The 57,493-nt window shown below is 60.6% G+C and carries 52 protein-coding genes and 1 tRNA gene (1 of these 53 running past the window's edge); 20 read left to right on the top strand and 33 right to left on the bottom strand.

Translation table 11 applies throughout. The features are described 5' to 3' along the window. Window positions 1-132 precede the first annotated feature (132 nt). A complete protein-coding gene (locus D8M21_RS01935) occupies window positions 133-2,355 on the top strand; it encodes an NADP-dependent isocitrate dehydrogenase (RefSeq protein WP_048682825.1) in 2,223 nt (740 codons plus the stop codon). Window positions 2,356-2,544: 189 nt separating this feature from the next. Here D8M21_RS01935 and D8M21_RS01930 read toward each other — a convergent pair whose 3' ends face one another. From D8M21_RS01930 to D8M21_RS01910, 5 genes are all read right to left on the bottom strand, one after another. Then, window positions 2,545-3,471 carry a PRC and DUF2382 domain-containing protein gene (locus D8M21_RS01930; RefSeq protein WP_048682828.1) on the bottom strand — a complete coding sequence of 309 codons (927 nt, stop codon included), beginning with the start codon at window positions 3,469-3,471 and terminating at the stop codon, window positions 2,545-2,547. A 424-nt stretch (window positions 3,472-3,895) separates the two neighbouring features. Beyond that, window positions 3,896-5,320, bottom strand: coding sequence for an amino acid permease (locus tag D8M21_RS01925; RefSeq protein WP_238650968.1), 1,425 nt, complete (start codon window positions 5,318-5,320; stop codon window positions 3,896-3,898). Window positions 5,321-5,610: 290 nt separating this feature from the next. Continuing rightward, window positions 5,611-6,111: a thiol peroxidase gene (gene tpx, locus D8M21_RS01920; protein ID WP_048682833.1), complete on the bottom strand. Its 501-nt coding sequence runs from the start codon at window positions 6,109-6,111 to the stop codon at window positions 5,611-5,613. 44 nt (window positions 6,112-6,155) lie between these two features. Continuing rightward, window positions 6,156-6,599 (bottom strand): SufE family protein, encoded by a 444-nt coding sequence (locus D8M21_RS01915; protein ID WP_048682836.1) that lies wholly within the window; start codon window positions 6,597-6,599, stop codon window positions 6,156-6,158. After that, on the bottom strand, window positions 6,596-7,501 hold the full coding sequence (locus tag D8M21_RS01910; protein ID WP_048682838.1) for a sulfurtransferase: 906 nt from the start codon (window positions 7,499-7,501) through the stop codon (window positions 6,596-6,598). The genes D8M21_RS01915 and D8M21_RS01910 overlap by 4 nt, the downstream gene beginning before the upstream one ends. Window positions 7,502-7,902: 401 nt before the next feature. Here D8M21_RS01910 and D8M21_RS01905 point away from each other — a divergent pair, with 401 nt between their 5' ends. Next, on the top strand, window positions 7,903-9,915 hold the full coding sequence (locus D8M21_RS01905; protein ID WP_238650920.1) for a potassium transporter Kup: 2,013 nt from the start codon (window positions 7,903-7,905) through the stop codon (window positions 9,913-9,915). A gap of 53 nt (window positions 9,916-9,968) precedes the next feature. Here D8M21_RS01905 and D8M21_RS01900 read toward each other — a convergent pair whose 3' ends face one another. Then, window positions 9,969-11,333 (bottom strand): MFS transporter, encoded by a 1,365-nt coding sequence (locus D8M21_RS01900; RefSeq protein ID WP_048682842.1) that lies wholly within the window; start codon window positions 11,331-11,333, stop codon window positions 9,969-9,971. A gap of 199 nt (window positions 11,334-11,532) precedes the next feature. Between D8M21_RS01900 and D8M21_RS01895 the strand changes: the two genes are divergently transcribed. Then, the gene (locus D8M21_RS01895; RefSeq protein ID WP_048682843.1) at window positions 11,533-12,711 is read left to right on the top strand and encodes a winged helix DNA-binding domain-containing protein; all 1,179 of its coding nucleotides are present in this window, start codon (window positions 11,533-11,535) and stop codon (window positions 12,709-12,711) included. Between the two features lie 7 nt (window positions 12,712-12,718). Here the strand turns inward: D8M21_RS01895 and D8M21_RS01890 are convergent, their stop codons facing one another. Further along, window positions 12,719-13,156 carry a VOC family protein gene (locus tag D8M21_RS01890; protein WP_048682846.1) on the bottom strand — a complete coding sequence of 146 codons (438 nt, stop codon included), beginning with the start codon at window positions 13,154-13,156 and terminating at the stop codon, window positions 12,719-12,721. Window positions 13,157-13,159: 3 nt separating this feature from the next. Continuing rightward, complete coding sequence (locus tag D8M21_RS01885; RefSeq protein WP_048682850.1) at window positions 13,160-13,582, bottom strand: VOC family protein; 423 nt, start codon at window positions 13,580-13,582, stop codon at window positions 13,160-13,162. An 86-nt stretch (window positions 13,583-13,668) separates the two neighbouring features. On the opposite strand from D8M21_RS01885, the gene arfB reads away from it, so the two are divergent. Both arfB and D8M21_RS01875 read left to right on the top strand, forming a co-directional pair. Beyond that, window positions 13,669-14,109, top strand: a complete 441-nt coding sequence (arfB, locus tag D8M21_RS01880; RefSeq protein WP_048682855.1) for an alternative ribosome rescue aminoacyl-tRNA hydrolase ArfB — start codon at window positions 13,669-13,671, stop codon at window positions 14,107-14,109. A 296-nt stretch (window positions 14,110-14,405) separates the two neighbouring features. Next, complete coding sequence (locus tag D8M21_RS01875) at window positions 14,406-14,621, top strand: hypothetical protein (protein WP_126855609.1); 216 nt, start codon at window positions 14,406-14,408, stop codon at window positions 14,619-14,621. Between the two features lie 12 nt (window positions 14,622-14,633). On the opposite strand, the gene D8M21_RS01870 is transcribed toward D8M21_RS01875, so the two are convergent. Further along, entirely contained in the window at window positions 14,634-14,975 is a 342-nt protein-coding gene (locus D8M21_RS01870; protein ID WP_048682861.1) for a hypothetical protein, read from the bottom strand. Between the two features lie 288 nt (window positions 14,976-15,263). Here D8M21_RS01870 and hchA point away from each other — a divergent pair, with 288 nt between their 5' ends. Next, window positions 15,264-16,139: a glyoxalase III HchA gene (gene hchA, locus D8M21_RS01865; RefSeq protein WP_048682864.1), complete on the top strand. Its 876-nt coding sequence runs from the start codon at window positions 15,264-15,266 to the stop codon at window positions 16,137-16,139. Between the two features lie 320 nt (window positions 16,140-16,459). On the opposite strand, the gene D8M21_RS01860 is transcribed toward hchA, so the two are convergent. The 5 genes from D8M21_RS01860 to D8M21_RS01840 form a co-directional block, all read right to left on the bottom strand. Then, the gene (locus D8M21_RS01860; protein WP_082156863.1) at window positions 16,460-16,786 is read right to left on the bottom strand and encodes a PIN domain-containing protein; all 327 of its coding nucleotides are present in this window, start codon (window positions 16,784-16,786) and stop codon (window positions 16,460-16,462) included. Next, a complete protein-coding gene (locus tag D8M21_RS11455; RefSeq protein ID WP_238650919.1) occupies window positions 16,695-17,060 on the bottom strand; it encodes a FitA-like ribbon-helix-helix domain-containing protein in 366 nt (121 codons plus the stop codon). Before D8M21_RS11455 ends, D8M21_RS01860 begins: the two co-directional genes overlap by 92 nt. 201 nt (window positions 17,061-17,261) lie before the next feature. Continuing rightward, window positions 17,262-18,395: a PD-(D/E)XK nuclease family protein gene (locus D8M21_RS01850; RefSeq protein ID WP_161800289.1), complete on the bottom strand. Its 1,134-nt coding sequence runs from the start codon at window positions 18,393-18,395 to the stop codon at window positions 17,262-17,264. A gap of 355 nt (window positions 18,396-18,750) precedes the next feature. Further along, complete coding sequence (gene ychF, locus D8M21_RS01845) at window positions 18,751-19,836, bottom strand: redox-regulated ATPase YchF (protein WP_048682868.1); 1,086 nt, start codon at window positions 19,834-19,836, stop codon at window positions 18,751-18,753. 19 nt (window positions 19,837-19,855) lie between these two features. Next, on the bottom strand, window positions 19,856-20,314 hold the full coding sequence (locus D8M21_RS01840) for an OsmC family protein (protein WP_048682915.1): 459 nt from the start codon (window positions 20,312-20,314) through the stop codon (window positions 19,856-19,858). Window positions 20,315-20,413: 99 nt separating this feature from the next. Between D8M21_RS01840 and D8M21_RS01835 the strand changes: the two genes are divergently transcribed. The 5 genes from D8M21_RS01835 (at window position 20,414) to D8M21_RS01815 (ending at window position 25,192) form a co-directional block, all read left to right on the top strand. Continuing rightward, window positions 20,414-21,328 (top strand): ABC transporter ATP-binding protein, encoded by a 915-nt coding sequence (locus D8M21_RS01835; RefSeq protein ID WP_048682870.1) that lies wholly within the window; start codon window positions 20,414-20,416, stop codon window positions 21,326-21,328. Between the two features lie 27 nt (window positions 21,329-21,355). Next, complete coding sequence (locus tag D8M21_RS01830; RefSeq protein WP_048682872.1) at window positions 21,356-22,120, top strand: ABC transporter permease; 765 nt, start codon at window positions 21,356-21,358, stop codon at window positions 22,118-22,120. Further along, window positions 22,117-23,250 (top strand): sensor histidine kinase, encoded by a 1,134-nt coding sequence (locus D8M21_RS01825; protein ID WP_048682874.1) that lies wholly within the window; start codon window positions 22,117-22,119, stop codon window positions 23,248-23,250. The genes D8M21_RS01830 and D8M21_RS01825 overlap by 4 nt, the downstream gene beginning before the upstream one ends. After that, window positions 23,247-23,858: a response regulator transcription factor gene (locus tag D8M21_RS01820; protein WP_048682877.1), complete on the top strand. Its 612-nt coding sequence runs from the start codon at window positions 23,247-23,249 to the stop codon at window positions 23,856-23,858. The genes D8M21_RS01825 and D8M21_RS01820 overlap by 4 nt, the downstream gene beginning before the upstream one ends. A 68-nt stretch (window positions 23,859-23,926) precedes the next feature. Beyond that, window positions 23,927-25,192 carry a DNA recombination protein RmuC gene (locus D8M21_RS01815; RefSeq protein WP_082156864.1) on the top strand — a complete coding sequence of 422 codons (1,266 nt, stop codon included), beginning with the start codon at window positions 23,927-23,929 and terminating at the stop codon, window positions 25,190-25,192. Here D8M21_RS01815 and D8M21_RS01810 read toward each other — a convergent pair. Beyond that, a complete protein-coding gene (locus tag D8M21_RS01810; RefSeq protein WP_048682880.1) occupies window positions 25,124-26,056 on the bottom strand; it encodes a hypothetical protein in 933 nt (310 codons plus the stop codon). The two genes, D8M21_RS01815 and D8M21_RS01810, sit on opposite strands and share 69 nt — an antisense overlap. Before the next feature lie 257 nt (window positions 26,057-26,313). On the opposite strand from D8M21_RS01810, the gene xseA reads away from it, so the two are divergent. Together xseA and D8M21_RS01800 are read left to right on the top strand one after the other, a co-directional pair. Continuing rightward, window positions 26,314-27,648, top strand: coding sequence for an exodeoxyribonuclease VII large subunit (xseA, locus tag D8M21_RS01805; RefSeq protein WP_053090024.1), 1,335 nt, complete (start codon window positions 26,314-26,316; stop codon window positions 27,646-27,648). 112 nt (window positions 27,649-27,760) lie between these two features. Continuing rightward, window positions 27,761-28,012, top strand: a complete 252-nt coding sequence (locus D8M21_RS01800; RefSeq protein ID WP_048682882.1) for an exodeoxyribonuclease VII small subunit — start codon at window positions 27,761-27,763, stop codon at window positions 28,010-28,012. 44 nt (window positions 28,013-28,056) lie between these two features. On the opposite strand, the gene D8M21_RS01795 is transcribed toward D8M21_RS01800, so the two are convergent. The 3 genes from D8M21_RS01795 to D8M21_RS01785 all read right to left on the bottom strand — a co-directional run bounded on the left by D8M21_RS01795 (window position 28,057) and on the right by D8M21_RS01785 (window position 30,872). After that, complete coding sequence (locus D8M21_RS01795; RefSeq protein WP_048682884.1) at window positions 28,057-29,277, bottom strand: pyridoxal phosphate-dependent aminotransferase; 1,221 nt, start codon at window positions 29,275-29,277, stop codon at window positions 28,057-28,059. Window positions 29,278-29,358: 81 nt separating this feature from the next. Next, window positions 29,359-30,390 carry an ABC transporter substrate-binding protein gene (locus D8M21_RS01790; RefSeq protein ID WP_161970365.1) on the bottom strand — a complete coding sequence of 344 codons (1,032 nt, stop codon included), beginning with the start codon at window positions 30,388-30,390 and terminating at the stop codon, window positions 29,359-29,361. A gap of 50 nt (window positions 30,391-30,440) precedes the next feature. Further along, window positions 30,441-30,872: an NUDIX hydrolase gene (locus D8M21_RS01785; RefSeq protein ID WP_048682890.1), complete on the bottom strand. Its 432-nt coding sequence runs from the start codon at window positions 30,870-30,872 to the stop codon at window positions 30,441-30,443. Between the two features lie 98 nt (window positions 30,873-30,970). Between D8M21_RS01785 and D8M21_RS01780 the strand changes: the two genes are divergently transcribed. Beyond that, complete coding sequence (locus D8M21_RS01780) at window positions 30,971-31,999, top strand: mechanosensitive ion channel family protein (RefSeq protein ID WP_065424318.1); 1,029 nt, start codon at window positions 30,971-30,973, stop codon at window positions 31,997-31,999. On the opposite strand, the gene D8M21_RS01775 is transcribed toward D8M21_RS01780, so the two are convergent. Continuing rightward, window positions 31,941-32,822: a LysR substrate-binding domain-containing protein gene (locus tag D8M21_RS01775; protein ID WP_126855605.1), complete on the bottom strand. Its 882-nt coding sequence runs from the start codon at window positions 32,820-32,822 to the stop codon at window positions 31,941-31,943. The genes D8M21_RS01780 and D8M21_RS01775 overlap by 59 nt on opposite strands. Before the next feature lie 86 nt (window positions 32,823-32,908). On the opposite strand from D8M21_RS01775, the gene D8M21_RS01770 reads away from it, so the two are divergent. After that, a tRNA-Ala gene (locus D8M21_RS01770) sits at window positions 32,909-32,981 on the top strand. 43 nt (window positions 32,982-33,024) lie between these two features. On the opposite strand, the gene D8M21_RS01765 is transcribed toward D8M21_RS01770, so the two are convergent. The 4 genes from D8M21_RS01765 to galU all read right to left on the bottom strand — a co-directional run bounded on the left by D8M21_RS01765 (window position 33,025) and on the right by galU (window position 37,828). Then, a complete protein-coding gene (locus tag D8M21_RS01765) occupies window positions 33,025-33,525 on the bottom strand; it encodes a DedA family protein (protein WP_048682599.1) in 501 nt (166 codons plus the stop codon). Window positions 33,526-33,930: 405 nt separating this feature from the next. Beyond that, window positions 33,931-35,490 (bottom strand): CYTH and CHAD domain-containing protein, encoded by a 1,560-nt coding sequence (locus D8M21_RS01760; RefSeq protein WP_048682602.1) that lies wholly within the window; start codon window positions 35,488-35,490, stop codon window positions 33,931-33,933. A gap of 135 nt (window positions 35,491-35,625) precedes the next feature. Further along, window positions 35,626-36,564, bottom strand: coding sequence for an NfeD family protein (locus tag D8M21_RS01755; RefSeq protein WP_048682605.1), 939 nt, complete (start codon window positions 36,562-36,564; stop codon window positions 35,626-35,628). A gap of 349 nt (window positions 36,565-36,913) precedes the next feature. After that, window positions 36,914-37,828 (bottom strand): UTP--glucose-1-phosphate uridylyltransferase GalU, encoded by a 915-nt coding sequence (gene galU, locus D8M21_RS01750; protein ID WP_048682607.1) that lies wholly within the window; start codon window positions 37,826-37,828, stop codon window positions 36,914-36,916. Window positions 37,829-38,013: 185 nt separating this feature from the next. Between galU and D8M21_RS01745 the strand changes: the two genes are divergently transcribed. From D8M21_RS01745 to D8M21_RS01735, 3 genes are all read left to right on the top strand, one after another. Beyond that, window positions 38,014-38,631 carry a 5-formyltetrahydrofolate cyclo-ligase gene (locus tag D8M21_RS01745; RefSeq protein WP_048682610.1) on the top strand — a complete coding sequence of 206 codons (618 nt, stop codon included), beginning with the start codon at window positions 38,014-38,016 and terminating at the stop codon, window positions 38,629-38,631. A 53-nt stretch (window positions 38,632-38,684) separates the two neighbouring features. Then, window positions 38,685-38,933, top strand: a complete 249-nt coding sequence (locus D8M21_RS01740; protein ID WP_048682613.1) for an FmdB family zinc ribbon protein — start codon at window positions 38,685-38,687, stop codon at window positions 38,931-38,933. Between the two features lie 189 nt (window positions 38,934-39,122). Then, window positions 39,123-39,749, top strand: a complete 627-nt coding sequence (locus tag D8M21_RS01735) for an SAF domain-containing protein (protein ID WP_161970364.1) — start codon at window positions 39,123-39,125, stop codon at window positions 39,747-39,749. A gap of 8 nt (window positions 39,750-39,757) precedes the next feature. Here D8M21_RS01735 and D8M21_RS01730 read toward each other — a convergent pair whose 3' ends face one another. The 10 genes from D8M21_RS01730 to groES all read right to left on the bottom strand — a co-directional run bounded on the left by D8M21_RS01730 (window position 39,758) and on the right by groES (window position 55,324). Next, the gene (locus D8M21_RS01730) at window positions 39,758-40,048 is read right to left on the bottom strand and encodes a hypothetical protein (protein WP_048682616.1); all 291 of its coding nucleotides are present in this window, start codon (window positions 40,046-40,048) and stop codon (window positions 39,758-39,760) included. Beyond that, on the bottom strand, window positions 40,045-44,337 hold the full coding sequence (locus D8M21_RS01725; protein WP_048682618.1) for a hypothetical protein: 4,293 nt from the start codon (window positions 44,335-44,337) through the stop codon (window positions 40,045-40,047). Before D8M21_RS01725 ends, D8M21_RS01730 begins: the two co-directional genes overlap by 4 nt. Before the next feature lie 209 nt (window positions 44,338-44,546). Continuing rightward, the gene (guaA, locus tag D8M21_RS01720; RefSeq protein WP_048682619.1) at window positions 44,547-46,145 is read right to left on the bottom strand and encodes a glutamine-hydrolyzing GMP synthase; all 1,599 of its coding nucleotides are present in this window, start codon (window positions 46,143-46,145) and stop codon (window positions 44,547-44,549) included. A gap of 99 nt (window positions 46,146-46,244) precedes the next feature. Continuing rightward, a complete protein-coding gene (locus D8M21_RS01715) occupies window positions 46,245-46,808 on the bottom strand; it encodes a DUF3817 domain-containing protein (RefSeq protein WP_048682622.1) in 564 nt (187 codons plus the stop codon). After that, on the bottom strand, window positions 46,798-47,808 hold the full coding sequence (locus D8M21_RS01710) for an SURF1 family protein (protein ID WP_126855602.1): 1,011 nt from the start codon (window positions 47,806-47,808) through the stop codon (window positions 46,798-46,800). Before D8M21_RS01710 ends, D8M21_RS01715 begins: the two co-directional genes overlap by 11 nt. A gap of 87 nt (window positions 47,809-47,895) precedes the next feature. Beyond that, on the bottom strand, window positions 47,896-49,029 hold the full coding sequence (locus D8M21_RS01705) for a GuaB3 family IMP dehydrogenase-related protein (RefSeq protein ID WP_048682628.1): 1,134 nt from the start codon (window positions 49,027-49,029) through the stop codon (window positions 47,896-47,898). Window positions 49,030-49,068: 39 nt separating this feature from the next. After that, window positions 49,069-50,613 (bottom strand): IMP dehydrogenase, encoded by a 1,545-nt coding sequence (guaB, locus tag D8M21_RS01700; RefSeq protein WP_126855600.1) that lies wholly within the window; start codon window positions 50,611-50,613, stop codon window positions 49,069-49,071. A 128-nt stretch (window positions 50,614-50,741) separates the two neighbouring features. Then, window positions 50,742-52,862: an acyltransferase family protein gene (locus D8M21_RS01695; RefSeq protein WP_048682634.1), complete on the bottom strand. Its 2,121-nt coding sequence runs from the start codon at window positions 52,860-52,862 to the stop codon at window positions 50,742-50,744. Between the two features lie 527 nt (window positions 52,863-53,389). Next, on the bottom strand, window positions 53,390-54,976 hold the full coding sequence (gene groL / locus D8M21_RS01690) for a chaperonin GroEL (protein WP_048682637.1): 1,587 nt from the start codon (window positions 54,974-54,976) through the stop codon (window positions 53,390-53,392). A 51-nt stretch (window positions 54,977-55,027) separates the two neighbouring features. Further along, entirely contained in the window at window positions 55,028-55,324 is a 297-nt protein-coding gene (gene groES / locus D8M21_RS01685; RefSeq protein ID WP_048682639.1) for a co-chaperone GroES, read from the bottom strand. A 229-nt stretch (window positions 55,325-55,553) separates the two neighbouring features. Between groES and D8M21_RS01680 the strand changes: the two genes are divergently transcribed. Then, on the top strand, window positions 55,554-56,801 hold the full coding sequence (locus D8M21_RS01680) for a class I SAM-dependent methyltransferase (RefSeq protein WP_238650918.1): 1,248 nt from the start codon (window positions 55,554-55,556) through the stop codon (window positions 56,799-56,801). A 122-nt stretch (window positions 56,802-56,923) separates the two neighbouring features. Beyond that, window positions 56,924-57,493 carry the 5' end (the start) of a glutamate--cysteine ligase gene (locus tag D8M21_RS01675; RefSeq protein WP_048682642.1) on the top strand. It continues 579 nt past the right edge of the window, so 570 of the gene's 1,149 nt are visible here — the first part of the coding sequence; its start codon is at window positions 56,924-56,926; its stop codon lies off the right edge, out of view.

The raw sequence follows: 57,493 nt of genomic DNA, 5'->3' as shown, positions 1-57,493 counted from the left end.
TATTCGGTTTCCCGAATGCTCTGCCATCGTGACGCGTAATAGCCGCCCACACCCAGGGATGAGACAGGCTCGTCCGGTATATTGACGAGAGGAAATAACCCTCGAGATGAAGCAGGGAGCACGCCTAAGCGTATGTCCAAGATTATTTACACCCAGACCGACGAAGCACCGTTGCTGGCCACCTATTCGTTCAAGCCCATCGTGGAGGCCTACGCCAAAACGGCCGGCGTCGACGTCGAGACGCGCGATATCTCGTTGGCGGGACGCATCATCTCGCAGTTCAACGATGTACTGCCTGAGGAACAGCGCGTCGCCGATGCGTTGAAGGAACTCGGCGAATTGGCGAAGACTCCCGAGGCCAACATCATCAAATTGCCGAATATCTCGGCCTCGGTGCCGCAGCTCAAGGCCGCCATTAAGGAACTTCAGGCCGCCGGGTACGACCTTCCGGACTACCCCGACGAGGTCAAGAACGACCAGGACGCCGACGTCCGTGAGCGTTACGACCGAGTGAAGGGCTCCGCCGTCAACCCCGTGCTTCGTGAGGGCAATTCGGACCGTCGTGCGCCGCAGTCGGTCAAGAATTACGCCCGGAAGAACCCGCACACCATGGGCGCCTGGTCCTCGGATTCGAAGACCAACGTGGCCACCATGTCGGACCACGACTTCAAGTCCAACGAGCAGTCCGTGATTCTGCCCGCCGACGATTCCTTGACGATCCGCTTCACCGCTGCCGACGGGAGCCAGAAGGTCCTCAAGGACGGCCTCAAGGTTCTCCAGAACGAAATCGTCGACGCGACCGTCATGAGTGCCGCAGCGCTGGACAAGTTCTTGGCGGAACAGGTCGAGCGGGCTCGCAAGGAAGGTGTGCTGTTCTCGGTGCACCTGAAGGCGACCATGATGAAGGTCTCTGACCCGGTGCTGTTCGGCCACGCGGTCAAGGCGTACTTCTCCGACGTCTTCGAAACCTATGGGGACAAGCTGGCTGAGGCTGGTCTTTCCCCCAATAATGGCCTCGCTTCGATCTTGAACGGGTTGGATCTGCTGGACGAGGAAACCGCCAACGGTGTCAAGGAAGGCATCGAGCGCGGTCTCGAAAACGGCCCCTCCCTCGCCATGGTCGACTCCCGCAAGGGCATCACCAATTTGCACGTCCCGTCCGACGTCATCGTGGACGCCTCGATGCCCGCCATGATCCGGACCTCCGGTCACATGTGGGGCTCGGACGACGAAGAACATGACACCCTCGCGGTTCTTCCCGACTCCTCCTATGCCGGGGTCTACCAGACCGTGATCGAGGATTGCCGGGCCCACGGTGCCTTCGATCCGACGACCATGGGTTCGGTTCCGAACGTCGGGCTCATGGCTCAGAAGGCCGAGGAATACGGATCGCACGACAAAACCTTCGAGATCGAGGGCCAAGGCGTCGTCGAGGTTCTGAACTCAGCCGGCGACGTCCTCATGTCCCACGACGTCGAGCAGGGCGATATCTGGCGCGCTTGCCAGACCAAGGATGTCCCGGTTCGCGACTGGGTGAAGTTGGCGGTACGTCGAGCCCGCGAATCCGGCGCTCCGACCGTTTTCTGGTTGGATCCGGAGCGTGCCCACGACACCAACTTGATCGCCAAGGTCGAGGAATACCTGAAGGACGAGGATACCGAGGGGCTTGACCTCCGAATCCTCTCCCCCATTGAGGCCACTCAGTTCTCACTCGATCGGATTCGTCAGGGCCTGGACACCATCTCGGTGACCGGTAACGTGTTGCGCGATTACCTGACCGATCTGTTCCCCATCCTGGAACTGGGCACCTCGGCGAAGATGCTCTCGATCGTTCCGCTCATCAATGGTGGCGGGCTGTTCGAGACCGGTGCCGGCGGTTCGGCGCCGAAGCACGTTCAGCAGCTCGTCGAAGAGAACCACCTGCGGTGGGATTCGCTCGGTGAGTTCCTGGCGCTTTCGGCTTCCTTCGAGCACCTGGCGAACACCACCAAGAATGATCGCGCGCAGATTCTTGCGGATACGCTCGACGCCGCGACGGGCAAGTTCTTGGAAGAGAACAAGTCCCCGTCCCGAAAGGTCGGCGAGATCGACAACCGTGGCAGCCACTTCTACTTGGCTAGCTACTGGGCCGAAGAACTCGCGCATCAGACTCGTGACGAAGAGCTGGCGAAACTCTTCGCCGGAATCGCCGAGGAATTGGCCTCGAACGAGAACACGATCGCCGAAGAGCTTCTGGCGGTCCAGGGATCGTCGGTGGACCTGGGTGGTTACTACCGTCCGCGCGATGAAAAGGCTGAGCCGGTCATGCGGCCGTCGGAAACCTTCAATGGAATCCTGGCGTCGTTGACCCGGTAATTCTTCGCTTCGGCGATTTTTCACAGACAGAGGGCCTCGGATCATTTGATCCGAGGCCCTCTGCTCTGTCCGGAGATGACAACGTTGGGTGTACGTGCCGTGCTGCTCCGATATGCCCATAAAAAAGTGCCCCGGCCGCCGCATTGATGCAGTGGCCGGGGCACGAGGCTTCATCGAGCCATGATCGAGTTAGCGGCGGTTGCCGTTCTCGTCGATCTCGATTTCTTCCTTACGGACCTCGCCGGAAACGCTTTCGGTTTCCTGGCGGGCTTCCTTGTTCAAGGAAACACGCTCGGTGGCGACGGTCTCGGTGGTGACGACGGGACGCTCTTCGTAGGCGGTCACGGTGACGTCTTCGTCCTGGCCGAACTCGACGTTCTGACCGGCCTGGCGGGCCTCGGCGGAATCCGGGTCGATCTTGGTGCGCTCAACCTGAACTTCCTCGTGACGAACCGGAACCTCAACGGTCTCGGTATCCGTGGTCACGTGCTTGCGCAGACGGACCTGGCCGGCCTCGCGGCGCTCGGTCTGTCCGGTCGCGCGCAAGCGCTCTTCGTGAGCGACGACGTCGTTGTCGGCGGCAGCAGCCTGGTCCGCGTTGGTGCGGCCCTGCTGGTCCGCGGTCTCGCCGGGGCTGGCCTGCGTGCCCTGGGCATGACGACCGGTACCGGCCTGCACGTTCTCGTCGCGACGGCCGGCGGTTCCGGCTGCCGTGCCCGCTGCGGCGGTGCCAGCGGCGGTTCCGGCGGCAGCGTTACCGTCGTGACGCTCCTGGCCGGCGTTACCGCCCTGGCCCGATGTCGAACGATCCAACGAGTAGTACTCGTAGATGCGCTGTTCTTCCTCGGGGCTCAACGAACCGTCGTCGTCGATGTTCGGAGCGTCCTTGACGAAGTCCTTGTCGAAGGGAACCGTGATGCCGTCATCGGTGGCCTTGGCCTTGTTGAGCGGAACAAAAGTTTCCTTGGATCCGAACAATCCGGTGTTGACCGTTGCGAAGGTGGGTTCGTTGGTCTGGTCATCGAGGTAGATCTCGCCGACCTTACCGATCTTGTCGCCGTTGTTGCTGAATACGGTGCTGTTACGCAGGGACTCAATGTTCTGGTTATTAGTCATGGTCCTACTTCCTGATTGTCGATCCACATTAGTTCACAATCTAATTTTCGAAACCAATAATTGGATTCGATTTGTTTTTGCAGTCTAACCTTTTCGAGTTCAGAGGGTCAACGGTATACATTTCCCCTCTCGGCGTAATTGAGATCGAGGCAAATTTAGAACAAAGTTGCATACAGTTCATGCGCCTGCAATTGACGGTTCACGTGGCTTGATGCAGGGCCGCACTGCTGCCGCCATCCAGCCTCTCCAAGCGGAACCTCCGAGGAATTTCAGGGATTTATGCCAGGTCACACGGTACGGGGATTGGCGTGGCACCCAACAACGAAAGTGCATTCGCCGAGATTGCAGAAAGGTGAAAATAAAATAAAAATCCCACCTGTCGATGTTTCGACAGGTGGGATGAGCTCGCAATACTGCTCCGGCGTCAGTTCTCTTTCTGCGAGCTCGACGAACCGGCCGGGGCAAGTGACTGAACATCGGCTTCCATGAGCGGTACGCTCTTGGACCGAGTCACGAGCTTGTGTCCGAACCAGATCGCGAGGAATACGGGCAACCCAATGTACGAGGTCAGCACCTCGACCAGTTGTCCCTTAAACACTGCCTCGTAGTTTTGCCCCAAAATCACGATGATGCACAGGACAAACGCGATGATTGGCCCCAAGGGGAACAGCGGTGCCTTATAGGGGAGGTCCTTGAGGTCGTACCCCTGTGCCACGTAGGCACGGCGGAACCTGAAGTGGCATACGGCGATGCCTACCCACACGATGAATCCCGACAAACCGGAAATGTTGACCAACCAGGTGTACCCCGCACCTTGCCCCACAATCGCCGTAATGAACCCGGCGAGGCCGACGCAGGCCGTCGCGATCAAGGCCGGCATGGGGATGCCTCGCTTATTGACTCGCGCGAAGATCTTGGGCGCCTTTCCTTCCAACGCTAGGGACAACAGCATGCGGGTTGACGCGTAGAGGCCTGAATTACCTGCTGAAAGAATCGCCGTCAAAATCACGGCATTCATGAGAGACGCCGCGAAGGCCACGCCGGCCCTCTCAAACACCAAGGTGAAGGGCGAGAAGGCGATATCGGTTTCGCTGTTGCGCAGGAGGTTGGGATCGGTATACGGAACCAAGAAACCGATGACGGTGATGGCGCCGATGTAGAACAACATGATGCGCCAGAACACGGAGCGCAGGGCCTTGGGAACGTCCCGACGCGGATTCTCGGCCTCGCCCGCGGCAACACCGATCATTTCGGTTCCCTGGAAGGAGAACCCAGCGATCATGAACACCGAAATGATCGAGATGAATCCGCCGTTGAAGGGTGCGTCCCCGGTGGTCCAGTTAGATACGCCCGGGGCCTTCCCACCGAAGATCCCCAGAATCATCAAAAGGCCCGCAACCAAGAACAAGACGACGGCGGCGACTTTAATCGCGGCCAGCCAGAACTCGCCTTCACCGTAGGCCCGCGCAGACAACGCGTTGAGGCCCGTCAGGAGAACCAAGAAGACGGCGGCCCATACCCAACCTGGAACGTCCGGCAACCAGAAGGACATGATGAGTCCGGCGGCAACGAGCTCCGCGGCAACCGTGATCGCCCAGTTGAACCAATAATTCCACCCCATGGCAAAGCCAAACGAGGGGCTCACGAATCGCGTGGCGTACGTCTGGAAGGAGCCGGCTAACGGCAGATGCGCGGCCATCTCTCCCAAAGATTGCATGAGCAGAAGGACCATGATGCCGATGACGACGTACGCCGCGAGCGCTCCGCCTGGCCCGGCGTTGGCAATGGTTCCGCCAGATGCAACGAAGAGTCCTGTACCGATGGCGCCGCCGATGGCAATCATCTGCATGTGCCGGTTCCGGAGACCCCGCTTGAGTCCTTCGTCGGTCAGGGCCTGCGGCTTGATTTGTGAAGACACGGTTCTCCCGATGGATTGAGCATCTAAATTCAGTTCAGGCTACCACCGCTACGGCCCTTGTTAACGCGGAATCAAGGGCAGCCAACCGCGCCCCACCACATTGCCGGCCACTGTCCCATCGCGCCGGAAGCCGGGCCGCCGTCATCGGGCACAACAGAAAGAACCCACCGGATCGAGGTCTTCCCTCAACCCGGTGGGTTCCTTAACGAAACGCGAAAAGTTTAAGCCTGGGCCGCAGCGAGCGCGGCGTCGTAGTTGGGCTCCTGGCCGATTTCCGGGACCAGTTCCTGATAAGCCACGTGGCCTTCGGGGCTGATCACGACGACGGAGCGGGCGAGCAAGCCTTCCATGGGACCGTCGGTGATGCGCACCCCGTAGTCGTCGCCGAAGGTCGAACGGAATCCCGAGGCGGTGACGACGTTCTCGATGCCTTCGGCACCGCAGAAGCGTCCCAGGGCAAACGGGAGGTCGTTGGACACGCACACCACAACGGCGTTGTTCAGCGTCGAGGCCTCTTGGTTGAATTTACGCACGCTGGCCGCGCACACACCCGTGTCGACGGACGGGAAAATGTTCAGGACCACGGTCTTGCCGCGGAAATCATTTTCCGTGACCTCGCCAAGGTCGGTTCCGGCCAGAGTGAAGGCCGGCGGGGTGGTTCCCGTCTCGGGGAGGGATCCGGAGGTTTGAGTCGGATTGCCTTGGAAGGTTACTTCAGCCATGGATTTTCTCCTCTGGTCGCGTTGTTCGCTGGTGGGTGGGGATACTACTGGGTTTTTTCGGCGACTTGACGCTGAATGCGCGTCAACATACCGCTCATGCCATTGAGCCTTAGGGGGCTGACCGCTTGAGTCAGGGAAAGCCGGAGGGGAAGGTCTGCGGGAACCGCGGTGACCGTCTCAGCCGATGCACCGTCTAAGCCTTCTTGCAAGATGCCGGCAAACCCTCGCGTGGTCGGCGCCTCTGGTGGCGCTGAGAAGTACAACCGCACGGTGCCGTCTTCTTCGACCTCGGTCACCAGGAAGATCGGCGACTGACATTCGGGCACCGGTTCGAGGAGTTCGGGATGATCCTGGAACCGGGCGGGAAGGTCCGGCAGGCCCTTGCTGAATTCCAAAAGGAGCTGGAGCCTGTCCTGCGGAAGGAGGTCGGCGAAATCATCGACGATCTCCTGCAGGGCCTGCGGCAGGTCCGTGGTGGTTTCGGTCATGATGCTGCGGGAACCTCTCCGGGCTCTTCGCCCTGAACGATCGGCACGCGTACTGCGTTGCCCCACTCGGTCCAGGATCCGTCGTAATTGCGAACGTTGCGGAATCCTAGGAGGTGCTCGAGGACGAACCAGGTGTGACTGGAGCGTTCCCCGATGCGGCAGTACGCGATGATGTCTTGATCCGTGTTCAGCCCCAGCTCGTCTTGGTAGATCGTGCGGAGCTCTTCGGCGGACTTGAAGGTGCCGTCGTCGTTGGCCGCACGGGCCCACGGAACGGAATGCGCCGTGGGGATGTGGCCGCCGCGCAAGGCGCCTTCCTCCGGGTAATTCGGCATGTGAGTGCGCCGACCGGTGTATTCGTCCGCGCTCCGTACGTCGATCAGCGGGATCTCGCCCAAGGATTCGCGGACGTCGGACAGGTAGGCCCTGATGGGAGCGTCATTGCGCTCTACGACGGGGTAATCACCGGCAGCGGGGTTGGGCACCTCGGTGGTCAGCGGGCGATCTTCCTCGATCCACTTGGCGCGGCCACCGTCAAGGAGGCGAACGTCGTCGTGGCCGAACAGTGTGAAGACCCACAGCGCGTATGCGGCCCACCAGTTGGACTTATCCCCGTAGACGACGATCGTGCTGTCGCGGCTGATTCCCTTGCGGGACATCAGGTCGGCGAAGGCTTCTCCGTCGATGTAGTCACGGGTGACACTGTCGTTGAGTTCGGTGTGCCAGTCCACCTTGACGGCCCCGGGGATGTGGCCGGTTTCGTACAGCAGGACATCCTCGTCGCTCTCGACGACCACCACGCCGGGATCTTTGGCGTGCTCAGCCAGCCATTGTGTGCTGACCAATCGCTCCGGATGGGCGTACTGGGCAAACTTGGTGTTGCTTTCGGTTGGTGCTGGCACGTGACCTCCAGAGTCTCGCGGACATGTACTCGAGGGAACTTCTTCAGCCCCTCCGTTATTCCCGAATCTACCCGGTTCGGAGCGCTCGATCGTCCGCCTCCGCGGTGGGCCGAACCTCATGCACGGTCAACGGAACGTGTTGAACGTGGGCCAAAACGGCGATTTTTTGCAAACCGCCCTCCTTGGACGCAGGGGTTTACGCCCACAATGTATGGCAAAAACACCAAGAATGTGCGGTGATTTGGGGATGGCTTGGTTTCATCGGTGAGGCACCATTTCACGTTCGGGAAGGTTGTTTCCGGCATCATTACTGTGGTCCCCAAATAATGGTTGTTGACATCACATCGAATGCCATCTTTTGATGTTGCCGCGCCTCTGACCTGGTGGCACAATCATCGTTCGTGAATAACACCGCTGATTCAGCATCGAATCACATTGAACCCTCCGAGGCCGACGCCGAAGCTTCGGAGGCTAATTCGGAACAAGTTGCCGAGTCTGAAACTATGTCGATCCCCCTCGACGCGCCACGTCCCCGATCCAAGGGGATTCTGGTGATGGTCATCGCCGCCATGGGCGTCGTGTTCGGGGACATCGGAACCAGCCCCCTCTATTCGATGCAAACCGTCTTCAGTATTCACGATCACGCGATCGCACCCTCCGATCAGGATGTCCTCGGCGTGATCTCGATGGTGCTGTGGTGCCTGATCCTCATCGTGACGGTCGCATACATCGGCTTCATCATGAGGGCCCATAACCAGGGCGAAGGCGGAATCCTCTCCCTCGCCTCCTTGATTTGGCATAAGCTCGGCAAACGTTCGAGCCGTGCCGGTGCGGCGATCATTCTGGCCGTCATCGGCGCGTCCCTGTTCTACGGCGACTCGCTGATCACACCCGCGATCTCGGTGATGAGTGCCATCGAAGGTATCGAAGTTGCCGATCCAGGCTTCGGGCAGTACATCGTGCCGGTCTCCGTGGTGATTCTGACGCTCCTCTTTTTCGTCCAGCGGTGGGGCACCGGCTCGATCGGCAAAGCCTTTGGGCCCATCATGGTCGCGTGGTTCGTGGTCTTGATCGTGCTCGGACTCCCGCAGATCGTGCAGAATCCGTCCATTTTCCGCGCATTTTCGCCCACCTATGCATTTGCTTTTGCTCTGGACCGCCCGTTCGTCGCGTTCGTTGCGATGGGCGCCGTCGTTCTCGCAGTGACAGGTGTGGAAGCCCTCTACGCGGATATGGGTCATTTCGGTCGCAAGCCCATCATGCTCGCGTGGTTTTCCTTGGTCCTCCCGGCCCTGGCCATCAATTACCTTGGCCAGGGAGCAATGATTTTGCGCAAGCCTGAAACCATCGACAATCCTTTCTTCCATCTGGCGCCGAGCTGGGCGCAGCTGCCGCTGGTGGCCCTCGCGGCGGCCGCCACCGTGATCGCTTCGCAGGCCGTTATTTCCGGGGCCTTCTCGGTGTCTCGCCAAGCGACGCGACTCTCCCTGCTGCCGCGTCTTCGGGTGATTCAAACCTCTCAGGACCAAGGTGGGCAGATCTACATGCCAACCGTCAATCTGCTGCTCTTCGTGGGTGTCGTCGCACTCGTGATCGTTTTCCAGTCGTCCGGCGGCCTGGCTGCGGCCTACGGGCTCTCGGTGACCGGAACGCTGCTGCTCGAACTGTCACTCTTCCTCCTCCTGGCCCACGCGGTGTGGGGATGGTCGATCCTGCGCGTCGGCCTGTTGGCGTTCTTCGTCGGAGGGCTCGAGCTCGTTCTTTTTGGCGCGAACGTGGTCAAGGTCTTTTCGGGTGGTTGGCTCCCCCTCCTCATCGCGGGAATTTCGATCACGATCATGCTCACGTGGCGTAAGGGCTCACGGATCATGTGGGGACGGCGCGCCGAGATGGAGGGACCCATCGAGGAATTCGTGGAAAGGGTGCGGGAAACAAACGTTCGTCGCGTGCCCGGCGTCGCCGTCTATCCGCACGGCAACCCGCTCACCACTCCCCTCGCATTGCGCAACAATATGGAGTTCAACCACGTTCTCCACGAACACGCCGTCATCATCACGATGAAAAACGTCGGCGTGCCCCACGTGAGGGCCGAGGACCGCATCAGCGTCTCCGACTTGGGAGATCCCGACGACGGCATCGTGCATATTCTCTGCCGCGTCGGTTTCAACGATTCGCAGGACGTACCTCAAGCACTTCGCCTGGCCACGGGACGTTGCGGGGAACTCGATTTCGACCCCGACGAAGCGAACTACATGCTCTCGGTGTTCCGAATCGAGAAGGGCGACGACAAGTGCATGTCGCGCTGGCGCAAGGGGCTCTTCCGGTTCCTCGAGAAATTCGCGGCCAACCGTACGCATGCCTTGCATCTGCCACCCACCGGGACGACGGTCATGGGCGCGCAGGCGGAACTCTAACGGGCTGAACCGCCTCCCCGTGCGAGAAAGGTTTGCCCCCTGGGAGGCGCCGACTACTGACTGGGCCGAGCACGCTCTTTCAGGTACCGACGCGCGTGGGGCACCTCGATCAGGATCATGAGAATTCCAATGATCCACAAGGGGAATTGCACGGCCATGGCGGCCTTGAACCCGCCGAGAGAATAGGTCGATGGGGTTCCGGCTCCCATGAGGTCCAGTACCACTCCGACCATGAGAACCGTGATCAGTGCCGCGGTGAATCCGCCCATATTGGCCAAGCCGGTGGCCACGCCCCGTTGCCGCTTCGGCGCATGCGTACGCACGATGTCGAAAGCGATCATGGACAAAGGGATTCCGGCTCCCATGATGATGCCGACCAGCATGGTGAGCCAGATCGGTGCGGCACCCGGCCACGCGATCACGACAATCCACGACGCGAACATCGTCAGCACTCCCCCAAGCGCCAAGGTCACGCGATGGTCGGAGTATTTCGAGATGATCGGCCCGAAGACCAACGCCCCCACCATCGAAGCAACGATCGCGGCATCGAGCACAAGGTGCGCCTGAGCGTTGGTGTAGCCGAGACCACCAGTAAGGAACGGGGTGCCCCAGAGCAGGAGGAAACTGTCTGGGGCAAACATCGTCGAAAAATGAACCCAAAAGGCAAGTCGGATGCCCGGGCGTTTGATGAGGGACTTGATCGCCGGAAAGACTCCGCTGGAACCGGGACCGACGACGGGCAAGACCTCGGTCAAGATGATGGGGCCGGTATCCGCGAAGACGGGTGCGCTCGTCGTCGGCAATTCTTTCTGCCGACCGGTCAGGCGTTCGGCGAGCGTGCCGGCGCCTGGACCATCACGCATGACCAACGCGACGAGGATCAAGATGACGACACCGATGGCGGCAAGACTCGCAAAACCCGTCATCCACCCGAAGGCTCCAATCACGGCCGCGAGCGGGGCAACGGCCACCAGCTGACCGACCTGCCCTGCCAACCCGGTGATCTGGTTGACCACAGGCGATTGTTTCCGTGTGAACCACTCCGCAGCCAATCGCACGACCGACGTGAAAATGCAGGCATCACCGGCGCCCAATAAGATGCGGGCACCGATCGCCACCGGAATGAGATCCGTACTGGCGAGCGCAAATTGCGCCACGGACATGAGCAGTAGACCGCTCGCGATCACCCAGGACGTCCCAAAACGGTCCAGGCTCACGCCCACTGGAATCTGGCACAGCGCATAGACCACGAGCTGGAGGACGAGGAAGGACGACAAGACCGTCGCCTCCGCACCGAAGTGTTCCTGCGCGGTGGGACCCAGCGCGGAGAACGAGCTGCGGTTGATGAGGGCGAGAAGGTAGGCCGCAATGCCAACGCCCCAAATGAGCCATTTGGCGTGGAATTTCCGGGTGATCATGATCTTGAGGGTATCCCGCCGGAATACCCTCTCGTCCAGCTCAAATACAGACTGTGGATAACATTTCGTCGGCGGATTTTTCGATGGAAAATTTACTCGAGGGTACGCCGAACTCCGGGCAGCTACTTCGCGTATGCGGCCTCTGTCTATGCTGAACTCAGCCGGCGCACGCCGGTGACCGCCAGACCCAGGAGTTTCGATGAGACGGATCGACGACGAAGAACGCCGAGCGAGGCTCGCGCGCCGCCACGGCATCGCGCCGGAGCACCGACATTCCTCGCTGACCGAGGCCGTTCATGGGGTACTTGCACTTCACGCGACAGAGCCGGCGACCCCACACCTGTCCCTTCACGCACGAGTGGATGGCCTGATGAAGCAGGACGTCGAGACGGCCCTGTACAAGGATCGAACTCTGGTACGGCAGCTCGCTATGCGACGGACGCTCTTCGCTTTTCCGCGCGAGTTTGTCCCGGCGGCCCTGGGAGCGCCGTCGGCTCGGGTCGCGACCACGCAATACAAACGGTTGGTCAAGGAAATCGCCGCGACGGGCGCCATCCCCCATCCCGAAGCGTGGCTCGAATCTGCTCGTGAGGCAGTTCTTGCGTTCCTGTCGGGCGGACGCGAGCACCAACAGTCCGAGTTGAGGGCCCTGGTTCCCGAGATCTCGGGGACGATGACTGTCAACGCGGGAACCAAATATGAGGCCGAGAGCCACATTGCACCCCGCCTCGTGACCTGGATGGGGGCCGAGGGCGACATTGTTCGTGCTCACGGAGCGTCCCACTGGCGTGTTAACCGTTTTGGCTGGGCCCGCATGGACGAATGGCTAGGGTCCGTGCCGGAGCGCCCTTCCGAGCGAGATTCGTACAAGCAGTTGGTCGAGGCGTACCTCCGCGGGCATGGTCCTGCCACGGAACGCGACCTCACGTGGTGGTTCGGTTCTACCAAGTCGGCGATGCGTCGGGCGTTGGCCGACGTGGAGGCCGTGGAGGTTCAGCTCGAACGCGGAGCGACCGGTTGGGTGTTGCCCGACGACGTCGAGCCGGTCGATCCCGTCGATCCCTGGGCGGCATTGTTACCAGCGCTCGATCCGGCATCGCTGGGGTGGAAGGACCGGGATTTCTATCTTGACGCGGACTTCGCGGGCTCGGTTTACGACTGGGCTGGTAATCCCGGAACCACGGCGTGGTGGGATGGCCGAATCGTCGGTTCATTTGTTCAAGACGCCGCGGGTTCCGTCGAGCTCATCCTGGGATCAGACCCGGGACAAGTCGCACGTCGCGAGCTGGAAAACCAAGCCCGCCGTCTGGAGGAATGGCTCGACGGAGAACGCGTGACAGCGATCTACAAGGCTCCGATCACGAAGGGGCGCTGGTAGCCTGCGACTACTTTCGGGTGAGGTCCTGCGCCAGCATCACGACGATTCCGCTGGGTCCGCGCAGGTAGGTGAGCTTGTAAACGTCGCGATAATTCGCGACCCCGCGAAGTGGGAAGCACCCGTGACGTGCCGCGATTTTCAGTGATTCGTCGATGTCATCCACAGAAAAGGCGACCCGGTGCATTCCGATGTCGTTGGGCCTAGTCGGCGCGGAGGGATTGGCATCGGGGTGAATGTACTCGAATAATTCGAGTTTTCCCTCTCCGTCTGGCGTCGTCAGCAAGGCAATCTTGGCGTGATTACCGTCCAATCCCACGGCAGTATCCGCCCAATCCCCGCTGATCTCGTCCCTCCCTTCGACGCTCAGGCCGAGGTCGGTAAAGAACGCGATCGTTTGCTCAAGATTTTCGACGGCGATTCCGACATTTTCTAGGCTGATACCCACCTGTTATTTTCCTTCGGAAGAAAAGGACCACATGACGCCGAAACGGTCAAAAACCTGGCCGTACCAGTCTCCCCAGGGCGCCTTACTGAACGGCATATTGACGGTTCCGCCGGCCTCGGCCAATTTATTGAACAGCTCTTTTGATTCTTCAGGAGTATCCGTGGTGTACAGCAGCGAATACGCGGTTCCCTGAATCGGATAGTCGGTGCCGTCATCCATTGAATCCCCCGCCGCGATGGCTCCGTTCGGCAAAATGAGGGTGGAATGTGCGACCGACTGAGGATCAGGGGTGAACGGCATGCCTTCAAGTTTCACGTCGCCGTATCGAAGAATGGTCAATTCTCCGCCAAAGATTTCGTGCCAGAGTGTCATCGCTTCCGCGGTCTGGCCGGGAAGGGAAATATAGGTTGCTAGTGAGGACGTCATGATTGCTCCTTGTCACAGTGATGGTTCTCAGGACCAATATGTCACGGAAACGGGTGATCCAGATAGAGTCCGGGCATACTCGGAGCATGCTTGACCTGCACGTACCTCCCGGCCCTGGGGCTCCCCGAGGGCTGCTCATTCCTTCCAGCGAATTGGTCGAGCAGTTTTCACGTGCCTCCGGCCCGGGCGGGCAAGGAGTCAACACCACTGATTCTCGGGTGCAGCTGAGCCTCGACCTCACCACGACATCGGCACTCAATGATGATCAACGGCGTCGAGCGTTGGAAATCCTTGCACCACGACTGGCCGACGGGGTGCTCACGATCTCCGCGGCTGAGCACCGTTCTCAGCGACGTAATCGGGTGGCCGCCCGCGAAAGACTCTCCTCCGTCCTCCGGGAGGCCATCATGCCGCCGACGCCGCGTCGTCGGACCAAACCCACACGCGGATCGCAACGTCGTCGGCTCCACGGGAAAAAGATCCGGTCGGAAATTAAAAAACAACGTCGGGCGCCTCGGGGCGAGTAATGAGCGTCAGCAGCTGATTCTTTTGGCCTGGGCTGTTGCGCCGGACAGCCTCCACGTTTCTATCAATTCTGCAATTTCATTGACAGCGCCGGCCAGAATTTTAGTATGTGGTGAACAAGGAAATCTAACGAATTGACGCCGTCCGCCAGACTGCAAGCGAACCCCAAAGCCATATCGACGGAGTGATCATGAGCCACCAGGCAAGCCGGATCCAAAGTTCCAAGAATGTGGACTACACGACTCCGATAAGTTTTGCATTATTTCTATTTCTTGCCCTGTCTCCATATGCAACAAGCATGCTCAATTTTTCGGATTACGCAGGCATGGCAATCACGGTCGCCGGTGTGCTGTTGATTGGAGTTCTGGGGAAAGCCCTCGAGATGCGAAGCGCGAGGCTTCACGCGATGGACGACGTCGGCGCTGAAGACTCGGCGCAGTCTCACGAGAGTTCTGAAGTGGATCGACTGCCCCAAAACCCGTCCTCGACAGAGGATTCCATGACCCGTAGCTAGTCGAAGCTTCTGTTAGAAGCCTTTGGTGTATTGCCCGTTCGGGTCGTTTTGAAGCCCGGCACCTTCCAAAATCTTGTCGATATTCTTTCGATGCCGGCCCATGCCCGTCAGCTGAGTCACCATCGTGTTTTCGCTGCGAATGATGAGGTCAGTCGCTTGCTGGCCCGGGAAAACGTTGATGATGATAGTTTCGCCCCACGAAAGTGCACTCGCCCCGGTGTCGTTTTTCAGCGTGTTCGGCCCGTCAAATCTGCTGTTCCGCCCACCTAAAGCGTCCAGCGCAGGCCCCACCCGGTTCCAGACTTCTTGGGGATGCATGGGCAATGTCGTTTTGTATTGAAGGTGGCGTGCCATGGTGATTCTGGTGGGCCCTTCCTGAGCAGATTGGGTCAAATGTGGGGTTGCTAGCCAGAGATATTTCCACCGTACTCGTGGGCACGCCCCACGGACCGCATTAATGCCCGTTGCTATTTAGACCCACGTTCTCATGAACTGAAATTTCGTGGCCGTTCGCGCTTAGGGCAACAGGACGCGTTGAGAGCGTAAGGCCCTGACTCTCGGACCAGCCGAAGCCTATTCTGACGGCAGGACCATTCATGAGTTAGTAATTCCTCATGTACCACCACAACAGTTAGGAATCCCATGACCGAGTCGACTCAGACGTCAGATGCTCAAGATCGTCAGCCCACTGCGGATCCCGCCGAGGATAACGCCTTCTTTCCGTCGCCCTACTCTTTGAGCCAGTACACAGCTCCCGTAACGGACTTCGACGGACTTTCGACGGATGCCACCTATGCAGGAAACCGTTGGAAAGTTTTGGTCATTGCCACCGAGGAACGGTATATGCCGATGCAAAACGGCACGTTCTTCTCGACCGGAAATCACCCGGTTGAAACGCTCCTCCCCCTTCACCACATCGCGAAAGCCGGCTATGAGATTGACGTGGCCACGCTAGGCGGCGGCGTCGGAAAGTTCGAGTGGTGGGCATACCCGGGTGATGACCAGGCCATTCGCGAGACTTGGGAAGGCACCCGCGAGAAGTTCAAGAGCCCGCGCAAGCTCGCCGACGTCGTCGCCGACGGCCTGGACGACTACGCCGCCATCTTCATTCCAGGTGGTCACGGTGCCATGAACGGCATCCCGGAAAGCCGGGACCTGCGTGACGCTTTGGACTTCTTCATAAACGAGGATCGGCTCATCATCACCCTGTGCCATGGTCCGGCAGCCCTTCTGGCCGCCGGAATCGACCGGGAGGCCAATCCCCTTGCTGGCCGGCAGATCGTGGCGTTCCCCGATGCCCTCGACGCCGGAGCGAACATTGAGATTGGCTATCTCCCCGGCGCGATGCCTTGGGCGCTCGGCGAAGCCCTCACGAAGGACGGCTTCACGATCACCAATTCCGAAATGAGCGGCGCAACCGCTCGGGACGGGAATCTGCTGACGGGCGATAGCCCCTTGGCGGCGAATCAGCTGGGCAAGGACTCGGTGAAGGCGCTACTGGAAGCCTTTGGCGAGTAGAACGAGTGTCTTGAGGGGTGGCCTGCTTCGATGGGCCGCCCCTCATCGCCTAACCAAGGTAAAAAGTTTCATTCCTTAAGCCTTATGCCACTTTGAGTGGAGTGAACGTCGCAATCTGCGCACTCTCGTTATTCTCTACGCAATCAAGTTCGTAACGACTTTGGAGATCGATCCAGAACTCCGCCTACGTGCCGAAGTATTGTGCGGATCCCCCACCCTCCGAACTCCTTGAGATACTCGCTGTCGAGGAGAGGTCGAAGCTCACCCAGATCGACTTCATTGAGTTTCTTGTTGGAGGTAGATCTCGCCCGAATGATGCTTCACGCGTCGACCTCCCACGGGTTTAGATGTTCCACGCCCGCGCTCTGTCGAGCCACGAGCACGTCGGCGTAGCGGTCGGCTGCTAAGTCATCGAAAGGGAGCACGGCGCGGCCGCCCCGGTACGGTGCGAGCGCCGCGTTGATGCGCCTGGCCAACTCATCTCTACGCCGACCATCTGGCAGCCGCCGCACACCTGCCAACAGTTCCGCGAGCGTGACGGACGTTATCGCGACGTCACCTTCCAAGTACGCGAGCCAGTCCACCACACGTGGCTCTGGAAACTGCCGAAAGATCTCCGTGATGACGTTCGTGTCGAGAATGATCACTAGAAGTCCACCGCCCGCGCGACGTCATCGCGTACAGGGATCGGCGGCTCTTCGACGTACCGACATCCTGCGCGGCAGCCAGCAGAGCCATTCCAATGTGCGCTCTGCATGCAGCCTTGGTCAGAATGGCGCGAACCTCAGCTTCCATGGACCGTCCGTGCTCCCTCGCCTGCGCGGCGAGTTGCTGTTTCACGGCGTCATCGAGACCGCGAACGATGACGGATGATATCGGCAAAGCACCTCCTCTGATATCAATATCGATATCAACGTGCATGGCAATCTTGCCAGGGGCGAGGAGGCGCAACACGAGCCTGCAGCGTGCGCTCTATCGGGAAACGACCGGGGCCACTCGCGGGGGCCGAGGCTCAATCGTCGAATCTAAACTCAGCTTGGTTCCATCACGAAGTAATTTCATGCGTGCAACGCGGTTTGCGTAGGGGGTGCATCGAAATGCGCCGGATACTCACCAACAGGTTCAGGCCTTTGAGTTCATCTCCAGGAGTCTGATGATCTCGTCGTGAAGTCTGCAGTCGTCGGGATCGAGACCATCGAGCACTTCCTCCAGAGTCACTGTCGTCTGGCGGATCATCAAGACATCAACGAGGGTGACGAAGACATACGAGTAGTTCACTATCTCTAAATCGACAGTGCTCTTCCAGCATGGATCCCTTTCGTTGGCATACCAAGCCGTGGGCCCAAACTTGAGTTGCACATGAGACCCGCCAGACCCGGCCACGCCTTCCGAAACATCGACTGTGATCGTCCACTGGTAGATGCCCTGCAGATTCGCACCTACTTTGCATGTGGGTGCACCGCCAAGAGTCTCGCGGACCTGACGTTTTAGGGGGCCCTCGGCGAAGGCTCGAAGACGGTTCTTGACCCCCTGGAGCACTTCACGTCCCTCGACGAACTGTTCTCTCGCCTGCACGGCCAAGTCACTCGCGAACTCCTCCGCCGCTTCGTCCTGCCTCCGTGTCTGATACCGCTTGGCTTCGCCTGTGTCGCACATGGCTGTTATGAATCGGAGCACATCTCGTTTTTCCATAAGGCCTCCTGACCTCACAAATTTTCGATGCATCTGCTGGATGAAGGAGTACGAGTCCGAATTCTCCTGCTGGTAATTCGGATCGTCACGAACCGCATCGTACAACCTGTCGATCAGCCTGCTATACGTCAGGACCAGCGCCTTATCCCAACCACTGGTTTGCCGGGATCGGTCTTCATCACGACACAGCAGGACCACCGCCCCCTGTCTCCCCTCACGACGACTGAAGTCCAGGTAACGCTCATACGCGTGACCATGCCCATCCGAGATGAAGTAGTTCTCCACAACGAGCGAGGCGTCCTGGTTCTCGAGCACCAGATCCGCGATGTCGGCCGGGTCCCCTACCGATCCAGTGTTCACCTCCTGTCGCACTCGGTAGCTCCCATAGTCGAATGGGGAAGGACCCGTGCAGGCGGCGTTCACTTCATCGATGAAGATCCGGATGAACCGGTCGTGCAGATCATGAGATCCGCCGCTATCGAGCAACCATCCGAATACATTGGAGATCTGCCGCTCATGGGTTCCGTGGTGCATGACATCAAAAACGTTGAACTTCTGGTCCAACGACTTTCCAAGAATCGGCAAAAGCTTGGGGACCAACTCACCCGTCATTTTCCGCTTTCTCGTTTCTCTGTGAGGTAGGAACTCGTCATTCCATCATGCACGAATCGTTATCCTCATCGAAGCATCATTGCCCTTGGCCTAAGTCGGCCACCGCTCGACGTTCAGCTCCAACAGCTGCTTCTTCTGGGTGACTGTCTCACTCCTTCGTCCGAATGCTGCCCAAGACGTTCGCTACAACTGCACGCTACTGTGAGTATTGAGCATCGGAACACCCATACGCGGTGCTACAAAAGTGCTACCAGACAGCGTGTCGCTACGTCCGTTTGAAGCACGGATAAGCCTACCGACCTTGGGCTTAGACATTAAAGCGGAACTCCACCACGTCCCCATCCTTCATCACATAATCCTTCCCTTCCATCCGCACCTTGCCCGCGGCCTTGGCGTCAGCCATCGAGCCACATGCATCGAGGTCCTCGAAGGAAACGATTTCGGCCTTGATGAAGCCGCGTTCGAAATCCGTATGAATGACGCCGGCGGCCTGAGGCGCCGTGTCACCCTTGCTGATGGTCCACGCGCGGGATTCCTTAGGGCCCGCCGTCAAGTAAGTCTGCAACCCAAGGGTTTGAAAACCGGTGCGAGCCAGCTTGTCCAGGCCGGATTCTTCCTGGCCTGACATTTCCAGCATCTCGCGTGCCTCATCCTCGTCGAGCTCCACCATGTCGGCCTCGAGCTTGGCATCCAGGAATACTGCTTCCGCCGGTGCCACCAGGTCGCGGAGTTCCTGCTGGCGTTCCTCCGACTGGAGGACGCCGTCGTCGCAGTTGAAAACGTAGATGAAGGGTTTGGCGGTCAGCAGGTTCAGTTCGCGGAGCAGATCCGTGTCCAGCTTGGCAGCCGCGGCTCCACGGAAGATGGTCTCCCCCTCTTCCAAAACTTTCTGCGCTTCTTGATAGGCCGCGAGCTGAGCGGGGTCACCCTTCTTGATCTTGACCTGCTTTTCCAGCTTCGGAATGGCGTTTTCCAGCGTTTGGAGGTCGGCCAGGATCAATTCAGTATTGATGGTCTCCATATCGGAGGCCGGGTCAATCTTGCCGTCCACGTGGACGACGTCGGGGTCGTCAAAGGCGCGGACCACCTGGGCGATCGCGTGCGCCTCGCGAATGTTGGCCAGGAACTGGTTGCCCAATCCTTCGCCTTCGGAGGCACCCTTGACGATCCCGGCGATGTCCACGAAGGAAACAGTCGCGGGCAGGATCCTCTCCGACCCGAACAGCTCCGCCAAGCGGTTCAGCCGCGGGTCCGGCAGGTTCACCACGCCAACGTTCGGCTCGATCGTCGCGAATGGATAGTTCGCCGCGAGAACGGTGTTACGGGTCAGTGCATTGAAGAGGGTCGACTTGCCCACGTTGGGCAGCCCCACGATTCCGATAGTTAAAGCCACGTTGACTAACCTTACCGGCCTAGTCCTCGACCCGCATGCTGACCTGAGTTTCGTGTTCCACCGTCCGGGAAACCGTGCAGTCCTTCGTCCGCGACAGCTCCACGAGTCGAGGCACCATCGAAGCCGCCTTGTCCCCTGCTTCGCCTTCGGGGAATTTCACGCGGAAGGAAAGCTCGACGTCGCCCAGCCGACTCCCGCCCTCTTCGTCCGTGTATTTCAGGCCGCTGGAGGTCACGCGGAATTCTTCCGGCTCCACGCGGCGTGAGGTCACGACGTCGACGTCCACCGACGAGCACCCGGCAATCGCTGCAAGCAAGAGCTCGACCGGCGTCATTAAGCCTTCGCCCTGACCAAATTCGACCGAAACCCCCTCGGCGTTGGTCGCCTGATACCGCTTCGACCCAAGCCGCGTTAATTCCACCGCGCGGTATCCGGGATCGTTCTGCCGTTCCTCTGATGCATTCACGTTCTCGCTCATGACTTCATCCTGCCGCATCACCGACCCCTGACAAACGTCATGGCCAATTCGTGACATTCGGTATGAGAACTCGACAGGAAATCCCAGGAAACTCGACATATGAACGAGCCAGTCATCGAGGCCCATGGCCTCACAAAAACCTTCACCTCCGGTTCCGGGGCGAGTTTCAACGCGGTGGACGGAATCGACCTGACCATCGGTCGCGGCGAAATCATCGGATTGCTTGGCCCCAATGGTGCCGGCAAATCCACCCTGATCGACATGGTCTTGGGCCTCACAAAGCCTGATCAGGGAACCATCACCGTCCTCGGTGGTGCACCCCGATCTGCCATCGCTCGTGGCGACGTCGGCGCGGTCCTCCAAACCGGAGGCCTGCTTCCGCAGCTTTCGGTGAGAGACACCCTCAGGATGATCGCCGCGACCCATCATCACGAGATTTCGGTGGACGACATTCTGGCCCAAGTTGACCTGACGGAATTGGCCGATCGCAAGGTCGTCAAATGCTCCGGCGGTGAACAGCAGCGCATTCGGTTTGCCCTGGCCATCATGCCCTCACCGGAGCTACTGATCCTCGATGAGCCCACCTCGGGCATGGACGCCAACGCCCGCCACAAATTCTGGGAGTCGATGCGCCAGCAGGCCCACCACGGACGAACCATCGTCTTCGCGACCCACTACATCGAAGAAGCCCAGAATTTCGCCGAACGGATCGTCATGGTCGGCAAGGGACGCATCGTCGCCGACGGTCCCACCGATGATGTCCGCTCCCGCGTGTCCTCGCAGACCGTGAGCGCGATTCTTCCCGAAGGTCTCAACGCTCATTCATTGCCTGGTGTCCTTTCGGCCACCGTCAACGGCAATCGCACCTTCATGAGCACTGCCAACGCGGACGCTCTGGCACGCCATCTCCTGACTCACACCCCAGCCGAGAATCTACTGATCGCCAACGCATCGCTGGAAGACGCCTTCATCACCCTGACCTCCGAGAACGAGGCGGCTTCCCCGGCCACCTAACCGTTCTCCCCTACCCAAGGACTCCTCATGAACTTCGCGCTCTATACCGCCATCGATCTGCGTCGAATACTCGCCGACCGCTCGGGACTCTTTTTCTCGATCGTCCTACCGGTCCTGTTTTATCTCCTTTTCGGCGCCATGCAGAATTACTCCGATATGCCCTTGAATGACGGCAATGTGGGCGCCTACGTGATGATCGGGATGGCGACCTACGGTGGTGTCATTGCCGCGTGTGCCACGGTGGGCAACGTCGTCGTCGAACAAACCACTGGCTGGGGCCGTCAGATTGCGCTGACGCCGCTGTCTACGGGGTCCATGCTGATGTCGAAAGCCATCATCATCCTGGTGCGCGCCGCCATGCCGGTGGCCGCAGTGAATATCGCTGGCATTTTCACGGTGGCCGATATGCCCCTGGGCGAATGGATTTCCGCCGCCCTCATCTCCGTTGTGGTCTCATTACCATTCGGCTTTTACGGCATGATTTTCGGATTACTTTTCCGCTCAGACTCAGCGGTGTCGATTTCCAGTACCGGGCTCGTCATTCTGGCCTTTCTCGGCAATGCCTTCTCTCCGCTACCGGAGTTTCTCCTAGGATTTGCTCGCTTTACGCCGATGTACGGCCCTTCGACGCTGGCGCGCTATCCTCTGAGTGAAGGCATCCAGTCCATTAGCGACGGAAGCGGAATGGTGACCGATCCTCTCTGGTACTCGATTGCCAATGTCCTCGCGTGGACCCTGATCTTCGCAGGGCTCTGCGCCCTACTAGGCCAGCGCCAGAAGGGACGCCCTTGAGCCGACTGCCCCACTTCAGCATCAGCCACGCGATCCAGGCCGGCGTCTGGCTCATCTTCCTCGCGTTCCCCATCGGGTCACTCCTCACCCGAGGCAACTCCACCGGATGGGTGATCAGCGGACTATTGGTCATCGCGCTCTTCGCCGTCGTTTACGTTGTAGGTTTCGGATACGCCAGGATGTTTCCCACAAGACGCCAATATCCGTGGCTCATTCTCTGGTACACCATGATGGCCCTCATCGCCTTATGGATCGCGACATTTGTGGGCCATTGGGTCTTCAACCTGACTCCGTATTTTGTGGCTGCCTGCATGTTTACACTCCCTCCGGCTGTCGGGATTTCCGCGTCTGCGGTCATCATGTGCGCATCCACCTTGGGACTGGTTCGGTGGGCGGAAAATGGAATCTCGTTGCTCTACTCGGCTGCCGGCACCATGATCGGTTCGATCATCATCATGATCATCGCGACGGTCGCTCGACGCGAAGAAACGAGCCGAGAACTCAGAAGTCGCCTAGCCGTCTCCGGGGAACGCGAAAAAGTGGCCCGAGACGTTCACGACCTTTTGGGCCATTCACTGACGGTCATCAATCTCAAGGCTGAGGTCGCCGCAAAGCTCTTGGAGACCGACCCTGACGGTTCACGCGACGAAATTCTGGAGATCTCTCGCCTCTCCCGTGTGGCGCTATCCGACGTTCGATCGACCGTGACTCGATTGCGACGACCCGATTTTGGCGGCGAAGTGGAGGCGGCCCGTCGCGCCTTGGAAACCACGGGAATCACTGCGGATCTCCCCGATGCCCAGGCAGCCCTCCAACTACCCGGCGTCAACGCCTCCTTATTTTCCTGGGCACTCCGGGAGGCGGTGACCAACGTGGTGCGACATTCTGGTGCCTCGCATTGTCGCGTGATCGTGACGCCGGAGAAACTTCAGGTCGAGGACGACGGCGTCGGCATCCGAAGCGACGAAGGCAACGGACTCGCCGGCTTGCGTGCGAGGGTCGAAGAATCGGGCGGCACGCTTCTCATTGGCCCGCTTGATCCACAACGTCACTCGTCCTCCGAACGGGACCCAGGAACCCGGCTCTTGGTCACCATGACCGGAGACCACAAACCTTTGGAAGCAACATGAACACCATTCGAGTCTTAATAGCCGACGATCAGCACCTGATTCGCGGCGCCCTCAGCGCTTTGCTCAGTGCAGAATCGGACATCGACGTCGTGGCTGAGGTCGGCAGAGGGGACGACGTTCTCGCCGCAGTCCGGGAGCACGCCGTCGACGTGGCTCTGTTAGACATCGAGATGCCCGGCATGACGGGGCTCGAAGCAGCCGAAGCACTCAAAGAGGCCGGATCTCCGTGCTCCGTCATCATCGTGACGACCTTCGGACGCCCCGGTTACCTCAAACGCGCGCTGACCGCAGGGGTCCAAGGGTTCGTCGTGAAAGATACTCCTCCGGGGCAGCTAGCCGAAGCTGTTCGCCGGGTGCATTCCGGTCTCAAGGTCATCGACCCATCGCTGGCGGAAGAATCCCTCTTCAGCCAAGACAACCCCCTCACGGAACGGGAGGTCGATGTGTGCCGCGCCGCGTTGACGGCATCGGACGTCAAGTCCATTGCCGCCGCCGTTCATCTATCCACCGGGACCGTGCGCAATCATCTCTCCTCGGTGATTCGCAAAACGAACGCCAATAATCGACACGAAGCGGCCCGGACGGCCCAAGACAACGGGTGGCTCTGAGCCACTACTCTCTGCGGTCGAGGACGCTCGTTCTTAACTTGTCAGTCCCTGCTGGCACAGTAGATGCCATGAATACTCTTCCCCTTGTGTTGATCGCCCTCCTTGCCCTAGTGGTGGGCGGAGTCGTCGGCTTCGTGCTTGGTCGACGCCGCCCGCAATATGGGCCTGACCTCGAACAGGAGAATGCGCGCCTGTCCTCGGAGCTCGCCGCCGCCCTCGAGGGAAAGCGCCTGCTGTCAGAACGTGTGGAGGCCCTGGAAGAACGAGCCCGAACTGATCAGGATGTTCTGCGAGCGCTGGCGCCCGTCAAGACTCAGCTCGCCACCGTGGAGCAACACGTTAGGCTCATGGAACGCGAGCGAGCGGACCAGTTTGGCTCGGTACGCGAGGCGTTAGAGGTTACCCGACGCGGTCAGGATGACCTCCGAGAATCCACCCACCATCTCTCGAGTGCATTGCGTTCAACCTCGGCGCGAGGTTCGTGGGGCGAAACCCAGCTTCGACGCGTCGTCGAGGCCGCGGGCATGGCACCGCACGTTTCCTATTCAGAACAGGTCAGCTCCGAGGCGCCGGATTCGTCCGGCACGGTTCGTCGCGTCCGCCCGGATATGGTCGTTTCCTTGCCCCAAGGAAAAGAAATCGTCCTGGATTCGAAGGCTCCACTGAACGCGTACCTGGAGTCGCAAGAGGCCGATGACGAATCGGAAAAAGCCGCGTGGGAGGCCAAACATGCGAAGGCGGTCCGTTCGCATGTGGATGCCCTCGCGTCTAAGAGGTACTGGGATTCGCGGGAAACGTCACCAGAGATGGTGCTCTGCTTTCTACCGATGGAGTCCGCCCTCTCCGCCGCATTGCGCTCTGATGCGACCCTTCTGGACTACGCCTCGGGGAAAGGCGTTGCCCTCGTTTCTCCAGTCTCATTGCTCGCATCGCTCAAAGCCGTTGCGCTGTCGTGGCGGCAAGAGGCCATTTCCCAGAACGCGCGCGACCTGCTTCAGCTCTCGCGGCAACTCTACGAACGGCTCGCGACCGTCGGTGGTCACCTCGGGACTATGGGGCGGTCTCTGACCAAAAGCGTTGAAGCCTACAACTCCATGCTCGGCTCGTTGGAGTCACGCGTGCTGGTGACGGCCCGACGCATCAATGATTTAGACGCAACGCGTCCGGATGACGACCGACTGACCGTCCGTCCGGTTGAATCAAGCCCCAAACCGCTTGCTGCCCCCGAATTTTACGGAGAAGGCCCCACGTCCGGAACCGAATCCTCAGAAGACGTGTTTGGTGTCTCCCCGCGGGCCCGTCAAAACCTGGAGGATCACCAGGATGACGGCTAAGCCCAATCCGATGCCAAGCGTCGTCAAGGTCCACGGCTGAATATTCTCCGTCAGGGCGCGACCCAGGTGCTGCGAGATGAGCCCGCCCGTTCCGGCCACATCAGCCAACGAATCGTTGAATCTATTACCGAGGAGCGACATGGAAGCCCACGTGAGTAGGGCAGCGCCGGCTGATGCCATCGCCACCATGAGGAGCTTGCCCCTCGGCGCGATGACCCCCGCCGCGAGGGCCAACAAGCCTGCCAGCGTTCCCAACACCGGCGCCGCCGACGTCATGTGCTGTGCCTTGTGCAGACGGCTCGCGGTTTCCCCCTCCCCTTGGTCATTCGTCTTTTGTTCTAAGGCGACGCGATGGTCCCCTTGGTTTAGACCCAAATCCACATGGAGCACGTCGTGAACCCGGTTGTTGATTTCGTCGTAAAACGGACTCGCATCCAAAACCAAAGTCGACGACGGAGAGGACCCAAAATTTGCGTCATGGGTCGCATCTGCCGTGTCCGCCCACACCGACCGGAATTCATCCGAGTTGACGGTGTTCGACACGGCCGAATGCACCACGCCCTGGGCCGTGGCACGCAGCGCATTCTTGGGCCCAGACAACAACCCAGAGGCCGAACCGTCACCCAGGAAACCCTTCACGGTATCGGAGGCCATGACGTCGTCCGTGACATGGTTCGACAACTCGTCCCGGAAATTTTGGTCGGTCACGACGTCGGCGGCTGCGTCACCAAAATGGCCCTTGTCGACGATGGTCGAGCTAAACCAAGACAGAGCGACGGTTGCCGTCGCGAGAACGATGGCCGCGAGCGTGCACAGAACCGAGAGCGTCCAGCGAACAGGGTGAGATCCAGCGGTAGTGGGCATACAGCAACCATAATTGCTCCGCACCCCACCGCCCACTTGCTCGGCCTTTCTGCACAGCTGACATGCCCAACGCCACGCTTCCACGCAAGGCACCCGGATACGATGAAATGGTTGCACACCACAGCATTCGAACGTATCTTCGAGTGTGTTGTGGGTAAGTACGTATTTTGGCCCTTGGAGGCTGAGGAATGCACAACGGCGCGGCAATGTTCCGCCGCGCGGCACCGACCTTCAGGTGGAGACGATAGGTATGAACCATGAGTAACCCCAAAACTTCGGGACCCTCGGAGTCCTCCTTCCCGCCCGTTCCAGAGGGTTCTGGCCATCATGAACCCTCCGGCGGGCGTGAGCTGGCCGCCCTGGCCAGAGAGACCACACCTGAGAACCCTTGGCCCCTCCACATGCTCTCCCAAAAGATGCACCAATACATCGCTCGGTGCGACGCGATGTGGGTCGAAGGGCAGATCATCGAGCTGAAGAAGCGCGCCCGCGTCACGTACCTCACGCTCCGGGACCTCGAAGAAGAAATCTCGGTGCCGGTGAGCCTTTTCCCCCGGGAGACGGCCATGGTGGATGGGGAGCTCGCACACGGCATGCGTGTGGTCGTGCGACTGAAGCCCGATTTCTGGACCAAGACCGGTCGGTTATCGATGCTCGGGAGCGGAATTCGCCAGGTCGGTCTCGGAGACATGCTGGAACGCATCGAAAGGCTCCGTCGAAGCCTACAAGCGGAAGGCCTTTTCGACCCTGCCCATAAAAAGCCGCTACCGGTGCTCCCCCAGCGCATCGGGCTCATTACCGGTCGCGATTCCGATGCCGAGAAAGACGTCATTCGCAATGCGCGGCTCCGATGGCCGGGTGCTCACTTTGAAGTGCGTGAAGTTGCCGTGCAGGGCGTTCATGCACTCTCGCAGGTCACAGGCGCCCTTCGAGAACTGGACGCGGACGAGGCCGTGGACGTCATCGTCATTGCCCGCGGCGGCGGCGCCCTCGAGGACCTGTTGCCCTTCAGCGAAGAAGGCATGATCCGAGCCGTGTACCAGGCCAACACCCCGGTCATCTCGGCCATTGGGCACGAAGCCGACCAACCCTTGCTGGACTATGTCGCGGACTGGCGGGCTTCCACCCCCACGGACGCCGGGAAAACGGTCGTGCCCGACGTCGAAGAGGAACGGCTTCGTATCGCTCAGGCCCGAGCCGCGACCGAGCGGACCCTCCGAACGTACCTAGACCGTGAAGCCCAAGCACTCGCCCAGTTTCGATCGCGGCCGGTGCTCGCTCATCCAGAAACCATGCTCATGGCGCGGGAGGAAGAGACCGACGCTGCACGTCAGAGGGCTTTCCGGGCCGTCACGGTTTCCTTGGAACGGCATCGGGAATCCGTGGCTCACCTGCGCTCTCGGGTACGTTCGCTGTCCCCGCAAAAAACATTGGACCGCGGATACGCCGTGGTCCAGGATGCCGCTACCGGCGACGTCGTCCGGGAAGCTTCCGCGCTGGGCTCAGGTTCTTCGGTCCGGGTCAGAGTCGCGTCGGGTGGATTCGACGCCACCGTCGAGGACCTACACACCGATGACCCTCGAGACCAGTAACCACCTCAAGCACCGCCAGCACAAACACCGACATCGTCCGCTCCACCCGTCTGGCTGCCTGTAACGAACAGACCAACCAACCACCATTCACCCTGACGAAAGGCCTCCAGCCATGAACGACCAGGAAAAATCCACTCCATCCGTCGACGAGCTCAGCTACGAACAGGCTCGCGAAGAACTCATGAGCATCGTCTCGCGCCTAGAATCCGGCACTTCGAGCCTGGAAGATTCACTCGCTCTGTGGGAGCGCGGCGAGGCCCTGGCTCAGCGCTGCGAAGAATGGTTAGACGGCGCAAAAAACCGCCTGGACGCGGCGAAAGAACGTCGCGCCCAGGCGGATTCCGGTGAGGGGTCGGCATCGTAGCTCCCGCGGTTTAGCAGGGCACGAAGGGCCGACCCCCGGTTGCATCAGCTCTGGTGATAGCCGCTGAGGAATTCCCCAATGCGGTCGATGGCCGTATCGAGGGTTTGCACATCCGGCAAAGTCACCAAGCGGAAGTGGTCCGGGGCCTCCCAGTTGAAGGCCGTGCCGTGACTGACGAGGATCTTCTGTTCCTTGAGCAAGTCCAAGGCGAATCTCTCGTCGTCGTGAATCCCGAACTTTTCCACGTCGAGTTTCGGGAAGAGATAAAGAGCTCCCTGGGCCTGCTGGCAGGTGACCCCGTCAATCTCGTTGAGCTTTCGATACGCGATGTCGCGCTGTTCCTTGAGACGGCCACCCGGCAAGATCAAATCATTGATGGACTGGTAACCGCCCAAAGCCGTCTGAATCGCGTGCTGCGCCGGAACATTGGCGCACATGCGCATATTCGCCAAGAGTTTGATGCCCTCTACGTAGTCGCTGGCCTTCCACATGGGACCGGTGATGGCCAGCCATCCCGCGCGGTACCCCGCCACACGATAAGCCTTGGACAGGCCCGAATAGGTCAGGCAGAGGACGTCTTCCCCGGCGAGCGACGCGGTATTGATCATCGAAGCGTCGTCGTACGTGATTTTCTCGTAGATCTCGTCCGAGAAGAGGATTAGCTCGTGTTTCCGGGCGACCTCCACGATGCGCTGCAGAGTCTCCCGGGAGTACACCGCGCCCGTCGGATTGTTCGGGTTGATCACCACAATGCCCTTGGTCTGAGGCGTGATCTTGGATTCGAGGTCTTCGACGTCCGGATCCCACCCGTTCTCTTCATCGCACCGGTAGTGCACGGGCGTACCACCGGACAGCGCGACCGAGGCCGTCCACAGCGGGTAGTCCGGCGACGGAACCAAAATCTCGTCCCCGGGGTTGCACAACGCCTGCAAAGACAGCGTGATCATTTCAGAGACGCCGTTGCCGATGTATACGTCGTTCGTTTCCAGATTCCGGATTCCACGCGTCTGGTAGTACTGCACCACGGCCGTTCGCGCCGAATAGATTCCCCGCGAATCCGAATACCCCTGGGCTTCCGGCAGATGACGGATCATGTCCATCATGACGGCGTCGGGCGCCTCGAAACCGAAAGGTGCCGGGTTACCGATGTTGAGGCGGAGGATGCGATGCCCCTGCGCCTCCATTTTCTCGGCCTCTTCGAGTACCGGTCCTCGGATGTCGTAGAGGACGTTGTTCAGCTTTTGCGACTGCCGGAATTGTGCCATGTCGGACAGATTACCCCTCGTCGCCGTGTATGAGGTGGTGTGTCATCCGTCTCGCGTCTAGATGACGCCTTCGTGAACCCCTCAGCCCTTGTTTTCTCGAAGCCAGAACGACGCAGCGTCCTCGGAAGAAATCGGCTGGTCACCGGAGGTCAGTTGGTCCAAGAAAACCAGATCAGAGGTGCCGATCTTGCCCGACAGCGAATTGATGGCGTCCTTGGCCGAATCGGGAACGTCGCTCTCCCGAATAATGGGGGTCACCTGTTGCGCCACAAAATTGGCTTTGGGGTCCTCCAAAATGAGGTAGTTATTTTCTGGGATGGAACCCGATGCCGTGAAAATATCGGCCACGTCCACTTCGCCGGCGGCAAGCTTATGGGACAGGTCCTCTTGGCTGTCGACCTCCACGAATTTCTTGGGAGTGCACCCGTACAAGTCCTTGAGGCCCTGCGCCCCGTACGTTTTCGCGGGGAACCCGGTCGGAACACCAAAGGTCAGGTTTTTGCACTGACCCGTCAAGTCGGCGATGGTGGAAAGCTTGTACTTGGCGGCCGTAATCCTATTGACCACCAAGGCATCCTTATTCTCGGCCGACGAGGCATTGAGCGTGGTTACCCCTTTCGGCAACACTTTGGGCAAAGTCGCCGAAATATCGCTGCTAGACATCCCGTGAATGTTGAATGCGGCCGTGGGTGTGGGCGTTGGTGTCGCCGATGCACTCGCCCGCGGATTAGTGCCGTCGCTCTCGCTGGGAGTCGGTGTGGCCGTGGCCTGCGGATTGTCTTTGCCACCGTGGGTCAGATCGAGCAGCAGGTTTCCGGAATAGTCCGGCACGATATCTGGCGAGGAATCCCCGCCGTCGTTCAAGGTCCGGACGTATTCCTCCCGATTTTTCGGGGTATCGATGACTTCGGTTTTATATCCCGCGTCCCGGAGAATTCCGGCGTACAAATACGCGATCGTCTCGGTCTCTTGTGAGACCCCTTTACCGATTCGGATAGTTCGATATTCCGACGCCGAGGGGTCGGAGGTGACGCCGTTGCCTCCGGAACAACCAGTCAGCACGACCGCAAGGCTCGCCACCAGGGCGAGAATCGAAACTGACCAACGCTTCACCACGTCACTCCTCTAGTTCACACGGATAGTTAGGGGCCGATGCCGGGACCCTAATAGGCCAATCCATAATATTTCGCGGCGACCTCCACGAGGGAGACCTTACGAATCTTCGGCAAGTCGTCCAGCGGGATCCAGGCGACGTCGTCCGTGGAACCGCCGATATCGGTCACTCCCGCGCGACCACCCGTGATGAAAGCCCGATAGAGAATCCTCAGGCTGTGAAAAGGCTTGTCGCGGCCGTCGTCGTAGTACTTGCTGTCCACCCCGAGTATGCCGTCGAGGCGCACGCGATATCCGCTTTCCTCATAGGCTTCACGAATGACGGCCTCTTCCGCCGACTCACCGACTTCCAAACCGCCACCCGGCAACGTCCATCCCGCGCGTTCCGGATGCCGCTCTCCGGTCCAGTGGGTCAACAGAATTTTGCCTTGTTCGATGATCACCGCGTAAGCGGCGGGTCGTGTGTCCATCTGCAGAGCCATGGAGACAATCCTAGTGGGGCCCGCGTGAGCTTCCGTCCTCAGCAGACGATCAGCCCGCTATTAGTCACGGCTCAAGGCTTACGATTACGGTGGATTCCATGAATATCACCGCCGAGAATCCGCAGAATCTCTTGACGGACCTTTCTAGTTTGGAATTTTGGCTCGGCCACCCGCTGCGCATCGTGCTGATCTTCGTCATCGCGATCGCCCTGAACATGGTGGCGAGGTCCGTGATCCGAAAGGTCACCGAGGGCATCGCCCGTGGCACCCGGGTCCGGGTCGTGAGCAAGAAAAGCGCCGACGTCGCCCAGCCCAACACCACCCAGAATGAGTGGATTGAAGACGCCGTCACGGCCCGTAAGCGCCAATCACAGCGCGCCCAAACTGTGGGTTCTGTGCTCCGCTCCGTCGTGACGATCGTCATCTGGACCATTGCCGTCCTCATGATCATCTCCGAATTGGGCTTCAACATCGCTCCGGTGATCGCCAGTGCTGGTATTGCCGGTGTCGCTTTGTCCTTCGGCGCACAGTCGCTCGTCAAGGACTATCTGGCGGGAGTCTCCATCGTGGCCGAGGACCAGCTCGGCATTGGCGACGTCGTCGACCTGGGCGAAGCCAGTGGCACGGTCGAGTCGGTGGGTCTGCGCGTGACGCAGGTGCGTGACGTCGAAGGCACCCTCTGGCACGTCCGCAATGGGGAAATTCTGCGTGTGGGCAATAAATCGCAGGGCTGGGCGCGCACCATCGTGGATGTGCCCGTCCCCTACAACACCAATATCGAAGAGGTCACGGAGCTGCTCCTACATGCCGCACGTCAGGTCAAAAAGGAAACCGACATCGGCAAGTCCATTCGCGGCAAACCCGAGGTGTGGGGCATCGAGGAAATGACCGGCGAATACCTCACGTTGCGCATTGCGATTCGGACTGCCCCGCTACAACAGTGGGACGTCGCTCGAGTTCTCCGCATCTATGTCAAGAAGGCACTGGATCAGGATGGACTGCGCATACCTCTGATGAACCAATCCGTGATTCATGGAACGCAGAGCAACCCCATTGTGTCCGCGAACACTAACGCCTCGAGCCCCGAGTCGAGCCACGGCGACTCTTCGCAGGGCGGTTCGGCTTAGGCTTCGTTCGATTCGATGACGCCCGGCCCGGTTTTCCAGTAACCGCGGCCGGGCGTTGTGCATTCGCCCCGGCGTCTTTTCTCGACCGGCCGGTCGATCCGCCGCGCGAACTCGCCGACGTCCGCCCCCTCACGACGCCCACGAATTCTTGAAGAATGGCCTCATCGGGCTCCGGCCGTTCCAGGTCGCGCGGCCAAGCCAGTACGACGGGCCGTTCCCGCATACCGTCGACGGGGCGAAATGTAACGTCCTTTCGATGGTGATGCCGCGCTAAGGACATGGGCACGATGAGCAGGCCAATTCCCGCGGCCACCAGCTCGACGGCGTCGGCCGTGTCTCGCATCGAAGGCAACTTGCGCGGTTCAGCGTCATCCGCAGTAGCCCTGATGCTCGCCCACTCGGGAATGGACTCCGGCCGTTGCAGCATGAATTCCTCGGACAGCTCCTCGAGTGGAACCGTATCGAGCAAGGTCAGCACGTGATCGATGGGAAGGACGACGACCATCGTCTCCTCGTACAGCTTGACCGTGTGGAAACGGTCGCGATCGTTGAGCTTGGGCTCGTCGTCGGGTCGGGCTAGCACCATGTGAGCACGCTCTTGCTCCAAGGTTTCGACGCCACGGGCCGCACCTACCGGCAAGCGAGTCAGAGGGGTGGAACGAGAGAAACGGTCATCCCAGCGATCAAACCATTTGCCTGGCATGACGCCCGGAACGAACCCCACCGTAATACCCGCGGAGAGCGGACCGAGAAGTTCCGGAGCGGAAGGGGCATGGGCCTCGTCCGCAGCGTTCGGCGCGCTCGGCTCTGGTACTTGAGTCATGCAGTCAATGTATCAGCGTGGGAGCTTGGCCAGGACCGTCCGATTTGTCGAAAAAATCCCTCGGGAGTACTCTGGAGGGGTTGTACGGGGCTATAGCTCAGTTGGTAGAGCGTTTCGTTCGCAATGAAAAGGTCAGGGGTTCGATTCCCCTTAGCTCCACAAATGTAGGGACGCGGTCAGTGAACCGCGTCCCTTTTTTGGATCAGTGAGGATCCCGCGGGAGCTCGGACGATGCCTCGTCCCCCACGACGCGTGATCGGCGCCTCCAGTACCGCACCGCCACCACGGCCACGATCACCACACCCATTGCCAAGACGGCGAACCAGGGCCGTTGCAACCAAGCCCACACCACGGCCATACCAATGGTTCCGTAGATGACTCCCCATATGAGGGTTCCCACCAACATGGCCGGAATCCATCGGGGCAAAGGCATGCGAGTTAGCCCCGTCACCGCGAGGACAGCGGTCTGGAAGCCCACGGTCAGGTAACAGGCCGGGACCGCCAGTACGCCCCAGCGATGAACCACGGCCTCGGCTCGACGATAAATAGCGGAATCAAAGGCCAGGTTGATGGTGGAGGCACGGCGTCCACCGGCAGAAGCGGCCCGTGCCAGGCCATAGATCGCGGAAGACCTCATGATCCCGCCGGACCAAAAGAAGAGGATCGCTATCCACAGATCCAGGCCCTCGATCCACTCGCGCATACCTTGACCTTACCGAATCACTCCGTGGAACCCGCATTCGCCCCTTTTGTGTGAGTGATATCCAACACAACTTGTGACCATCGGAGCCACGGAAGGCCCCATACTCCCCCGCTATTCCGCCAAATGAAGAACTTAACGACGCCTTGTCATCAAGAAACCCAAGGTAACCCTAACTTGGGGCTAGCGGCCCACATCTCTATTAGGTAATGTTTTCATTACCAAATAGCCGGGAGGCAAACCTGGGACGGTCCGGAACATTGGACTTAGCGCGGTTGGTGCCTCCGAATTGAGTGAAGACCTTCTTCCTGTGTGTGATGCAAAGGATGGCCCCGGGTACTCCCCGGGGCCATCCGCTTTAACCCAGCAAACGAATCGGGAGGTGGGCATTACCCCTCCCCATTCGCGTCAGTCGAGCTCGTTCACCAAATCGAGTCCGTGATCCAGGGATTTCTCCAAGTGAACCGCCGTCGCACCGGCAAGCACTCCCAGCGCGTACCGATCCTGTTTCCGACGCTGGAAGACTCGCGCGGCGTGATCCAGCCAGTCCACCGCCGCCTTCAGATCCATGGTGCGGCCCAATTGCGACTGCAACTTCTTGGCATCGTGGCGTTCCGAACTGACCTCGTCGCGCTTCTTCTTAGGCACGGCCGACTCCGCCGACAAGGTATCGATGACGTAACGCAGCGATTTCGCGGCTTTCCGCACGTCGTGCAGGCCCTCAAGCGCCTCTTCCATGACCGGGTCCCCCTGGTCGCCAACTTTCCCTCCGCGACGGACCAAGCGCTCATTGAGCGCCGAAAGCATCGCCTTGGCGACCTTCTTTCCCGACCAGTCCGCGGCATGGGCCTCCAGAACCGGCTGGGCCGCGACGGCACGCAATTCCGTGAGCACCGCGAGATGCTCCTCAGAGCGCAATCGTGTGGTCGCAGAGCGCAAGGCCGCCGCCTCCTCCTCGACCAGCACCTCCGAGATCTCATCTCGGGCGACCTGGGTGAGTCGCTCCCATTGATCGCTCTCGCTGAGGACCTCGCGCACTACCTCGAGGTCGCGATACGGGCTCAAACTGCCACCGCTCGCCTTGAGGCCTTCTGAAAGCCTCTTCTCGGTATCTGCATCGATGATCCCTCGTAGACCCCGCAGGATGCTCCGGAGGCCGCGCAAACGAATACGGAGCTGATGCACCGAATCCTCGACGCCCGCGTGCACACCGAGGTCCAATGCGGGTACGTCGTCGAGGTATTCGTGCAACGCTGCCGAAATGAGCTTCTGAGCTCCGGTCAACGCAGGCGTGGACTGAGCAGGCTGAGGCGACTCCTGGATCTCGATCTGAGCCGACTCGTCGAAGGCTGGGTCTTGGCCCAGCGCGCGGGCGATCTTGGCGGTCGCGGTGGACGACGTGGCGCCCGCACGCTTGAGAACCTTTTCGACCTTCTTAAAGACCTTGTTCTGGGCCTTCTCACCGAGGGTTTCATCCAACAGCTCAACTTCCCATTCCCGCCACTGACGCTCCGTGCCGGTCGAGAAATCCGTCGAATGAACGGTGTCGTCACACACCTCTGCGACCTCGCGGCCCTCGTCATCGCGAAGAACCGTCCGACGCCGCTGCGTGGTCAATTCAGCAATGGGCGCCAGTTCCTCACCCAGGGTGATCCCGCCCAGCAGGGAGGAGACGGCGGCCGGCATAGCGGACGACGTCTTCAGAAGGTCGTAGTGGACTTCGTGGCGCGTATCCCCGAGGGCAAATTTCACGTGCCAGCCTTCGTCATGCCCGCCACGACGACGCCGCACCACGACCCGGTTGGCGCCCAAGGCCCGCCCCGGGGTATCGAAGTAGGTTGCTTCCAGATGCTGGTCCTCGGGGTGTTCGTCCGGCGTGAGGTGGTTCAGTTCGCTCAGGTCGGGGTGCACGTCCGCGTCGGCGGGTGCCTCGTACTTACGTTCAATTTCTTCGTGAGAGCTACTCATCGGCTGTCTTCTCTTTCTGCCGCGCTGCATCATTGCGGCCGTGGTTCGGTCCCTGCAATAACCCTATCGACAAAGCAACCCGCCGGTAGAGCCGGCGGGTTGCTTTCCATCACTTTTCGTTGAGCTGGGCGCGGATCATGCCCTGCGGCGAGAGAGAACGTCGTCGAGATTGAGCTGCGACCGACTGCTGTTGCCCTTTGAGGCAGCTTCCGTGACCGTCGTCGAGGTGGATTGAGGAGTTTCGGGAGCCACCGCCGGAGTAGGAGCCGGACGCCGCGCTTCGGGGGCGTCGATGTACATCGGCTTGGGCAATTCCACGGGCGACCATTCGCTCGTCGCCGGGGTGAACGCGATCGGCTTTCCCGCAGCGACTCGACGGGCCTGCTCCCGAAGAGTCTCGATATCCAGCCCAGGCTCTTCGACGAAGGGGACATTCTCAGAATGGTCGCACTTGGTCTGCGCAGGCGCTTCCTGGACAGAGGGCAGGCTCGCCGCAATTGTCTCGGAGTCGCGCGCCACATCACGATCCGAGGGGGCACCTTCGGTACGGGCCGAACTGGTGCCTTCAGCGTTGAAGAAACTCTCCCGGTCCTTGACCACTAGGCCCTGCGTAGATTCCGGGGTCGACGCAAGCTGTTCAGCTTCAATATCTTCGGCCCACTCTGCAGAACGATCATCTGCGGGGACAGTTGCCGGACGAGCGACCGCCTGGCGGTCGGCCAAGGCAAGGTAGCGCAAGCTCACGAACGCCCCGAGACCCAGGATGAAAGCGAATACCGGCAAGGTCCAGGAAACTGCGGTGAGAGGCGCGAGAATTGCGGTCACAACGCCGGTGAGCAGCGCCGCCAGGCCGAAGAGGGCAACTCCGGTACGACCCCAGCGAATGTGAGGTGTGGCGTTCTGGGCATGATCTGCCGTGCCGCTAGTCGTCTTTCGCGACGGACGCGGAACACGAACACCTTCCTGTCGAGGATTCTCGGCCGGGTGTACGGATTCTTCTTCCGTGATGCCACGCCGGGCCTCGACGTCGTCTGAGCTCACGTTTGGTGTGCTCGGGGACTGGTTACTGTACATGTCATTCCTTTGACGCAGTAGCACGTGGTCCCGGGGGAAGGCGGGTTCTGTGTCCTCCATAATATCGCTCGCGCTGACTTGCGCGACGACTGTTGGACGGCGACGTCGATCGATGACACGCACCGACCAAAAAACGACGACGAAAGCAACCACCAACAACAGGCTGGAAGCTGAAACCCATGAAAAAGACACGCTTGTAGTTTAGCCCGGAAATCACGCCCCCAGGGATTTCCAACAGGGTGTGTCACGCCCCTCATCCATGAATTTTTCGAGTGCCCAATTCATGAAAAACGAGGCGGGGCAACCCACCAGGGTGCCCCGCCTCGCGCGGTTCGCTGTGAGTTCAGACCTAGCTTTCGGGAAGGGTCTCCACGAACTCCTTAAGCCAGCTCCGCAGGCCAGGGCCCAGATCGTCACGTTCTGCCGCGAGGATCACGTTGGCCTTGAGGTAGGACAGCTTGTCACCGGTGTCGAATCGACGTCCCTTGAAGATGACGCCGTAAACGCCATCGCCTTCGCCGGTGCCCTGCCCCATGGTTTCCAAGGCATCCGTCAGCTGAATTTCGTTACCGCGTCCGGGAGGAGTGTTCTCGAGAACATCGAAGACGTGCGGATGCAGGACGTACCGTCCGATGATGGCCAAGTTCGAAGGAGCTTCCTCCGGCTTAGGCTTCTCCACCATGCCAGTAACCTTGACGTACTCTTCACCCTCCACGGCTTCCACCGCGGCGCAGCCGTAAGCGCTGATCTGGTCCTGAGGAACTTCCATGAGGGCGACGACGCTGCCACCCGTGGACTGCTGAGCAGTAATCATGCGCTCCAGCAGATCTTCTTTTTCATCGATGAGATCATCGCCCAGAAGCACCGCGAAGGGGTTATCCCCCACGTGGGTTTTGGCACGCAACACCGCGTGGCCCAGTCCCTTGGGGTCACCTTGGCGCAGGTAGTGCAGTTCGCCCAACGCCGTGGCCTGCTCCACCGATGCGAGAAGGGCATCCTTTCCCTGTTCCTTGAGGGAAGCCTCAAGATCGGGAATCCGGTCAAAATGATCCTCGAGGGCCCGTTTGGAACGCCCCGTAATCATGAGGATGTCTTCGAGACCTGCGGAAACAGCTTCCTGCACGACGTACTGAATAGCCGGCCGGTCCACCACCGGCAACATTTCCTTGGGGCTCGCCTTGGTGGCAGGTAAGAACCGTGTACCCAACCCTGCGGCCGGAATGACGGCTTTGGTGACGGGTTTTTGTGAATCATTTGCGGACATACAATTCAGAATAGCTGAGAGCCCTCGAAAATTCGGGAGTTTTGCCACCTTTCCGAGGCAATCCACCGGCCAAACATAGCCGTGACATGGTCACCGGAAGGTATTTCCCACCGGTCCAACAATCTTCCGGGTTACCACCTCGGTTGACGAGGGCTACATCGATTCGTCCGGAAAGGTCCCTCCAGATGCCCAATCCAGGCTCCGACAAGGCGCAATTGAGGCGCGACGTCCTTGAGTTGAGGGCGGAGCGCGTGAGATCGGACTCCACGGGAACAGTCCGACGTCGCCTCGCGGCTCAATGGCGGGATACCTTGCTCGACCTGGTGATGGGCCAGGTCTCGCGCGGAGAAACGGTTGCCGCCTTCCTACCGACGCCGTCGGAGCCTCCGCTTCACGAGGCCTTGACAGAGATTCACGCCGCTGGGAGGAACGTGATCGTGCCGATCACCTTGCCCCACCGCGTCATGCACTGGGTCGCGTGGAGCCCCCAGGTCGAGACGATCCGTAGCCCGTTCGGGATCGAGGAGCCCATCGGCCCCCGGCAAACCACCGAAGCGTTCGTCGGCTGCGCGCTCCGACTGGTCCCAGCGCTGGCATTCGACACCAACGGTGTTCGCTTAGGCTACGGCGGCGGGTATTACGACGCCGCACTTGCCGAAGCCGCCGCGGGACCGAACCCCGGTGCAGACGTAGGCATATGTTTCGCGGAGGAGATTTTTCCGAGCGGTACCGTGCCGGCAGAGGCTCATGACGCGCGCGTTGGACAGATCTGCACCGAACGCGGGTTAACGAGCCTCTCATGATGAGCCGTAGGATAAAGGGCTGTACACCCCCTGGATTCCCGAGGAGCCCCTTCATGCCCGTCTACGCGTACGTCTGTAAGAACTGTCAGCACGCGTTCGATATCCGTCAGGCCTTCACGGACGACGCGCTCACCGAATGCCCGGAATGTGGCCAGAAGAGCCTTCGCAAAAAGTTCAACACCGTGGGTGTGAGCTTCAAGGGAAGCGGCTTCTACAGCACCGATTCAAAGTCGAGCGATTCCAACGTTTCGGGTTCGTCGTCGAGCTCGGGTTCGAGTTCTACGGCGTCCTCCGGGGAATAACTGGTCCGTCCACAGAATCATTCTCCCGTCGCAGGTTGACGAGTTATTCACCGTGGGACGGCGTTTGCCACCGCATCGCGGGCGGCTAATCACCGAGCATGCGATTCTCGGGTCATGTGGACCAAGATATTCCCTCCCTCGCAGCGGCCTCGAAGGACTATCCCTCTGCGTGTCAGGATCCGAAGCCGTTTGAGTCGCCGCTCGCGCACCCTCGGAATTCTCCTCATCGTCGGGTCATCGCTCGTCGGAATGTTCGGGCCCAGTCGGGATGCCACAGAAAGGTCCCACATCGTCGTGGCCGCCAAGGATCTCCCCATAGGGCACCGCATCGAGTCATCGGACCTCAAAACCGTGGAGGTCATGGGAGCTTTATCGGAGAATCTCCCGCGCGATCCACCAAATCCCGAGTCGGTGGAACAGCGCACGCTGGCCGTACCGGTCATGCGAGATCAACCTGTGTTTTCGTCCATGCTGGTCTCCCCGGAACTCACGGAACACCTAGCGGAGGGGCTAGTGGCCGTGGCGGTGCGCGTCAGGGATCCCGAGGCAGTCTCCTTATTGGGCCCGGGAGCCTCCGTCCGAGTGTTGAGTCATGACGATCACGGACCAGTACGGACCACCGACGCGATTCTCATTTGGTCCTCCAGGAGTGAAGACACGCCATCGACGTGGGCCTCTGGAGACCCCGGCAAGAACGTCGTCTTTCTGGGAGCCGACTCGGAATCTGCGGCCCTCCTGGGTTCGACGCCCGACGAAGTACTGATCGTGGCCCGTCCCCAGGCCGTCAGCGGATCTGAGCCAGGAAAGCAACACTGATGACCAGATCAGCCCCAGTGCGGGGGTCGTTGCTCCAGGATCCACCGGCCACGATCATCCAGCTGGTCTCGCGAAGCACCGTCCCTTGTCGGGAGGGAAGCCGACAATCCACCGGAGGACGCCATCCCGAATCCGGCCAGGCGTTCGGGTTCGCCCTGGCTGATGTCCGTTCCGCCGGTCGCGCGCCGGGGTCCCTTGTGACGGTAGCGATGGCGAGCTTGATCTCGTCCGTTGCCACCGTCACCGGATCCCGACGAATCGGCAGAACGCTTGGAGGAGTCAGCGTCCCCGGAGGTCACGAGTCCTTCTCCGCGGCAGGAGCCTCGAGCCCGAGATATCCCAGAATGCGGTTGGCCACGAATTGAGGATCGGTAAAAACATCTACCGTCCAGAGTGATGCGTGGTTCCAGCCAGTCCGTTCCAGCCGCTCGGGCCGCAGTCGGGAACGTTCCCGGACCGACGACGCGGCGTAACGAGGTGTGCCATCGGTCGAAATACCCACGGGAAGACGCAAGCCATGCGAGCTATGTCCGTCCCGGTCCCCTCCCGTCCGAGCGCGAGGACTAGGCACGGCCCCCGCTGACAGCGACTCGGTGGAGGCTGTGGCGATGCCGTCGACTTCCTGTCCCGGCGTCAGTGCCACTTCCGCGCCGGCACGACGCAAACGGTGTGCCAGGTCCGCGAGGAGCCAATCGGATTTGTACTCTTCTTCCTGAACATCGTGCACGGAGAGGAAGTCACTTCCGGCATGTTCCGTCGTCAGGATGGAGGAGACGGCCTCCTCACCATCCGAGCCCTCGTGCGCCTTGTCGTACTCGTCCAAGAACGCGACAAGGTCTTTCATGCCTCCCGTGAGTTCGGCTTCCTGGAGACTCTCGAGATCCAAGGAGCTGACCACTCGGGTCTGGAAGCGTCCCGTCGTCATCGCCTTAACGAACCGCTGGCGACCGCGTTCCTCGGCCAACTGGCCGAAGTGCGAGGCACGGGAGCCGGCCGCCGGAGCGACGCCCAGGGAGAAAATCACGCAATCGCGAGTCACACCCTGCGCGCGGGCAAGGTCCAAGATCCGGAACGGTTCCAATCCGGGCTCGAAGAACTCCCGAAGTTCTGGGTGGCTCTCCAGACCCAACCGGACACCTTCGGCAATGCGGGCCGCGTGTCGGGTGCTCACCGTAAGGACCGCCAGCGACTGTCGAGGATTGCGAGCCGCATGGTCAAAGACCATCTCCACGACGGCCCTGACTTCAGCCTTGGGAGACTCAATGATCGGAGCGCCCACGTGGTCGTCTGGCTGAGGATCCCGAAGATAGTCCACGACGATGGACCGCTGCGGCGAAACCGCTTCTTCGCCGTATGGCATGGTCTCCAGCTCGCCGGCGTAGAAGGCCCGATTCAGATAGGAAACCAGGGTTTGGTCGCGTGCCTCGTGGATTCGACGAAGAGAGGTTCCCGGGACCACCTGAGATAAGACGTCCAGGACAGACTCGACGGAATCGGTGGAGGCGTGTTGGTCCCCGCCCGTCGTCGGCGAAACGATGAAGGGCTGCGGGTAACCAGCGTGCTCGTCACCAAAGGCGACGACCTGGTCAGTGCGGGCCAACGCGGCGAGGCAAGTCCCGAAAGGAGTGGACTCCGCATCCAGGACGACGACCGCGTCGGCCCGGGCAGAAGACGGCAGAGCCCTTCCGACACCGAAGGGACTCGAAAGCCACAGCGGACGCAGGCCAACGACGACGTCTGGGGCACGGTCGAAGTATCCCGCCAACCCGATGGGGGCCCCCTTGAGAATCTGACGGAGTTCACGCGCCTGGACCGGCTTCAGCTGGACCCGGCGATTCCACCCGCGAGCAGCGCTGTAGCGCACCCGGGACGGGCCGGAAGCAATGTGAGCGGCGTCGGAACGCCGGAACGTGGACTCCCACTGGGCCAGCGACTTCCCGCTGACGAGGTTGACCTCGGGACGGTCCAACATGATTTCAAAGGCCGATTGCCACCAGGCAAGATCCAATTCGGCTCCCACCTGGGGGCCTGGAACATGACGCTCCTCGAGATCTGCCAGCAGCTCTTCGAGGCCCTTGCCCCGAAGAATGTGCATCAAGCGATCGCGCTCGGGCAAGGTATCCAGCACAAAGCGATCATTGGCCATCGCCTCGAAGGTCTCCAAGAGTTCCGAGATGGAGAGGGCGAAGTAGTCCTTGCGGGACGGGCTTTCTTCCATCACGATCGCCAGGTCACTGATGTCGTCAGACAACCGACCATAGGCAGTGAGCATCTCTTCCAGCTGCCCCGGCAACTGGACGGTTCGTCCTTCGAGAGCCCACTCCTGCCACTGCTCCCGCTGCTCCTGAACGGTGATGAGGGCCTGGTGCAGATCGTCGATGTGAACTTGAGGAACGATGTATTCCTTGGCCGCCCGGCGCAATCGCGAGCGCTGGAGCGCCGACATCTCGATGCCGCGCTCACGACGCCACGTCGCCGAGGCGGTTGCGGCGATCAAGTCGGTGACGGGGCGCAGGAAGATATCCCGACTAAACCTCTTCAACGAGCCTCGGATTCCATCAAGCAGGTTCAGCTGCCTCTTCCACCCGGCCAACGTATTCTCCGGGGAAAGACCGATCGACTCGAAGCTGGTGCCGATCTCGGAACGCAAGGACCTGGTCTGCTCGAGGATCTCCCGCACGAGGGCACGCGCCTGCTTGGTTTCCTCCGTGTTGACGAGCCGCGCTCCGTACCATGGTGCGGTTCGTGTTGTGGGGTTGAAGGCTCGCAGTTCGGCTGCTCGTTCCAGCTGTGCCACGGTCTCTTCGCGGTCCACTGTGGCGTCCATGACGGCGCGCTTGAATCGGACCCGGGTGGACGGCGCATTTTCACGCGAGGTGAGTTCCGCGAGGGTCTGCATCGCCTGCAAAGGCGAAACGCCCCAGCGCTCGTCGCGCCACCGTAGCGACTCGACGTGCTGGACGAGCTTGCGGCGGCTCTCTACGAGGTCTTCGTGCAGTCCCGAGAGCCTCGGCTCCACGGCCTTTTCATAACGAACAATCGATTCGATGAAGTCCCTGGTGAGGCCCTCCGGCGAATGCTCTTCACCGATCTCCAAAGTGAGATCGTCGAGGCCGAGCTCGGCAAGACGACGGCGAACGTTCGCCAAGGTCTCCCGGCGTTCCGCCAAAACCATGACGGATTTGCCTTCGGCCAAGAGCCCGGCCACCACGTTCAAGGCCGCACGAAGGTGTTGCGTGCCCGCGGGAGCCGTCACGGTCATCGACTCCCCCGCCCGGGCCCGCTGAACAATCTCGGACACGCGCTCGTCGGCGTCGTAAACCAGGACCTCGTTGGCGGGGTTAACCTCATCGGGCGGCACCGGCGTCGTCGCGAATTCTCTCCGAGTGCGCGGTTTGTTGATCTGAGCGCGATTCAGGTTGGAAACGTCCCTCAGGAGTCCGGATTCCGCGCTAGTCGGCAATGACCCGACCGTGTCGGACAGATCCGCGAACGTGGAAATCACGGTTCGCGCCTCAATGTGCATCCCGGGCACGTCCATGCAGACAGCCCGCAAGGCTTCGAGGACCGCGTCGGGCGTGAGGCGTGATCCCGACGTCGCTTTACGATGCACTCCCTCGACATAAAGGTCGATTCCGAAATCACGGCGCAACTGGCGGACCATTGCCGGATTGAGCCTCGCGGGCCCATTGATCCTCAGCTCGAAGTCGTCGCCGTCCGGGTGGGGGTTGATGACAATCGGCGCGAGGAGAACCGGAGCAATATGGCGGCGTTCACCCCGGGCGCCATCGGGAGTCCCCGAGGGGTTGCGTGAAGCAAACCACGACGCCGTGCCCGCCGCGAGGTAACCGGCGTCGAGACCGTGATCCGCGTCCAATTCAAAGATCTTGGCTCGGATGGCCCGCGCGGCGCGGACCCCGTTGGTGAAGGTCGCACGATCGCGAAGGATCGTGGAAAGACGAGTCTTGCGACCAGCCAGCAACTGCGCATAGCCGGACGGGTTGGAATCCGTCAGGTCAATGTGAACGTTGTCGACCAGGTTGAAGTCCAGCAATGCGTCCGGCCCGGTGTACACGTCCACCTGGTGTAGCCACCGTTCCAGCAAGAGTTCATGCTCGGCGTTGGATTCCACCGTCGTTGGGTTCTCCGTGGCGGGTTGAGGGTCGGAGTCCTCCCCCTCTGTGACCGACGGTTGTGACCCTGCGGGAGATTCCTCGGGGCGCACGCGGGATTCCGCAATGGGTCGTTCGTCTGCCCTCGAGGCCGCTTCATGGTCCGACTGCGGCGAGTCGGCGGTCGGGGCATCATCGCCCGGCGTCGTGGCCCACGTCGTCATCGAATCGAGAGATCCCGGATCCGCGGCTTCCGCACCGGCGGTTCCGACCCGGGCGATGTGCACGTTGCGCTCGGCCGCCGGGGCCGCGTCGTCGCTGGCCCCGCTCTGCGAGGCGTCACGGTTGAGGGTCTCGTCCGACGTCGTCTCAACGCGCTGTGGGGTAGCCCAGGGAACCGACGTTCGCGAGGAATTCGACGCCGAGTCCTTCGACGGGTCATTCTCGTGCTGCTCGGCGGGATCTGGCTTCGTCACGTTGCCTCTGCTTCCGTGTGGTCGGACGGTGTTCGCACATCGATGGGCGGCCGAAACCGGCGCACCACATCTATAGTATGAGGTCCGCTCCTCCGATGTCGCACTCGAAGAGAATTCCATCCCCTTTAAAGCACCACGGCCCGCCGCGCACGGGGCGAAGCGGGCCGTGGAAGACCGTGGGATTCAGCCGGCGGGCATGGCCCAGACTGTTACTCCCACTCGATGGTTCCCGGAGGCTTAGAGGTCACGTCAAGCACCACGCGATTAACCTCTTCCACCTCGTTGGTAATGCGATTCGAGATCCGAGCCAGCAGGTCGTACGGGAGGCGAGACCAGTCGGCGGTCATGGCATCTTCCGAAGACACCGGGCGCAACACGATCGGGTGACCATAGGTACGACCATCGCCCTGAACACCGACGGAACGAACTTGCGACAACAGGACAACGGGCATCTGCCAGACTTCTTCATCCAGTCCCGCCCGGGTCAGCTCGGCCCGTGCGATGGCGTCGGCCGCACGCAAGACCGTGAGGTTCTCTCGCGTCACTTCGCCGATGACACGAATCCCCAGGCCGGGCCCGGGGAAAGGCTGCCGGGCCACGATCTTTTCGGGAACGCCCAATTCCCGACCAATCGCGCGAACTTCGTCCTTAAACAGCGTGCGCAATGGTTCGACGAGATCGAAAGCGAGGTCATCGGGTAGGCCGCCCACGTTGTGGTGCGACTTGATGTTGGCCGCGCCCTCGCCACCGCCGGACTCCACGACGTCGGGATAGAGGGTCCCCTGGACCAAGAACTTAATGTCTTCGCCCGAGCCGCCGGCCTCAGCCACGAGCTTCCGCTGCGCCGCCTCGAAGGACCGAATAAACTCGCGGCCGATCGCCTTGCGCTTCGTCTCGGGATCGCTCACACCGGCTAAGGCGTTCAAGAAGCGGTCGGACTCGTCGATCGTGACGACTTTGATGCCCATCGTCTCGGCGTAGTCCTGCTCCACCTGTTCGCGTTCTCCTTCTCGAAGGAGCCCGTGATCGATGAAAAAGCATGTCAGTTGGTCGCCGACGGCTCGATGTACGAGTGCCGCGGCCACCGAGCTATCGACGCCGCCGGACAGGGCACAGATCACTTTGGCGTCCCCCACCTGGTGGCGAATCTTCTCGACCTGCTCGTCGATGACGTTGCCCGTCGTCCACGTGGGCTTCAACCCCGCCACGTTGAAGAGGAAATTTTCGAGAATCTGCTGCCCGAAGTCCGAGTGCTTGACCTCGGGGTGCCACTGCACGCCGCCAAGCTTCCGAGCCTCGTTGACGAACGCCGCGACAGGGGCACCTTCCGTGCTGGCCAGCACCTCAAAACCGTTGGGAGCCTCGGTGACCGAGTCGCCGTGACTCATCCACACGTTCTGAGTCACCGGTGTGCCGCCAAGGAACGAAACTCCCCCACCCGTCAAGGTGGCATCGGTGGCGCCGTACTCCCGCAGCCCTGTCTTGGCCACGGTTCCGCCGAGCGTCTGAGCCATGACCTGGAACCCGTAGCAGATGCCGAATACCGGCACGCCAGAGTTGTACAGATCGGGATGTCCGGCCGGGGCGCCGTCGGCGTAGACGCTCGAAGGACCGCCGGAAAGGACGATCGCCGCTGGGTTCTTGGCGAGCATGTCCTCTGCGGACATCGTGTGCGGAACGATTTCCGAATAGACGTTCGCGTCACGGACGCGCCGCGCAATCAACTGCGCGTATTGGGCGCCGTAGTCAACGACCAGGACGGGGCGCTCTTCCAGCTCCGTTGGTGCCGAGGTTTCGGATAGGGTCACTGCCTTACCTTCGTGGTTGGAATGGATGCGTGCACGTAGCTCCGGGTTCGCCGAGCTCCACGACCTTCAGTCTAGGACACCCCGACTCACCTCACACGGCTAGTACCGCTTGGTGGACTTGGGATTCGCGGCCACCTGGGCCACGGTTTCGCGGTGAATCTTTCGTTCAACGATGAAAGACAAGAACGGCACGACGCCGCCCAAAGCCATCACGATCAGCTGAGCCAACGGCCACCGCATCAAAAGCCACAGCCGGAAGCACGCGAGCAGGTAGATCACGTAGAACCAGCCGTGGACAATCAGTACGCCGGTAGAAATGTTGAGTCCGCCCGTGAGGTTCCCGGTATTCCGGTTGAGCCAGCCTAAGGCGACGTTCTCGCCGGTCGCTGCGTTGGTGGCGCCAGCCATCAGGTCGTAGCCGAACACGTAACGAGTAATCATCTCGACGACGAGCAAGAGCAAGAACGTGCCAGAAATCCAGGCGCAGTACTTATAAATCGACAGGGCACCCCGGATTTGAGCCTGTGTACCGCCGAATTTGCGTCGCGTGACTCGGACCGGTCCGGCTTTGCCAGGCGTAGCTTCCTCGGGTAGCGGCACTCGCTTACCGTCGGTACGTTCTACGGGCCTCGGTCGATTCTCAGGTGTGGGGTTATCGGTCACCGTGATTACCTCGTTGCTGGTTGTGAGCCGTATTCATCTGGGAATGACCAGATGCGGCCGTGGTGGAAGAATCCGTGGCGTCCGGTTCGTCGTAGTAGTAATACCGGTCGTGCTCGGAATCGTAATAGTAGTGACGCCCCGTCTCCTCTTCGAAAAAGAGATTCTCGTGGTGGGAGGGAGCGAACTCGTAGTACTTCTCTGGATGCGTCCGACGTTCGTGGTCGTCGGAGAGCAGCCGCCACCAGAGGAAGATCGCGAATACTGCGAAGACGACCCACTCGATGGCGTAGAAAATATTCAGCCAGTTCACCGAATGGTCCACGACTTGCTCAGTGTGGATCTTCTCGAGGCCGTCATGTGGAGAAGCCAGCGTAGCGTCGTTGCGCACTTTTCCGTCGTCGGTCAGGGGAACCGATTCGTCTCCGGTGGTCTCCGACGTCGCGGTGACGGTTCCGGCATACAACGGGGTATTCCACACGTTGGTGAGTTGCGCCGTGGCGGCGGAGCCCAAGACCTCGGTGGATCCTGCTTTCTTGCTCGTCACGGGGCCTTCGTTCGCCACCAGGCGGCCGGTCACCGTTACCGGCCCTTTGGGCTCCTGAGTGATGGCGTGGGGATCGGGGTTCGTGGTAAATCCTCGTGCCACGGCGACGGAGTACTTTTCGCGTCCTTGGGTCGCGGTATCGTCCGTCTGAAGCTGGCTGACGACCCAGTACCCCTTGGTCCCATCATTGACACGGTTTTCGACGAGCCGACTCGATTTCTCGACATAGTGCCCCTTCACGATGACCATCGAGTCCGCTTGGCTGGCCAACACGGGCGTCAAAGGCTTGGCAACCTCGTCGAGCGGGCGCGCGGTCTCTTTGGCCGGGTTGGCATCGATCTGGTGCGAATCGGCCGATCCGAGTTGCCACTGGCTCAGGAGCATGAATCCTGTGGCCAAGGCGAGGGCCAACACCAGCGCCCCTAACCATCGAGGCGTGAAGGCTAATTTGAGCACGTCGTCCAGTCTATCGGTTGAGCTTGAGGCGTCCCCAAGTCGGGAAAGTGCGGCGATCTTGCACGGACAGATCGCCGCACGGGGCTATCAGTATTGGGGCCGGCCCGTCAGGAGAACTTCGGAACGTTGGAATTCCTTGAGGTTCGAATATCCCGTCGTGGCCATGGCGCGCCGCAACGCACCCATGAGGTTGGAGGTGCCATCCACGTGATGCGACGGACCGTACATGACTTCCTCGAGGGAGCCCACCTGGCTCATCGGGGTCCGAGTCCCCCGCGGGAATTCATGGTGGTGTGCCTCCGGGCCCCAGTGGTAGCCGCGCCCGGGAGCTTCGGTGGCCCGGGCCAATGGAGCGCCCACCATCACGGCGTCTGCACCCATGGCCATCGCCTTGACCATATCGCCGGAGACGCCAAGGCCGCCGTCGGCGATCACATGAACATAGCGTCCGCCGGACTCATCCAGATAGTCGCCGCGTGCCGCAGCCACATCTGAAATTGCCGAAGCCATGGCCGCGTGAATGCCCAGGGCACGCCGGGTCGTGGTGGTAGCGCCGCCACCGAACCCGACGAGCACGCCCGCCGCGCCCGTACGCATCAAGTGCAAGGCTGGGGTGTATCCGGCGGCGCCACCGACGATCACCGGGACATCGAGTTCGTAAATGAACTTCTTGAGGTCCAGAGGTTCCTGGTTCTGAGAAACGTGCTCGGCGGAAACGGTCGACCCACGAATGACGAACACGTCAGTGCCCGCGTTCACCACCGTTTTGTAGAACTCCTGCGTTCGTTGCGGGGTCAACGCCCCAGCCACGACGACGCCCGCTTCACGGATCTGGGCGAGCCTCTCGGTGATCAGCTCCGCCTTGATTGGCTCAGCGTAAATCTCCTGCATTCGCCGCGTCACGTACGACATGTCATCGCGCGGCAAGAGAGAAATTTCTTCGAAGTAGGGTTCCGGATCCTCATACCGCGTCCATAGGCCTTCGAGATTCAGCACGCCAAGACCGCCGAGCTTGCCGATCGCAATGGCCGTCTCAGGCGACATCACGGAATCCATGGGGGCGGCAAGAATCGGGGTATCGAAGGTGAACGCGTCGATTTGCCATTGGGTGGATACGTCCCGTGGATCCCGCGTTCTGCGCGCAGGGACCAGGGCGATATCGTCCAGTGAATAGGACCGGCGGGCGCTTTTCGAGCGTCCGATTTGAATGTCGTAGGACACGGTTTTCCTTCTGCGCGTCATGGGCCCGACGCGACGGGTCTATCGACGGTAGTTGGGCGCCTCAACGGTCATCATGATGTCGTGAGGATGCGACTCTTTGAGGCCAGCCGGGGTGATACGCACGAACTTACCCTTGTGCTTGAGCTCATCAATGGTCATGGCACCAGCGTAGAACATGGTTTGGCGGAGGCCACCCTCGAGCTGATGCCAGACCGCCGAGAGAGGCCCACGGTACGCGACCTGGCCTTCGATGCCCTCAGGGATCAGCTTATCTTCGCCTTTGACGTCGGCTTGGAAATAACGGTCTTTCGAGAACGACGCCTTCTTACCGCGGGTCTGCATGGCGCCCAATGAACCCATGCCACGGTAGGCCTTGAACTGCTTGCCGTCGACGAAAATCAAGTCGCCCGGCGACTCGTCGCAACCGGCCAGCATGGATCCCAGCATCACGGAGTCGGCGCCGGCCACCATGGCCTTGCCGATCTCACCCGAGTGCTGCAAACCGCCGTCGGCAATCAGCGGGACGCCGGCCGGAATCGTCGCTTTGGCAGACTCGTTGATCGCGGTGATCTGAGGAACTCCCACACCGGCGATGATGCGCGTCGTGCAGATCGACCCGGGTCCCACGCCGACCTTCACGGCGTCGGCTCCGGCATCGACGATCGCCTGAGCCCCTTCACGTGTTGCGGCCTGTCCCCCGATGATGTCCACGTGATCGGCCGCCGAGTCTTTCTTCAAGCGAGCGATCATATCCAGCACGCCTTGGGAATGTCCGTTAGCGGTGTCGATGAACAGCGCGTCCACGCCGGCCTCGATGAGGGCCATGGCGCGTTCGTACCCGTCACCAAAGAAACCGACGGCCGCGCCGACGCGTAGGCGGTCTTCCTCGTCCTTCGTGGCATCCGGATACTGCTCGGTCTTTGTGAAGTCCTTGACCGTAATCAGGCCGGTCAGCAAGCCGTCGTCGTCGACCAGCGGAAGTTTTTCGATCTTGTTGGCGGCGAGCAGACCAAAGGCTTCATCTTTGGTCATTCCCTCGTGCCCGGTGACCAACGGCATCTTGGTCATGACGTCGCGGACCAAGCGCTCGTCAAATTCTTGCTCGGGAAGGTAGCGGGTGTCGCGGTTGGTGATGATGCCCAGGAGCTTGCCCTTTTCATCCACCACCGGCAGACCCGACACCTTGTACCGACCGCAGAGATCGTCCAGTTCGCGAAGCGTGGCCTCGGGCGAAATGGTGACCGGGTTGGTGATCATGCCCGATTCGCTCCGCTTGACGCGATCCACGTGCTCGGCCTGATCCTGAATCGACAGATTGCGATGGATGACGCCCAAGCCACCCAGTCGTGCCATCGCGATGGCCATCCGAGAATCCGTCACGGTATCCATGGCTGCCGAGACGATGGGCGTCCTGAGGTTGATGCGCTTAGAAAGACGCGTGGTGGTATCCGCTTCGGAGGGATTGACGTTCGTATTTCCCGGAAGGAGGAGAACGTCGTCGTACGTCAGGCCCGTCAGGCCGAAGGGATCATCGGAAAGGGCGGTGGGCTGATTCAAGGGTGGTGAACCTTTCGCGTCTCGCATCTCGGCATCGGCACCGAAGGATTGTCTCGAGCTTTGCCCTCCATCATAGGACGAATGGCAACTCGGTAAATGACACATCCCGCGGTCGGTGAGAGACCTCTCACTGACCGCGGGATGTTAATCGACGGCTACTTATTTTTGGCTAGGCCATCGTCGGAGATCTTCACCGCGTCGTCGAGCCGTTGGTCCATGAATTTTTTCATCGACCGGATGTACGTGGCGGTGAGGTGGCCGCTGTCGATATAGGTGTATATATTCCCAATCGCCGGCGGACACATTCCGTTCGGGCAGATGAGGTCGTCCATGTCGATCGCGCCGTAACCGGGGATTTGATCTTCCCAGGCGCGCGTCGGGTCGGGGGTATTTCCGGTGACATGCGGGAATGTGCATTCGTCGAAACTCTTCTCGCGTTCACAGTCCGCTTGCGACTCCGCGAATCGTGCGTTGTCCCGGATGCCGATGACGCCAATGCCTTGACCCGTCCACTTGCGGATTTGGTCCTCGGTACCGGCGCGAATCGATTCGCCAGAGCCGTCGTAGGCCGTGAACGTGGACTGCATGATCAGGCTGTCCGGATGCCAATCCTCGATCGCCGACTCGGCCTTGGGAATCCAGGTCTGGCAATAGGGCACGTCCCGGTTGTCTTCGACCGAGCTGAAGAAGCACCCTGGTTCGCGGAGGAACACCAAATCCCAGTTGCGTTCCTCAGCTTGGGTCTCCATCGCCGTCATCCACTGTTCGGTATGGCTATTTCCGACGGCGACCACGCGCTTAGAAGGATGGTCGTTCTTCACCACGTGGTAACAGGCGTCTCCGTCCATACCGTGAAGATCTCTGTCGAAGTCGTCCTCTTCGGAGCATTCCTCACCCATTCCATTGGACTGGGCCCAGTCTTCACTGCGCTTAATGGCGGTGGGGAGAAGACCGGGGTCTTTGTCGCCCTTGTAGGTGTACTCCGGATCGAGGATTTCGGCGCCCGGGTTGTTCTTATCCGCGTTAGCTTCAATCTTCTGAGTCACGTAGGCGATGCGACCCTGCCACGCGATCACCGTTCCCGCGCCCAACATGACGCAGGCAGCGACGACGACCAAAGCCCGCCACCTCTTGGCTTCGGCCCACTTCCACTTTCGGACCGGAGTATCCACGAAGCGGGTCAAGAGGAACGCGAGAAGAATCGACACGGCCAAAATCGCGAAACCAGAGAACAAACCAGCCTTGTCCTGATCGGTCTCAGACAGGAAGAAGACGAGGAGCGGCCAGTGCACCAGGTAGAGACCATAGGAATTCGACCCCAACCACACGAGGGGCTTCCACTTAAGGATGCGATCGGCACCCCAGCGAGTGGTCGATTCACCGCAGATGATGATGAACGCCGCAGCGAGGGTGGGCCACAAGGCAATGTACCCGGGGAACTGCCCCTGAACGTCCAGAAGGGCTCCACACAGCAAGATCGCGAGAAGTCCGATCCAAGTGAGGATGGCGCCAACGACCTTCGGAACCTTGATCCAGGGCAGAACAATGGCGATCAAAGAACCCAACGCAAATTCCCAGAGCCGGCCAAAGGTATTGAAGTACGCGGCGGTCTGGTTGGTCTCGGTGTAGTAGACCGAGAAGGCGAAGGAGCCCAGGAACACCAGCCCGAAGATCACGGCCAACGTCACTCGGGCTTTGGAGCGGAACTTGACGACTAGGAAACTCCCCAGCGCGAAGAGCAGCGGCCACATGAGGAAGATCTGGCCTTGAATAGACAGCGACCAGAAGTGGCGGAAAGGAGAGGCCGCCCCGGAGTCGGCGGCGTAGTAGTCCACCGCGTTGAAAATCGAGAACCAGTTCTCGTAGTAGAAGATGACCGAGAACGCCTCGTGCATGATCGACGACCACTGCCCTGGCGACAGCAGGAATCTCGTGGCCACGAGGCAGGCCGCAACGATGATGGCCACCAAAGGCATGATGCGCTTAAAGACGTGCACCCAGTACGTGCTCAACTGTTTCCAGTTGATGCTGATTCCCCGCTCGATCTTGCCCGTGAAGGACAGCGTCATGAGGAACGCGGAAATCATCAGAAAGACGTCCACACCGCCGGATACCCGGCCGAACCAGATGTGGTAGATCGCCACCAGGAGGACTGCGAAGGCACGCAACCCCTGAATTTCTGGGCGGAATGCTCGTTTGCGCCGAGGCTGAACCTCGGGCGGCGCGGAGTCTTTCGACGAACCTACTGGCGCCCCATCACCTTGAGATAGTGTCATGCAACTTCCTGTTTGTTCCCCGGGCAATACGCCTCGAGGAGCTTGCAACGTTGGTAAGGTCAACGCACCGACCTCACGGATGAGTTGATGCGTCACCTTCGGTGAAACGGCCGTAGGCATTCCGCCCGGGCCAAGAACTCCGCTATATGTTATTCGCCTTGCGGTGAATTTCTGAACTTTTGGGCGAGCCCAACGTGCGGATCGCCTACTCCCTAACCACCCCACGATTCATCGCGGACACCAGTCAAACCGTCCCATAACGGTGCCATGTCGGGCCACGCCGGTCGATAGGGCGCACGTTTCACACGACCAGGAGGTGACCATAATAACTTTCATAAGCAATATATTTTGGGATTGCCGAACCCGTCGGACGTGTCCCCGTCACCTAGTCCTGGTCGTTCCTCCAGAGTAATCGATACAACCGCTCAACTGAGGACCCACAGCCCCCGCACGACTCGTTGCATCGCAAGAAAACGTCCCCGCCACCTCGCGGTGACGGGGACGTTCCGATGCCGAAAAGTCGACGGTTACTCGTCGTCCTCTGCGGGCTTGTCGACCACGAGGGTCTCCGTGGTCAGCACCATGGCGGCGATGGAGGCCGCGTTTTCAAGGGCCGAACGGGTGACCTTGACGGGATCAATGACGCCGGCCTTGATCAGGTTCTCGTATTCACCGGTGACGGCGTTAAAGCCATGACCCGGTTCGAGATCCTGTACGCGGGAGGCGACGACGTAGCCGTCCTGCCCTGCGTTCTCGGCGATCCAACGCAACGGCTGAACCAGAGAGCGGCGCACGATGTCGACGGCGGTGCGGGCGTCCTCGGTTTTGAGGCCAAGATCGCCTTCCAGCGCCTTGCCTGCATGGACGAGTGCCGACCCACCACCGGAGACGATGCCCTCTTCCAGCGCGGCGCGCGTGGAGGAGACGGCGTCTTCGATGCGGTGCTTGCGCTCCTTGGCTTCGACCTCGGTGGCCGCGCCAACCTTGATCACCGACACACCGCCGGCCAGCTTGGCCAAACGTTCCTTGAGCTTTTCGCGGTCCCATTCGGAATCCACACGCTCAATCTCGGAACGGAGCTGAGCAACACGGTCGGCAACGGCCTCGGAGGAACCTGCACCGTCGACGACGGTGGTGTTGTCCTTGGTCACCGTGACCCGACGCGCCGAGCCCAGCTGCTCCAGGGTCACCGAATCGAGCGAAATACCAAGCTCGCTGGTGATGACCTCACCGCCAGTCAGGATCGCCAGGTCCTGCATGATCGCCTTGCGACGATCACCGAAACCGGGAGCCTTGAGAGCCACGACGTTGAGATTGCCGCGCAACTTGTTGACGACGAGGGTGGACAGGGCCTCACCCTCAACATCCTCGGCGATGATCGTGAGCGGCTTTTTGGCCTGTACGACCTTCTCCAACAGCGGCATGAGGTCGGCGATGGCCGAAATCTTGCCCTGGTAGAGCAAGATCGCGGAGTCCTCGAGGACCGCTTCCTGACGCTCGGCATCGGTCACGAAGGACGGGGACAAGTACCCCTTGTCGAATTGCATACCTTCGGTGACGGACAGCTCAATTTCGGTCGAGGAACCGTCCTCGATCGTGATCACGCCGTCCTTGCCAACCTTCTCAAAGGCCTGAGCCAGAAGCTCGCCGATCTGCGGGGACTGAGCGGAGATCGCCGCAACGTGCGCGACCTCTGCGCCCTCAACCTCGCGTGCATTCTCACGCAGGCGTTCCGAAACCGCCTTGACGGCAGCCTCGATGCCCACGCGGATTTCGCTCGGTGCGGCACCGGCAGCCACGTTACGCAGACCTTCGTTGACGAAAGCCTGAGCCAAAACCGTGGCCGTCGTCGTACCGTCGCCGGCGACATCGTTGGTCTTGGTGGCGACTTCCTTGGCCAACTGCGCGCCGAGGTTCTCGTACGGATCGTCGAGCTCAACTTCGCGAGCGATGGTCACGCCGTCGTTGGTGATAGTGGGAGCGCCCCACTGCTTGTCGAGGACCACGTTGCGACCGCGCGGGCCCAACGTGACCTTGACCGTGTTGGCGAGCTTGTCCACGCCGGCCATGAGGGCCTTGCGGGCAGCATCGTTAAATTCCAACTGCTTTGCCATGAATTACATGACTCCTTACGGATCTACTGGACGATGCGAACGCGTCGAAATTTACTTCTCGACAATGGCCAGCACGTCGCGCGCGGACAGCACGAGGAATTCCTGACCCGAGTACTTAACCTCGGTTCCGCCGTACTTCGAGTAGATGACGACGTCGCCTTCCTGGACGTCGACGGGAACGCGGTTGCCCTTGTCGTCAACGCGGCCGGGGCCCACGGCCACGACCTTGCCCTCCTGGGGCTTTTCCTTGGCGGTATCCGGAATCACGAGGCCGGATGCGGTGGTCTGCTCTGCCTCGACGGGCTGAACGACAATGCGGTCTTCGAGGGGCTTGATGGAGACGGACATAGTGACCTTCTTCCTTGGATGGATCAATACAATGGCGTGAGCCGTGTGGGGCGTGCCAACCGTCGTCGCGGTGCCGATTGAGCGCCAGGCCCAGTTAGCACCCTAAGTCCCAGAGTGCTAGACACGACTCTATTCCCGGCCTTAGCACAGGGTCAAGGCGAGTGCTAAGTTTCGCGGATAGCGTGGTGGTAACCCGTTTGATCCCGCCTCGTCTGGTTACAGTGGGCGCGTGCCCGAACTCTTCTCCTCCGCCGAACTCGCAATGCTCGAGACACTCGAGTACCGAGACTCAGAAGTTCTCCAGCTCTCCGCCTCGCTGAGAGATCAAGGATTGGAACCCGACCGCGTCTCTGCCGTGCTGACCCAAGCCAAATTGCGCCGAGACGCCACCGCCAAGTGGGGCCCCGAAGCCTCTACCTCCCTCTTTACGCGCACCGGACTCGAACAAGCCACGCGTCGAGGCGTAGCCGACCGCCACGCTCTCCGTTTCGCCAATGCCGGGATCGACACCGTGGCGGACCTAGGGTGCGGCTTGGGCGCGGATTCGGCCGCGTTGCTTCGCGCGGGGGTGGCGGTGGTATCCGTCGACATCGACCCACACACCGCGACCGCCGCCCGTCACAATCTCTCGGCTTTCCCCCTCTCCGAGGTTCGCGAGGCGGACGTCATGTCCCTCGACCCCTCACACCTTAAGACGTCCGACGGGCGGCCCGTCCAGGGGCTCTGGCTGGACCCGGCCCGTCGAGAGACCTCAGGAGGGACGACCTCGCGCCTCTTCGATCCCGAGGCATTCTCGCCGCCGTTTTCTGCCATCACCGCATGGGCGGAGCGAGGCATGCCGATGGGCGTCAAGATGGGCCCGGGCATGGACCACGCCGCTATCCCCGATAACGCCGAAGCGGAATGGGTCAGTTGCGGGGGCGACGTCGTCGAACTCGTTTTGTGGTTCAACGCTCTCGCCCGTCCGGGAGTCCGAAAGGCCGCGACGATCCTGAGCTCAGACCCGCTCTCCCCCACGGTGCTCGCCTCACTGGAATCTGACGAAGATTTTGACGCTGCCGACACGCAGCCCATCGGGCCCACGGCGCAGTACCTCTACGAGCCGGACGGTGCCGCGATCCGCGCGGGACTTGTGAATCAGCTCGTGGCGGCGACCCGAGGACACCTCCTCGACCCTCGAATCGCGTATGTGACATCGGATCACCGCGTGGACGTGCCCTGGGCTACCGGGTGGGAAATCGAGGAGGTTCTGCCCATGAAGGTCAAACAACTCAAGAAATGGGTCCGCGAACGCGGCATCACCCGCTTGACCATCAAAAAGCGCGGCGTCGACATCGTGCCCGAATCTCTTCGATCTCAGCTGCTAGCTGGCATCAAAAAGTCCGCCAGGGGCAAATCAGCGACCCTGATTCTGACCCGGTGGGATTCGCCCGACGGAGAGCGACGCGCAGTATTTTCTGTGCGTCGCATCGAGTAGCCCATCCGGAGAATTGTCGTTCCGACGGTCGAAAAATATCTCGCGTGTCGCGCCCTCGAGAAGGCCTCGTGCCCTCACACTTCCCCCGCTAAGATGAATTGACTCTAGCCGCAAGGACGTTCATGATCCCCTTTTCCACATCTCAGCAGTCGAGCCTCGGCATCGAATGGGAGATTGCCCTCGCCGATCGAGAATCGGGTGATCTCGTTTCCGCGGCCGACGAATTGTTGGCGGCCGTCAAGGCTCAACATGGCGAGTTTGTCGAGCCCGAAGGCCTCGCTCCTCAGGTGACCGGGGAATTTCTGGCGAATACTGTTGAGGCCGTAACCGGCGTCTGCACCACGGTGGCCGAAGCCACGCAGCAACTTGAACGGCTCGCGGGCGCACTTCAGGAATGTGCGGACCCCCTAGGCATCGATCTCTATTCGGCGGGCACACATCCGTTTACTCGATGGAGCGACCAGCCCGTCAATTCCAAGGACCGCTATCAAAAGGTTCTGGATCGGACGCAATACTGGGGCCGCCAGATGCTCATTTATGGCGTGCATGTTCACGTCGGTCTCGATTCACGGGATAAGGCACTTCCCGTGGTCCGGCGCCTCGTTCGGTACTACCCGCATCTTCTCGCGCTCACGGCGAGCTCACCCTATTGGGAAGGCGTGGACACCGGATATGCGTCTCAACGAGCGATG

Source organism: Kocuria sp. HSID16901, assembly GCF_003989425.1.
In the GTDB taxonomy this organism is placed as follows: Bacteria; Actinomycetota; Actinomycetes; order Actinomycetales; family Micrococcaceae; genus Rothia; species Rothia massiliensis.
The sequence above is the reverse complement of the archived record's forward strand: the minus strand, read 5'-3'. Positions and strand labels throughout refer to the sequence as shown.

What these genes read in the sequence shown, in the direction of transcription:
- D8M21_RS01935 (WP_048682825.1), top strand. Translation starts at nt 133, where the DNA reads ATGTCCAAGATTATTTACACCCAGACCGACGAAGCACCGTTGCTGGCC.
- D8M21_RS01930 (WP_048682828.1), bottom strand. Translation starts at nt 3,471, where the DNA reads ATGACTAATAACCAGAACATTGAGTCCCTGCGTAACAGCACCGTATTC.
- D8M21_RS01925 (WP_238650968.1), bottom strand. Translation starts at nt 5,320, where the DNA reads ATGCAGATGATTGCCATCGGCGGCGCCATCGGTACAGGACTCTTCGTT.
- tpx (WP_048682833.1), bottom strand. Translation starts at nt 6,111, where the DNA reads ATGGCTGAAGTAACCTTCCAAGGCAATCCGACTCAAACCTCCGGATCC.
- D8M21_RS01915 (WP_048682836.1), bottom strand. Translation starts at nt 6,599, where the DNA reads ATGACCGAAACCACCACGGACCTGCCGCAGGCCCTGCAGGAGATCGTC.
- D8M21_RS01900 (WP_048682842.1), bottom strand. Translation starts at nt 11,333, where the DNA reads ATGATCACCCGGAAATTCCACGCCAAATGGCTCATTTGGGGCGTTGGC.
- D8M21_RS01895 (WP_048682843.1), top strand. Translation starts at nt 11,533, where the DNA reads ATGAGACGGATCGACGACGAAGAACGCCGAGCGAGGCTCGCGCGCCGC.
- D8M21_RS01885 (WP_048682850.1), bottom strand. Translation starts at nt 13,582, where the DNA reads ATGACGTCCTCACTAGCAACCTATATTTCCCTTCCCGGCCAGACCGCG.
- arfB (WP_048682855.1), top strand. Translation starts at nt 13,669, where the DNA reads ATGCTTGACCTGCACGTACCTCCCGGCCCTGGGGCTCCCCGAGGGCTG.
- D8M21_RS01875 (WP_126855609.1), top strand. Translation starts at nt 14,406, where the DNA reads ATGCTCAATTTTTCGGATTACGCAGGCATGGCAATCACGGTCGCCGGT.
- D8M21_RS01870 (WP_048682861.1), bottom strand. Translation starts at nt 14,975, where the DNA reads ATGGCACGCCACCTTCAATACAAAACGACATTGCCCATGCATCCCCAA.
- hchA (WP_048682864.1), top strand. Translation starts at nt 15,264, where the DNA reads ATGACCGAGTCGACTCAGACGTCAGATGCTCAAGATCGTCAGCCCACT.
- D8M21_RS11455 (WP_238650919.1), bottom strand. Translation starts at nt 17,060, where the DNA reads ATGCACGTTGATATCGATATTGATATCAGAGGAGGTGCTTTGCCGATA.
- D8M21_RS01840 (WP_048682915.1), bottom strand. Translation starts at nt 20,314, where the DNA reads ATGAGCGAGAACGTGAATGCATCAGAGGAACGGCAGAACGATCCCGGA.
- D8M21_RS01835 (WP_048682870.1), top strand. Translation starts at nt 20,414, where the DNA reads ATGAACGAGCCAGTCATCGAGGCCCATGGCCTCACAAAAACCTTCACC.
- D8M21_RS01830 (WP_048682872.1), top strand. Translation starts at nt 21,356, where the DNA reads ATGAACTTCGCGCTCTATACCGCCATCGATCTGCGTCGAATACTCGCC.
- D8M21_RS01820 (WP_048682877.1), top strand. Translation starts at nt 23,247, where the DNA reads ATGAACACCATTCGAGTCTTAATAGCCGACGATCAGCACCTGATTCGC.
- D8M21_RS01815 (WP_082156864.1), top strand. Translation starts at nt 23,927, where the DNA reads ATGAATACTCTTCCCCTTGTGTTGATCGCCCTCCTTGCCCTAGTGGTG.
- D8M21_RS01810 (WP_048682880.1), bottom strand. Translation starts at nt 26,056, where the DNA reads ATGCCCACTACCGCTGGATCTCACCCTGTTCGCTGGACGCTCTCGGTT.
- xseA (WP_053090024.1), top strand. Translation starts at nt 26,314, where the DNA reads ATGAGTAACCCCAAAACTTCGGGACCCTCGGAGTCCTCCTTCCCGCCC.
- D8M21_RS01800 (WP_048682882.1), top strand. Translation starts at nt 27,761, where the DNA reads ATGAACGACCAGGAAAAATCCACTCCATCCGTCGACGAGCTCAGCTAC.
- D8M21_RS01795 (WP_048682884.1), bottom strand. Translation starts at nt 29,277, where the DNA reads ATGGCACAATTCCGGCAGTCGCAAAAGCTGAACAACGTCCTCTACGAC.
- D8M21_RS01785 (WP_048682890.1), bottom strand. Translation starts at nt 30,872, where the DNA reads ATGGCTCTGCAGATGGACACACGACCCGCCGCTTACGCGGTGATCATC.
- D8M21_RS01780 (WP_065424318.1), top strand. Translation starts at nt 30,971, where the DNA reads ATGAATATCACCGCCGAGAATCCGCAGAATCTCTTGACGGACCTTTCT.
- D8M21_RS01775 (WP_126855605.1), bottom strand. Translation starts at nt 32,822, where the DNA reads ATGACTCAAGTACCAGAGCCGAGCGCGCCGAACGCTGCGGACGAGGCC.
- D8M21_RS01765 (WP_048682599.1), bottom strand. Translation starts at nt 33,525, where the DNA reads ATGCGCGAGTGGATCGAGGGCCTGGATCTGTGGATAGCGATCCTCTTC.
- D8M21_RS01760 (WP_048682602.1), bottom strand. Translation starts at nt 35,490, where the DNA reads ATGAGTAGCTCTCACGAAGAAATTGAACGTAAGTACGAGGCACCCGCC.
- D8M21_RS01755 (WP_048682605.1), bottom strand. Translation starts at nt 36,564, where the DNA reads ATGTACAGTAACCAGTCCCCGAGCACACCAAACGTGAGCTCAGACGAC.
- galU (WP_048682607.1), bottom strand. Translation starts at nt 37,828, where the DNA reads ATGTCCGCAAATGATTCACAAAAACCCGTCACCAAAGCCGTCATTCCG.
- D8M21_RS01745 (WP_048682610.1), top strand. Translation starts at nt 38,014, where the DNA reads ATGCCCAATCCAGGCTCCGACAAGGCGCAATTGAGGCGCGACGTCCTT.
- D8M21_RS01740 (WP_048682613.1), top strand. Translation starts at nt 38,685, where the DNA reads ATGCCCGTCTACGCGTACGTCTGTAAGAACTGTCAGCACGCGTTCGAT.
- guaB (WP_126855600.1), bottom strand. Translation starts at nt 50,613, where the DNA reads ATGCGAGACGCGAAAGGTTCACCACCCTTGAATCAGCCCACCGCCCTT.
- D8M21_RS01695 (WP_048682634.1), bottom strand. Translation starts at nt 52,862, where the DNA reads ATGACACTATCTCAAGGTGATGGGGCGCCAGTAGGTTCGTCGAAAGAC.
- groL (WP_048682637.1), bottom strand. Translation starts at nt 54,976, where the DNA reads ATGGCAAAGCAGTTGGAATTTAACGATGCTGCCCGCAAGGCCCTCATG.
- groES (WP_048682639.1), bottom strand. Translation starts at nt 55,324, where the DNA reads ATGTCCGTCTCCATCAAGCCCCTCGAAGACCGCATTGTCGTTCAGCCC.